The sequence below is a fragment of the Bacillus sp. FS02 genome (assembly GCF_024398395.1).
GTDB classification, from domain to species: domain Bacteria; phylum Bacillota; class Bacilli; order Bacillales; family Bacillaceae; genus Bacillus; species Bacillus altitudinis.
Genome location: NZ_CP074101.1, coordinates 1,892,501 through 1,950,171, shown reverse-complemented (window position 1 = coordinate 1,950,171; position 57,671 = coordinate 1,892,501). Strand labels below are relative to the sequence as shown.

The 57,671-nt window shown below is 41.4% G+C and carries 52 protein-coding genes, 2 tRNA genes, 2 rRNA genes and 1 pseudogene (2 of these 57 running past the window's edge); 24 read left to right on the top strand and 33 right to left on the bottom strand.

Going from position 1 to position 57,671, the window contains the following annotated elements:
• Both KFQ09_RS09915 and KFQ09_RS09910 read right to left on the bottom strand, forming a co-directional pair.
• Window positions 1-1,286, bottom strand: partial view of an adenylosuccinate synthase gene (locus tag KFQ09_RS09915; RefSeq protein ID WP_007497400.1) — the 5' portion only. It extends 10 nt beyond the left edge of the window; only the first 1,286 of its 1,296 coding nucleotides appear in the window; its start codon is at window positions 1,284-1,286; its stop codon lies off the left edge, out of view.
• 216 nt (window positions 1,287-1,502) lie between these two features.
• Window positions 1,503-2,105: a TetR/AcrR family transcriptional regulator gene (locus tag KFQ09_RS09910; RefSeq protein WP_304362744.1), complete on the bottom strand. Its 603-nt coding sequence runs from the start codon at window positions 2,103-2,105 to the stop codon at window positions 1,503-1,505.
• Between the two features lie 116 nt (window positions 2,106-2,221).
• Between KFQ09_RS09910 and KFQ09_RS09905 the strand changes: the two genes are divergently transcribed.
• Complete coding sequence (locus tag KFQ09_RS09905; protein ID WP_079919802.1) at window positions 2,222-3,427, top strand: cytochrome P450; 1,206 nt, start codon at window positions 2,222-2,224, stop codon at window positions 3,425-3,427.
• 32 nt (window positions 3,428-3,459) lie between these two features.
• On the opposite strand, the gene KFQ09_RS09900 is transcribed toward KFQ09_RS09905, so the two are convergent.
• The 3 genes from KFQ09_RS09900 to KFQ09_RS09890 all read right to left on the bottom strand — a co-directional run bounded on the left by KFQ09_RS09900 (window position 3,460) and on the right by KFQ09_RS09890 (window position 6,606).
• Complete coding sequence (locus KFQ09_RS09900; RefSeq protein ID WP_079919800.1) at window positions 3,460-3,873, bottom strand: VOC family protein; 414 nt, start codon at window positions 3,871-3,873, stop codon at window positions 3,460-3,462.
• Window positions 3,874-4,002: 129 nt separating this feature from the next.
• A complete protein-coding gene (gene dnaB / locus KFQ09_RS09895; RefSeq protein ID WP_003214779.1) occupies window positions 4,003-5,367 on the bottom strand; it encodes a replicative DNA helicase in 1,365 nt (454 codons plus the stop codon).
• A gap of 282 nt (window positions 5,368-5,649) precedes the next feature.
• Window positions 5,650-6,606 (bottom strand): DUF4885 family protein, encoded by a 957-nt coding sequence (locus KFQ09_RS09890; RefSeq protein WP_110487684.1) that lies wholly within the window; start codon window positions 6,604-6,606, stop codon window positions 5,650-5,652.
• A 109-nt stretch (window positions 6,607-6,715) separates the two neighbouring features.
• Between KFQ09_RS09890 and KFQ09_RS09885 the strand changes: the two genes are divergently transcribed.
• The 7 genes from KFQ09_RS09885 (at window position 6,716) to KFQ09_RS09855 (ending at window position 14,129) form a co-directional block, all read left to right on the top strand.
• Window positions 6,716-7,573: a hypothetical protein gene (locus KFQ09_RS09885; protein WP_008347513.1), complete on the top strand. Its 858-nt coding sequence runs from the start codon at window positions 6,716-6,718 to the stop codon at window positions 7,571-7,573.
• 498 nt (window positions 7,574-8,071) lie between these two features.
• Window positions 8,072-8,953, top strand: a complete 882-nt coding sequence (locus KFQ09_RS09880) for an alpha/beta hydrolase (RefSeq protein WP_035390120.1) — start codon at window positions 8,072-8,074, stop codon at window positions 8,951-8,953.
• A gap of 209 nt (window positions 8,954-9,162) precedes the next feature.
• Window positions 9,163-10,788: an ABC transporter substrate-binding protein gene (locus tag KFQ09_RS09875; RefSeq protein WP_160758314.1), complete on the top strand. Its 1,626-nt coding sequence runs from the start codon at window positions 9,163-9,165 to the stop codon at window positions 10,786-10,788.
• A 98-nt stretch (window positions 10,789-10,886) separates the two neighbouring features.
• The gene (locus KFQ09_RS09870) at window positions 10,887-11,852 is read left to right on the top strand and encodes an iron-hydroxamate ABC transporter substrate-binding protein (protein WP_073415019.1); all 966 of its coding nucleotides are present in this window, start codon (window positions 10,887-10,889) and stop codon (window positions 11,850-11,852) included.
• A gap of 89 nt (window positions 11,853-11,941) precedes the next feature.
• Window positions 11,942-12,730 carry an alpha/beta hydrolase gene (locus KFQ09_RS09865; protein WP_025208333.1) on the top strand — a complete coding sequence of 263 codons (789 nt, stop codon included), beginning with the start codon at window positions 11,942-11,944 and terminating at the stop codon, window positions 12,728-12,730.
• Window positions 12,731-12,748: 18 nt separating this feature from the next.
• Entirely contained in the window at window positions 12,749-12,892 is a 144-nt protein-coding gene (locus KFQ09_RS09860; RefSeq protein WP_008347524.1) for a YycC family protein, read from the top strand.
• Window positions 12,893-12,914: 22 nt separating this feature from the next.
• Window positions 12,915-14,129, top strand: coding sequence for a CynX/NimT family MFS transporter (locus KFQ09_RS09855; RefSeq protein WP_129548010.1), 1,215 nt, complete (start codon window positions 12,915-12,917; stop codon window positions 14,127-14,129).
• A 40-nt stretch (window positions 14,130-14,169) separates the two neighbouring features.
• On the opposite strand, the gene rplI is transcribed toward KFQ09_RS09855, so the two are convergent.
• From rplI to KFQ09_RS09840, 3 genes are read right to left on the bottom strand one after another with little or no spacing between them, the layout of a single operon-like run.
• On the bottom strand, window positions 14,170-14,619 hold the full coding sequence (rplI, locus tag KFQ09_RS09850) for a 50S ribosomal protein L9 (protein ID WP_050826811.1): 450 nt from the start codon (window positions 14,617-14,619) through the stop codon (window positions 14,170-14,172).
• A complete protein-coding gene (locus KFQ09_RS09845; RefSeq protein ID WP_017359884.1) occupies window positions 14,616-16,595 on the bottom strand; it encodes a DHH family phosphoesterase in 1,980 nt (659 codons plus the stop codon). Before KFQ09_RS09845 ends, rplI begins: the two co-directional genes overlap by 4 nt.
• A gap of 20 nt (window positions 16,596-16,615) precedes the next feature.
• The gene (locus KFQ09_RS09840; protein WP_025208334.1) at window positions 16,616-17,563 is read right to left on the bottom strand and encodes a YybS family protein; all 948 of its coding nucleotides are present in this window, start codon (window positions 17,561-17,563) and stop codon (window positions 16,616-16,618) included.
• Between the two features lie 303 nt (window positions 17,564-17,866).
• On the opposite strand from KFQ09_RS09840, the gene KFQ09_RS09835 reads away from it, so the two are divergent.
• Window positions 17,867-18,796, top strand: a complete 930-nt coding sequence (locus tag KFQ09_RS09835) for a manganese-dependent inorganic pyrophosphatase (RefSeq protein WP_024718447.1) — start codon at window positions 17,867-17,869, stop codon at window positions 18,794-18,796.
• A 44-nt stretch (window positions 18,797-18,840) separates the two neighbouring features.
• On the opposite strand, the gene KFQ09_RS09830 is transcribed toward KFQ09_RS09835, so the two are convergent.
• The 3 genes from KFQ09_RS09830 to KFQ09_RS09820 all read right to left on the bottom strand — a co-directional run bounded on the left by KFQ09_RS09830 (window position 18,841) and on the right by KFQ09_RS09820 (window position 20,999).
• Window positions 18,841-19,698, bottom strand: coding sequence for an anti-sigma-V factor RsiV (locus KFQ09_RS09830; RefSeq protein WP_255835627.1), 858 nt, complete (start codon window positions 19,696-19,698; stop codon window positions 18,841-18,843).
• Window positions 19,699-20,193: an RNA polymerase sigma factor SigV gene (locus tag KFQ09_RS09825; RefSeq protein WP_035704097.1), complete on the bottom strand. Its 495-nt coding sequence runs from the start codon at window positions 20,191-20,193 to the stop codon at window positions 19,699-19,701.
• Between the two features lie 149 nt (window positions 20,194-20,342).
• Entirely contained in the window at window positions 20,343-20,999 is a 657-nt protein-coding gene (locus tag KFQ09_RS09820; protein WP_047946680.1) for a hypothetical protein, read from the bottom strand.
• Between the two features lie 196 nt (window positions 21,000-21,195).
• Here KFQ09_RS09820 and katX point away from each other — a divergent pair, with 196 nt between their 5' ends.
• Entirely contained in the window at window positions 21,196-22,695 is a 1,500-nt protein-coding gene (gene katX / locus KFQ09_RS09815) for a catalase KatX (RefSeq protein ID WP_234879730.1), read from the top strand.
• 48 nt (window positions 22,696-22,743) lie between these two features.
• On the opposite strand, the gene wrbA is transcribed toward katX, so the two are convergent.
• From wrbA to KFQ09_RS09765, 10 genes are all read right to left on the bottom strand, one after another.
• Window positions 22,744-23,367 carry an NAD(P)H:quinone oxidoreductase gene (gene wrbA, locus KFQ09_RS09810; protein WP_045034926.1) on the bottom strand — a complete coding sequence of 208 codons (624 nt, stop codon included), beginning with the start codon at window positions 23,365-23,367 and terminating at the stop codon, window positions 22,744-22,746.
• A gap of 59 nt (window positions 23,368-23,426) precedes the next feature.
• Window positions 23,427-24,038, bottom strand: a complete 612-nt coding sequence (locus KFQ09_RS09805) for an alpha/beta hydrolase (RefSeq protein WP_024718443.1) — start codon at window positions 24,036-24,038, stop codon at window positions 23,427-23,429.
• Window positions 24,035-25,006, bottom strand: coding sequence for a ring-cleaving dioxygenase (locus KFQ09_RS09800; RefSeq protein ID WP_007497450.1), 972 nt, complete (start codon window positions 25,004-25,006; stop codon window positions 24,035-24,037). Before KFQ09_RS09800 ends, KFQ09_RS09805 begins: the two co-directional genes overlap by 4 nt.
• Window positions 25,007-25,196: 190 nt before the next feature.
• The gene (locus KFQ09_RS09795; RefSeq protein WP_046344916.1) at window positions 25,197-26,714 is read right to left on the bottom strand and encodes an ABC transporter permease/substrate-binding protein; all 1,518 of its coding nucleotides are present in this window, start codon (window positions 26,712-26,714) and stop codon (window positions 25,197-25,199) included.
• Window positions 26,707-27,672: an ABC transporter ATP-binding protein gene (locus KFQ09_RS09790; protein WP_255835626.1), complete on the bottom strand. Its 966-nt coding sequence runs from the start codon at window positions 27,670-27,672 to the stop codon at window positions 26,707-26,709. The genes KFQ09_RS09795 and KFQ09_RS09790 overlap by 8 nt, the downstream gene beginning before the upstream one ends.
• A 199-nt stretch (window positions 27,673-27,871) precedes the next feature.
• Window positions 27,872-28,111 carry a 30S ribosomal protein S18 gene (gene rpsR / locus KFQ09_RS09785; RefSeq protein WP_008347556.1) on the bottom strand — a complete coding sequence of 80 codons (240 nt, stop codon included), beginning with the start codon at window positions 28,109-28,111 and terminating at the stop codon, window positions 27,872-27,874.
• A gap of 41 nt (window positions 28,112-28,152) precedes the next feature.
• Window positions 28,153-28,695: a single-stranded DNA-binding protein SsbA gene (ssbA, locus tag KFQ09_RS09780; protein ID WP_007497456.1), complete on the bottom strand. Its 543-nt coding sequence runs from the start codon at window positions 28,693-28,695 to the stop codon at window positions 28,153-28,155.
• A gap of 36 nt (window positions 28,696-28,731) precedes the next feature.
• A complete protein-coding gene (gene rpsF, locus KFQ09_RS09775; RefSeq protein ID WP_008347557.1) occupies window positions 28,732-29,019 on the bottom strand; it encodes a 30S ribosomal protein S6 in 288 nt (95 codons plus the stop codon).
• A 108-nt stretch (window positions 29,020-29,127) separates the two neighbouring features.
• Window positions 29,128-30,228, bottom strand: a complete 1,101-nt coding sequence (ychF, locus tag KFQ09_RS09770; RefSeq protein ID WP_007497458.1) for a redox-regulated ATPase YchF — start codon at window positions 30,226-30,228, stop codon at window positions 29,128-29,130.
• Window positions 30,229-30,443: 215 nt separating this feature from the next.
• Entirely contained in the window at window positions 30,444-30,650 is a 207-nt protein-coding gene (locus tag KFQ09_RS09765) for a DUF951 domain-containing protein (RefSeq protein WP_008347561.1), read from the bottom strand.
• A 294-nt stretch (window positions 30,651-30,944) separates the two neighbouring features.
• On the opposite strand from KFQ09_RS09765, the gene KFQ09_RS09760 reads away from it, so the two are divergent.
• Both KFQ09_RS09760 and KFQ09_RS09755 read left to right on the top strand, forming a co-directional pair.
• The gene (locus tag KFQ09_RS09760; RefSeq protein ID WP_255835625.1) at window positions 30,945-32,264 is read left to right on the top strand and encodes a hydrolase; all 1,320 of its coding nucleotides are present in this window, start codon (window positions 30,945-30,947) and stop codon (window positions 32,262-32,264) included.
• Between the two features lie 15 nt (window positions 32,265-32,279).
• Complete coding sequence (locus tag KFQ09_RS09755) at window positions 32,280-32,690, top strand: hypothetical protein (RefSeq protein WP_007497462.1); 411 nt, start codon at window positions 32,280-32,282, stop codon at window positions 32,688-32,690.
• Between the two features lie 25 nt (window positions 32,691-32,715).
• Here KFQ09_RS09755 and KFQ09_RS09750 read toward each other — a convergent pair whose 3' ends face one another.
• Window positions 32,716-33,771: a YkvI family membrane protein gene (locus KFQ09_RS09750; protein ID WP_079919768.1), complete on the bottom strand. Its 1,056-nt coding sequence runs from the start codon at window positions 33,769-33,771 to the stop codon at window positions 32,716-32,718.
• 72 nt (window positions 33,772-33,843) lie between these two features.
• On the opposite strand from KFQ09_RS09750, the gene yyaC reads away from it, so the two are divergent.
• Entirely contained in the window at window positions 33,844-34,470 is a 627-nt protein-coding gene (gene yyaC, locus KFQ09_RS09745; RefSeq protein WP_135009457.1) for a spore protease YyaC, read from the top strand.
• A gap of 25 nt (window positions 34,471-34,495) precedes the next feature.
• Here yyaC and KFQ09_RS09740 read toward each other — a convergent pair whose 3' ends face one another.
• From KFQ09_RS09740 to rpmH, 11 genes are all read right to left on the bottom strand, one after another.
• Window positions 34,496-35,350 (bottom strand): ParB/RepB/Spo0J family partition protein, encoded by an 855-nt coding sequence (locus KFQ09_RS09740; RefSeq protein ID WP_017359871.1) that lies wholly within the window; start codon window positions 35,348-35,350, stop codon window positions 34,496-34,498.
• Window positions 35,343-36,104 carry a sporulation initiation inhibitor protein Soj gene (soj, locus tag KFQ09_RS09735; RefSeq protein WP_008360890.1) on the bottom strand — a complete coding sequence of 254 codons (762 nt, stop codon included), beginning with the start codon at window positions 36,102-36,104 and terminating at the stop codon, window positions 35,343-35,345. The genes KFQ09_RS09740 and soj overlap by 8 nt, the downstream gene beginning before the upstream one ends.
• 238 nt (window positions 36,105-36,342) lie before the next feature.
• Window positions 36,343-37,179 carry a YiiX/YebB-like N1pC/P60 family cysteine hydrolase gene (locus KFQ09_RS09730; RefSeq protein WP_144741044.1) on the bottom strand — a complete coding sequence of 279 codons (837 nt, stop codon included), beginning with the start codon at window positions 37,177-37,179 and terminating at the stop codon, window positions 36,343-36,345.
• 129 nt (window positions 37,180-37,308) lie between these two features.
• On the bottom strand, window positions 37,309-38,184 hold the full coding sequence (gene noc, locus KFQ09_RS09725) for a nucleoid occlusion protein (RefSeq protein WP_144741041.1): 876 nt from the start codon (window positions 38,182-38,184) through the stop codon (window positions 37,309-37,311).
• 105 nt (window positions 38,185-38,289) lie between these two features.
• The gene (gene rsmG / locus KFQ09_RS09720) at window positions 38,290-39,009 is read right to left on the bottom strand and encodes a 16S rRNA (guanine(527)-N(7))-methyltransferase RsmG (protein WP_007497477.1); all 720 of its coding nucleotides are present in this window, start codon (window positions 39,007-39,009) and stop codon (window positions 38,290-38,292) included.
• Between the two features lie 13 nt (window positions 39,010-39,022).
• Window positions 39,023-40,909, bottom strand: a complete 1,887-nt coding sequence (mnmG, locus tag KFQ09_RS09715) for a tRNA uridine-5-carboxymethylaminomethyl(34) synthesis enzyme MnmG (RefSeq protein ID WP_039169033.1) — start codon at window positions 40,907-40,909, stop codon at window positions 39,023-39,025.
• 17 nt (window positions 40,910-40,926) lie between these two features.
• Complete coding sequence (gene mnmE, locus KFQ09_RS09710) at window positions 40,927-42,306, bottom strand: tRNA uridine-5-carboxymethylaminomethyl(34) synthesis GTPase MnmE (protein WP_017359868.1); 1,380 nt, start codon at window positions 42,304-42,306, stop codon at window positions 40,927-40,929.
• 402 nt (window positions 42,307-42,708) lie between these two features.
• Complete coding sequence (gene jag, locus KFQ09_RS09705) at window positions 42,709-43,332, bottom strand: RNA-binding cell elongation regulator Jag/EloR (protein ID WP_057078773.1); 624 nt, start codon at window positions 43,330-43,332, stop codon at window positions 42,709-42,711.
• On the bottom strand, window positions 43,329-44,111 hold the full coding sequence (gene spoIIIJ, locus KFQ09_RS09700) for a YidC family membrane integrase SpoIIIJ (protein WP_089374159.1): 783 nt from the start codon (window positions 44,109-44,111) through the stop codon (window positions 43,329-43,331). Before spoIIIJ ends, jag begins: the two co-directional genes overlap by 4 nt.
• Before the next feature lie 158 nt (window positions 44,112-44,269).
• Window positions 44,270-44,629, bottom strand: a complete 360-nt coding sequence (gene rnpA, locus KFQ09_RS09695) for a ribonuclease P protein component (protein WP_008347592.1) — start codon at window positions 44,627-44,629, stop codon at window positions 44,270-44,272.
• Between the two features lie 78 nt (window positions 44,630-44,707).
• On the bottom strand, window positions 44,708-44,842 hold the full coding sequence (gene rpmH / locus KFQ09_RS09690; protein ID WP_008360908.1) for a 50S ribosomal protein L34: 135 nt from the start codon (window positions 44,840-44,842) through the stop codon (window positions 44,708-44,710).
• A gap of 620 nt (window positions 44,843-45,462) precedes the next feature.
• Between rpmH and dnaA the strand changes: the two genes are divergently transcribed.
• The 11 genes and pseudogenes from dnaA to KFQ09_RS09635 form a co-directional block, all read left to right on the top strand.
• The gene (gene dnaA / locus KFQ09_RS09685) at window positions 45,463-46,803 is read left to right on the top strand and encodes a chromosomal replication initiator protein DnaA (RefSeq protein WP_008347594.1); all 1,341 of its coding nucleotides are present in this window, start codon (window positions 45,463-45,465) and stop codon (window positions 46,801-46,803) included.
• Window positions 46,804-46,999: 196 nt separating this feature from the next.
• Window positions 47,000-48,136 (top strand): DNA polymerase III subunit beta, encoded by a 1,137-nt coding sequence (gene dnaN, locus KFQ09_RS09680; RefSeq protein ID WP_008347596.1) that lies wholly within the window; start codon window positions 47,000-47,002, stop codon window positions 48,134-48,136.
• A gap of 150 nt (window positions 48,137-48,286) precedes the next feature.
• Window positions 48,287-48,502, top strand: coding sequence for a S4 domain-containing protein YaaA (yaaA, locus tag KFQ09_RS09675; protein ID WP_008347598.1), 216 nt, complete (start codon window positions 48,287-48,289; stop codon window positions 48,500-48,502).
• 16 nt (window positions 48,503-48,518) lie between these two features.
• Window positions 48,519-49,630: pseudogene (gene recF, locus KFQ09_RS09670) on the top strand (DNA replication/repair protein RecF).
• Window positions 49,631-49,647: 17 nt separating this feature from the next.
• Entirely contained in the window at window positions 49,648-49,893 is a 246-nt protein-coding gene (gene remB, locus KFQ09_RS09665) for an extracellular matrix regulator RemB (RefSeq protein WP_008347601.1), read from the top strand.
• 57 nt (window positions 49,894-49,950) lie between these two features.
• Window positions 49,951-51,867: a DNA topoisomerase (ATP-hydrolyzing) subunit B gene (gene gyrB, locus KFQ09_RS09660; protein WP_025206585.1), complete on the top strand. Its 1,917-nt coding sequence runs from the start codon at window positions 49,951-49,953 to the stop codon at window positions 51,865-51,867.
• Between the two features lie 233 nt (window positions 51,868-52,100).
• The gene (gene gyrA / locus KFQ09_RS09655) at window positions 52,101-54,614 is read left to right on the top strand and encodes a DNA gyrase subunit A (RefSeq protein ID WP_050826821.1); all 2,514 of its coding nucleotides are present in this window, start codon (window positions 52,101-52,103) and stop codon (window positions 54,612-54,614) included.
• 364 nt (window positions 54,615-54,978) lie between these two features.
• Window positions 54,979-56,526: ribosomal RNA gene (locus KFQ09_RS09650) — 16S ribosomal RNA — on the top strand.
• Window positions 56,527-56,621: 95 nt separating this feature from the next.
• Window positions 56,622-56,698: transfer RNA gene (locus tag KFQ09_RS09645), tRNA-Ile, on the top strand.
• A 14-nt stretch (window positions 56,699-56,712) separates the two neighbouring features.
• Window positions 56,713-56,788: transfer RNA gene (locus KFQ09_RS09640), tRNA-Ala, on the top strand.
• A 98-nt stretch (window positions 56,789-56,886) separates the two neighbouring features.
• Window positions 56,887-57,671: ribosomal RNA gene (locus tag KFQ09_RS09635) — 23S ribosomal RNA — on the top strand (it continues 2,145 nt past the right edge of the window).
• The 16S and 23S rRNA genes sit together here with 2 tRNA genes alongside, the layout of an rRNA operon.

Here is a 57,671-nt window from a genome sequence, read left to right as displayed (position 1 = left end):
GGACGGTACACGCTGCGGACAACGTTCGTTTGGGAACGGTCTGGTCCGACTGAGAAAATAGAAAGTGGAATACCTGTTAATTGTGAAATGCGCTCTAAGTAATGACGGGCATTTGCAGGCAGTTCACTTAAATTCTTCACGCCTGTAATATCCTCTGTCCAACCTGGCATTTCTTCGTAGACAGGTTCACATTTCGCTAATTCATTTAGACTTGCTGGGAATTCTTCAGTGATTTCTCCGTTCAATTTATAAGCAACACAGATTTTCAATTTCTCAATCCCTGTCAGTACATCAATGGAGTTAAGAGATAAATCTGTAATTCCGCTCACACGGCGCGCATGACGGACAACAACACTATCAAACCAGCCAACACGGCGCGGGCGGCCAGTTGTCGTACCGTATTCACGGCCAACTTCACGGATTTGATCGCCAATTTCATCATGGAGTTCTGTCGGGAATGGGCCATCACCTACACGAGTTGTGTAAGCTTTTGATACGCCGACCACATGTTGAATTTTCGTAGGACCTACACCAGAACCAATCGTCACGCCTCCAGCCACTGGGTTAGATGACGTCACGAACGGATATGTCCCTTGATCGATATCAAGCATAACGCCTTGTGCCCCTTCAAAAAGAACACGACGGCCTTCATCTAGAGCATCGTTCAATACAACAGATGTGTCCACGACATATTTTTTCACTTGCTGACCATATTCATAATACTCATCTAAAATATCTTCAATTTTGAAGCCTTCTGTGTCGTACATTTTCTCTAAAAGACGATTTTTCTCTTCTAGATTACGTGCAAGCTTCTCTTCAAATACTTCACGATCTAATAAATCTGCGATACGGATTCCGACGCGGGCAGCTTTGTCCATATAAGCTGGTCCGATTCCTTTTTTCGTCGTACCGATCTTGTTAGCCCCTTTCCGCTCTTCTTCTACCTCGTCCAATTTTAAATGGTAAGGCAAAATCACATGGGCTCTATTGCTGATTCTGAGGTTATCTGTACTCACATTCCGTTCGTGAAGATACGCAAGCTCAGTGACCAACGCTTTAGGATCAACCACCATTCCATTACCGATGACACAAGTTTTTTCTTTATAAAAAATACCGGACGGAATGAGGTGTAGCTTGTAAGTCACTCCATCAAATTTGATCGTGTGACCTGCATTGTTTCCCCCTTGATAACGGGCAATCACCTCTGCATTTTCTGAAAGGAAATCGGTAATTTTCCCTTTCCCTTCGTCACCCCACTGCGTACCTACTACGACTACTGAAGACATATCGTGCACCTCCGTTAACCTTTCAAAACGTTATCTCTTTCAAACACATTTATTTTATCAATGGACAATGAAAAAGTCAACGTGAAATCCGAACATTAATATCTCGAAATCAAATTTTGTTCGTTTTACATGTGAGGAAAAGCGCTTTAATTGCTCATTCTACGCTTGAACAAGAAGATTTCGATCAAAATTACTGTTTTTCTCATTTCCGTTTGTTCAGTGATTTTCAATCAATTGAATCATCGAACTTGCCATAAAGTCGGGTGAGTATGGTCTACCTTTTCTCAGCCACCACTCAGCTGTTCCAACATAAGCAGAAATGACAAATTGCTTCTGCATCTCGAGAGGAACGTGTTGTGGATCAGGTGTTGAACCTGTGACTTCTTCTAGCCCTAAAGTAAAGCTTTCTTCAAAAAAAGCACTGGCCGTCTGATGAATATTAAGCTCTCTTCCCCTTTTCAAGAGAATCTGATACTCCTCTTCATGTTCCTGCAAATGCTGATAAAAGCGGTAAATATACACATATGCTGCATGATCGCTCTTCCACTCATTTTCATGTACAGGAGCAAAGATAGCGGTTTTCATGACATCAAACATCTCATCCATGACCTGCTGAGCTAGGTCAAACTTATCCTCATAATGCTGATAAAAGGTGGTGCGATGGATTCCTGCCTTGTTCGTCAAATCTTGTACAGAAATCTTCCCCCATTCCTTCTCCTTTAATAACTGAAATAACGCTTTTCTTAATTGTTGCTTTGATTCAGTTACGCGCTTATCCCCTCTGTAGCAGTCCGCCACAAGCCGCTCTCCCCTTCCCATTTTCTTCAACAGATTTCGCCTTTCTGTTGGTTGAATCCTTTCTACTGATGAATTACCTTTAAATCTAACACAGTGAAAAAAAGGAATCATCTGACAACCCATAAGGAGTGATGATCATGGAAACAACAACACCTAGTGCCGTTCAGAAAGCGTTATTAAGAGGGAAAAATAAGCAGGACCCGTATCACCCATTTGATTGGTACGCCAAAATGCGTCAAGAATCCCCTGTTCATTTTGATGAACACAGCCAAACATGGAGTGTCTTCACCTATGAAGAAGCAAAGCGCGTCACCATCGATAAAGATACCTTTTCTAGTCAACCTCCTCAAGACCACCGGAAACATTCACTGATGAAAACAATGGTCATGATGGACCCGCCAAAACATACACGAATCCGTTCCATTGTGAGCAAAGCCTTTACACCCCGGGTGATGAAATTGTGGGAACCACGCATTCAAGAGTTAATGGATGATCTCATTGGACAAATAGAAGGTAAGGAAGAGATTGATCTTGTTCAAGACATCTCCTATCCGCTTCCTGTGATAGTCATTGCAGAGCTTTTAGGTGTGCCAACAGAACATAAACAATCCTTTAAAGAATGGTCCGATATCCTCGTCAGCATGCCTAAAAGTGAACATGAAAAAGATGTCGTTGAATGGCAAAAAACACGGGATCAAAGCGAAGCGGACATGATGGCGTTTTTTGCTGACATCATTGAAGGGAAGCGGCAGAACCTTAGTGAGGATTTGATTTCGCTTTTAATCCAAGCGGAGGAAGATGGAGATAAGCTGTCCGCAGACGAATTAATTCCTTTCTGCAATCTTCTCCTGTTAGCAGGCAACGAAACGACCACCAACCTGATCTCCAATATGATCTTTAGTTTGTTAGAAAATCCGGGGTCGTATGAAGCGCTCGCTCAATCACCTGACCTCATTCCTCGAGCTGTGGAGGAGGCTGTCCGTTTTCGTGCCCCTGCGCCTACAATTGTCCGGTATGTCACAGAAGACACCGAACTTGGAGGGAAAGTCTTGAAAAAGGGAGACAGTGTGATTGTCTTTCTTGCTTCTGCGAACCGGGATGATCGTCAATTTCCAAACGCACATGAGTACGATATACACCGGCACCCTAATCCTCATATTGGCTTTGGCCACGGCATTCATTTCTGCCTAGGCGCACCACTTGCTCGCCTAGAAGCCTGCACTGCCATCAAAGCCATACAGTCACGATATGAATCACTAGAGCTTCTCTCGTACGTCCCAATGACAAGCAGCGGTATGTATGGACTAAAAGCACTGAAGCTCCGTGTCACGCCTCGTTGCTAACAAAAAAGGCTCCCACGAGATGGGAGTCTTTCTTAATCAGGTGTAATTCCTTCTGTATTCATGAGCACCACTCGATATCCATCTGGATCTTCAATCGTCACGCCTCCTCGATCCCAGTACGGGTTCGTAGAGGTGACATGCCGTCCACCAAATGCGATCAGTCTCTTTTTCATCTGCTGAAATTCTTCTTCATTCGGAATATAGAATACAAGCAGCTGCTCTGGGTGGGGAATAGGCAAGCTTTCGTCTTCTTCATGTTTGGTGATTTCCAGATGAACATGCTGGTGAGGAAGCCCAAGCATGACCCCATCATACCCTTCATGCTGATCAAATGAGCCTATTCGTTTCAGCCCTAAACCTTCTTCATAAAAAGAAACAACCTCTTTCATGTTGATGGTCGGACGTGCGATGCGTAATTGAGCGGCTTCGAATTGTTGAAACTTCATCAGTCATCACTCCTTTTCTCCCTTTAGTATACGATCTGTATTTCTGTCTCTCCTCCTCATTTCGACTGTTTTTCAGTCATTCTTTCGATGTAGATGGATCAAAAAAAGCCCAGCTTCTTGAGCTGGGCTTTAAGCACCGGGCGGAACACCCGCATCGTCAAATCTTCTCTCTAAGTTGACGAATTTGTTATATTCTTTCACGAAAGCCAGTGATACCGTTCCAACTGGACCGTTACGCTGTTTCGCAATAATAATTTCAATAATGTTCTTATTCTCTGATTCTTTGTCATAGTAATCATCACGATAAAGGAACGCCACAATATCGGCATCCTGCTCAATACTTCCTGATTCACGAATATCAGACATCATCGGACGTTTGTCCTGACGCTGCTCTACCCCACGAGAAAGCTGTGATAAGGCAATGACCGGCACTTCAAGTTCTCTTGCTAGTGACTTTAAAGCCCTAGAAATTTCAGATACCTCTTGCTGACGGTTATCGCTTGATCGTCCACTCCCTTGGATGAGCTGTAAGTAGTCAATCAGGATCATACCAAGCCCGTTTTCTTGCTTCAAACGGCGGCATTTCGAGCGAATCTCACTTACTCTAATACCAGGTGTATCATCAATGAAAATCCCACTGTTTGATAGCGAACCCATCGCCATTGTCAGCTTACCCCAGTCCTCTTCTGTGAGATTACCGGTTCTTAGGTTTTGTGCATTGATATTTCCCTCGGCACAAAGCATACGCATGACCAGCTGCTCAGCGCCCATCTCTAAACTAAAGATGGCGACACTTTCATCTGTCTTGGTCGCAACGTTTTGTGCAATATTTAACGCGAAGGCTGTTTTCCCTACGGACGGACGAGCCGCTACAATAATCAAGTCATTTCGCTGGAAGCCAGCTGTCATCCGGTCAAGCTCTGAGAAACCCGTTGGAATCCCAGTGATATCACCTTTTCGATTATGAAGCTGTTCAATATTATCATATGTCTGAACAAGAACGTCTTTAATGTTTTGGAAAGCTCCTGAGTTTTTACGCTGAGCCACTTCCATAATGGTTTTTTCAGCATCACTCAATAGATCTTCTACTTCATCCTCACGCGTATATCCATCCTGTGCAATGGTTGTCGCTGTACGGATCAGACGTCTTAAAATAGATTTTTCTTCCACAATTTTTGCATAATATTCAATGTTTGCGGCAGTTGGGACAGAGTTCGCAATATCTGTTAAATACGAAATCCCGCCTACCTCTTCTAGTAAGTCTGTATTGGCAAGTTCTGATGTCACCGTGACAAGGTCAACCGGTTCCCCTCTATCACCAAGTACAAGCATCGCATTGTAAATCTTTTGATGCGACATTCTATAGAAATCCTCTGGAATTAATACTTCAGAAGCGAGCGTTAGCGCAGATGGTTCTAAAAAAACAGCACCTAATACGGCCTGCTCGGCTTCTATATTTTGCGGCGGCAGCCGGTCATCGAGAAGTTCCGTCATGCCAAGCACCGTCCTTTCATAAAAAAATACGCTACTCATCATTTTAACATTTTCATCAATAAAAAAGTGAAAAACATCAACTATAGTCAAAATTACCATGTCGATGTTTTGTTGAACAGCGAAACAACACACTTCAAATAGAAAAGACTCTGTAACATAAATTGTTATAGAGTCCTTTATATCGCTAATGGAATTTGTAGCTGTTGTTCACACATGTGATCGATACTCCAACATGGCATGAACACGCACATGATCAAACCTTGCAAATATCAGGTGCGTTTTTTAATCTATCGTTTTCTTAACTCCATAATTCACCTGTTGCCCAATGTCTTGTAAGGAGCCATTTTGATAACTAATAGATAACACCAAATCGGGAATAGAATCAAATCCGTTTTTGGCTAAGTCAAAGAGCTGTGCACCATAATGTGATGCAGCAATGCGGGCATTTTCTGCTGTGTATGGGTTTTTCAGAAGTTCTTCTTTGTAGATATCAAAAATGTTCGCTCCGGTATCCGTTACAAATTGACCGTTTACAATGCTTAAATCTTTTAAGTCGAAGCCTGTCACCGTTTTGATTTGATTGACAAGGTGGAACTTTGCAAGTGAATCCGGCGTGAATTGAGTCGAATCATCATTTCTACTTTTCATAATATGAAAAAATAGTTCTCTTGTATTGTTACTTGTATTCAGTATATCTTCTATTTGTTTGGCTAGGGTTTCGTCTGTTGATCCACTCACCACTAATTTGAAATGATTTGGATCAATGGTAAAAGTTAAATTGGCGTTTTTAGGAATGTTCAAACCATTGGTAGAAAACAAAGCTTGCAGTTGTTCGTTCACCTTTTGGCGATTTAATAGTTTCTTTTCTACACTTTCCTGGGTAGGGTCGTACCGATTTTCATTACGGAAGGCGGCATCATTAAAATTATAATACCCTCCTCTCCCATGGTTAGCCCAACCAATTTCCATAGAGTAAGCAGCATCTCTTTCTGGTTTGGTTAGGTCACTTCTGAAATAAGGAGAGTATGGATTTCGATACTTATCAAATATATGACCATGAGGATCTTTGAATCGTTTGTTTTGTTCATTTATTTTTTCGTATTTTTCATCTAATATTTTCATCCGTCTATCAGATTCGGTCATCACTTCATTTGTACTTTTAATAGCTGATTGACCTTTAGAATCTATTTGGTTCAGATTGTTCGAAGAACTGGCTGTATATGACGTATTAATATTCATTTTGATTCTCCTTTTTTAAGAAAATAGTGATTATTAAATATATCGGCAATTCAGTTAAAATTTGTTAGTTTAATGTCGATATAGTAATTATTACAAGGAGGGTTAATATATGACAAATACTATCTTTAAACGTTTATTATTACCAGCATTATTATTGGCGCTTGTTACTAGTTTTTTTGCACCTAAGTCAGCGGAAGCAGCAATTACCGGGAATAACAGTCCTAACACTGCAAGTTCAATGGGATATTGGAAAAATAGTCGTTCAGACACGACAATCTTACCTGAAGGTGAAAATGAAGCGTATTATCAGTTTACGATCAATAAAGGTGAAAGAGTTTATGTCAGAAGTTCGTATAATAAGCAATATACTGGGATGAAAATCGAGGTTTATAACTCAAAATATTCTGATGCGAAAACAGAAGTAATTAATCCTGATTCAGTAACACCCTTTATTTTTGCAAATACTGGTGACGTGACTTCAACTTCAGAAACTTATTTTGTGAAAGTAACCCGTGGTACATATACCGGAGACATGTATTTTTCTGTTTCCATTCAAGATCGTATCAAATCTGGAAATGGGACATTCAATTTTACGGGGACGGCTACAAACTTGGGGAATTCTTCTTTAAATTTTTTAGGGGTTGATTCTTCTGTCATTACAATGGATTTAACGAACAATTCTTCTATTCCTAAAAGTGCAATTGTCAAATCGATTACGACAACTAGCACTCAAACACCCAACCAAGGGAATGTCACACACAAACTAATGGCTAGTGATAGTAACATTTGGTATCAATCACTTTTCTCCTCTGCAACAAGTGGTTCTTATCGTATATCTCTGGATGATCAATTAAGAGTCGCTCAAAAATGGAGCTTTAAGTACAACGCAAAAGCTACCGCGAGATCTACTATGAGCAATGTCAAAGCCGATATCCGTTACGAATATGATGTCACAGATGGATTTTAAGTGAATGATGTTAACAGATATGTACACCAATTGATCAAAAAGTAAGGGCACATCCCTTACTTTTTTTATTGCCTCATTTTTGATGTTATATGTTATTTCGCCACTTTTAAAACAGCCCCTCCTCTTTCAACACGCTCTCTAGCAGAACCCCGACTGACCATTTCATTTTGTTATGAATGAAAATGTTAAAAAGAAGAGTAGTGTATTTTTGTATGAAAGGACGGTGCTTGGTATGGCAGAACTTCTCGATGACCGGCTGCCGACGCAAAATATAGAAGCAGAGCAGGCCGCACCAATGAATTGGGCAAAATTAACATTTATATAACTTTATGAACATTTGACTTTATAATTAATAACTATTATTATTTGGTGTGCTCACATGATAATTGAGAATCATTTTCATTTGAAGTTTTCAAGTAATACTCTCATCCAACCAATATTCACAAGTCTGCTTTTATCACCATATGAGGATCATTTTGAGGAAGGGAATTTTTATATATGTTGAAACACCCTGAAGGAATGGGTACTGAGAATTCACTTTTCGGAGAAAGCCGCCCCTTTTTTATACCTGGGACGGAGCAACTGGATATCACAGCACACCCATACAGACTTTTTATATTTAAACCGAATGCTACTCCTCCAGCGGCTGGTTTTCCAGTCATGTACGTACTTGATGGAAATTCGCTTTTTGGCACAATGGTCGAAGCCATTCGTTTACAGTCAAGAAGACCTGAAAAAACAGGAATCATACCTGCAATCATTGTTGGAATTGGCTATCAAACAGAAGAATCCTATCATCCGCTTAGGCATTATGATCTCACTCTTACCGCCCCTGATGCTTCCATTGGGAGGAAAAGAAAGGACTTCTCCAACCATACATATGGCGGCGCTTCTACTTTCTTTTCTTTTTTAGAAATGACGGTAAAGCCCTATATCGAACAACGCTTTCCGATCAACCAAAGTCGTCAAACACTGTTTGGGCATTCTCTTGGCGGTCTTTTTGTATTACACACACTATTTGAGCACCCTGATGCTTATCAGACATATATTGCAGGGAGCCCTTCTATCCACTGGAACAAAAAATTATTTCTAGAAAAAGAACACCAATTCACCAACTATATACGTCAGGTGCCTATGGATGTCAGGCTGCTTGTAGGTGTAGGTGAGTTAGAAAAACATCATCCATGTCAAATGAATGATCATGCCAATTCACTAGCAAATCGTATGTTGCCTTTATCGTCATACGGCTTGCATACTGCCTATCACGAGTTCCCTGAAGAAGGACATACGTCCGTTTTGCCGGTGCTGATGAATTATGCTTTTCGTTTTGCACTCTATCATGATGATCCTTTAACAACCACAGACATGAAAAAAAGCTAGTGAACACACGAAATATAGTGATCTATCTCAAAAGATTGCCCTTATCACAGGCGCAGGACGGACAACGAATGCAAGTATTTCTCTATACCCTACGCACCCTGATCTCCATCAGGGTGCTTTTTTGACAGAATAAACACACCATTTTCCAGCTCTTTCTGATACAATTCAATTGAGAATGTTTATCAATTAATAAGAGATCAGGTGGTTTTATGGGAAACAATCATCAATTATGTACAAAGGTAAATGCTGAACACTGCATTTATCGATTAACATATACTGAAAAAATAAATAATGCAGATCTTCCACATACGGAGCAGCAGTTGTCAGATACTTTCTGCCTCCTCTTTAGCATAAGCGGCAGCGGTTTACTTACATTGAATGATCAAAGATGGCGGTTGAAAAATCTGACACTCTATACGATGATGCCTGGGGAAACATTTATGTTGAAAACAGAGCCTTATCAAAAACACGAGCTCTATCTGTTTCGATTTCAGATGTACACGCTACAAGGTCAAAACATAGAAGAAGTATCAACTGAACATGCCCGTTCTTTACTGAATGTATGGCAATTTATCGATATTAGCTCGATTGAACAAATTCATTCTTTACTGTCCGACATGACAACAGAATGGCAAAAACCTGAATCCATTGGCTTTTTTAGAAGCCAAACCCTTTTTCAACAGCTCATCCTGCAGCTTTTCACACTGCATAAAGAAGACATTTGTGACACAACACACGCCCTTTTCAAAACAAAACAATATATCGATCAACATTCCGAAGAACCTCTCAGCCTTACAAGTCTATCTCATATGGCTGGTATCAGCGCCAATCATTACAGCGAGCTATTTAAAAAGCATTTTGATGTGAGTGTCACTGATTATATCACCAAGAAAAGACTGGCTAGAGCCAAACAGTTAATGGCGAAAGGTCATGCAAAGCTCAAAGACATTGCACAGGACATCGGCTATCAAGACCCCTATTACTTTAGCCGCATCTTTAAGAAAAAAACGGGTATCACTCCTTCTGCTTATATGAAAAGCCGTCAACGGAAAATGGCTGCCTATGGCCATTCCATACTCGGGCAGCTCACACCTATTCATATCATCCCATATGCTGCCCCTCTTCACCCTAAATGGACAGCACATGATTTTGAGCATTATGCAGAAGAAATTCCGATCCATCTGAGTGCACATCGTATCAACGAGCACGCTGAAGCCAATTTACAGCAATTGAAGGAAGCACAACCTGAGCTGATCATTGCCAATGATCATGTGACAGAGGCAGAAAAACAAGCGTTGAAAACCATCTGTCCTGTACACTTTGTTCCATTCACACAATTGGATTGGCGCACTCAATTCAGACAAACAGCTCTGTTCTTAAACGAAACGAGGGAAGCAGAAGAATGGCTGCTTCATTACGAAGAACTCGTTAATCAAGCGAAAAAGGAATGCGTTATTGATCATCCACCAAGAACCGTCCTGCCTCTTCGTATCTTTCAAGATCAGCTCTACTTATCTGTCAATCGCACCTTGTCAGAAGTAATTTTTCATGACATTGGCCTTCTGCCAGCTTTTCAGAATGATGGCCAGCTCATCGAAAAAAAAATCAGCATTCACTCTATACAGCAGTTAGACCCAGATGCCATCTTCCTTTTGTTGCATAAAGAACCAAAAACTCTTGCTTTTTATCAAAAGTTAAAGCAACAGGAGGCTTGGCAAAATCTCAAGGCTGTGACGCAACAAGCCGTCTATCCACTCGCTTCTGACCCTTGGCGTGAATACACAGCAGCCAGTCATCAACGAGTCATTCAGGACCTTTTATCTTTTTTTCCGTAAAAAGTCCATCACTAGACAGATCATTGTCTATGGATAAAAGGACGAATGACTACTACAATCTTTAATTGAGAACAATTATCAGTTAAAGGAGAAAACAAATGAAAAAATGGTTCGCATTGCTTATCCTTTGTATCATGACGATCATCGCAGCAGCCTGTGGTGCTGCAGAAAATAAACCGGCTTCAAACACAACCAAAAGCAAGTCAGCTGAAGCAGCAGAAACAAACATCAAATATTTAGATCAAACGTACAAACTCAAAACACCAGTGAAAAGAGTCGTCATTGCTGGAAGCCTAGAATCGATGGAAGATGCAAAACTACTTGGTATCGAGCCTATTGGTGCTTCTACTGTCGGCGGCACTTTCCCTGAATTATTTAAAGACATTACAGCAAAAACAGAAGGCATTGGGGAAAAAACAGAACCGAACCTAGAAAAAATCTTAAAACTAAAACCAGACGTGATACTCGGATCAACCAAGTTCCCGCCTGCAACAATTAAAAAACTAGATAAAGTTCAAACGACGATCCCAGTATCACATGTCTCTTCCGACTGGGAAAGCAACCTTTTATTACTCGGTGAACTGACTGGAAAAAGTGAAGAAGCGAAAAGCATCATTTCTGATTATCAGAAAGATCTCAAACAAGCGAAAGAAACCCTGAAAGACAAAAGCAACAACAAAACAGCTGTCATTTTACGCATTAGACAGGGCGACCTGTACGTGTACCCTGAAGACGTATACTTCAACTCTACTTTATATGGGGACTTAGGATTTACAGCACCAAGTGATATCAAAAAAGCCAAAGCACAAGCAATGATTTCATTGGAACGCCTAGGTGAACTCAATCCTGATTATATCTTTGTTCAATTCTCCCAAGAGGAAAACTCATCGAATCCAAATGCATTGAAGGACTTAGAGGGAAATAAAATTTGGAACAGCCTAAAAGCTGTGAAAAATGGACACATCAATGAAAATGTCGTTGATCCTATGCTTCAGGGAGGAACAGCACTAAGCAAAACCACCTTCCTTGATCAGGCTGTCAAATGGCTAGATCAAACCAACTAAAAAGATGCGCATCTTGACAAAGGGCTAAACATTTTAGTCCTTTGTTCTTCTTTTCAGCGGAGCTTGAAAACTTGAAGGAGAGAATACACATGAACGGAACGTTTCTATATGACGAATTGAACGGGCGTCAGCTTGATATTTACCTTCCACCAGACACCTCTATTGATGTTCCAGCTGTCTTTGTACAAGATGGCTCTTCTTTGTTTAGAACCCACCTGCTAGAGATCGAAAGCATGATTGAAGCCAAAACCATCTCGCCAATCATCATCGTCGGTATACACCCCTTCAATCGACTTGACGAATATACACCATGGAAAGCATCATCACTGCATTCTGGATTCCCTGACTTTAAAGGTGAGGCACAGACATATGTGTCATTTTTAGCAAATGACTTGCTTCCATATATCAAAAGAGAATACCCAGTTAAACAGACCGGTCATGAACATAGCCACGTAGGTGCTTCATTAGGTGGACTCTTTGCTATTTATACCTTATTCATGTACCCTGACCTTTTTAAAAACATCGCGTCCCTCTCCGGGTCATTTTGGTATCAAGATTTTCTATCGTTTGCTAAACAACAAAGCATTCAGTCTGTGGACCACCTTGTCTATTTGTCTGTAGGCAGTGAAGAAGGGAAAGGCAAAACATCTGCCCAACAGCACATGCCTTTATTCAACAAACAACTCCATGATCTTTTATTACAGAAAGGGATGCAGGAACGAAAGCTTCACTTTCACATTGAACAAGGAGAGGGCCACCATCTGAAACAATTTCAAAAAAATTTCTTATCGGCCATCAAGTGGTTTTATAAAAGAAAACCCAAATTTTTTATCAGCAAGTCACAAAGTCGATATGGTATATTGGAACGTATAGATTGAAAGAGGAGGGATTTGCGCATGAGACCTTTACAAATCTCAGCCGATACCGCACAAAAGCTTGCTGCATCACTCAATGTACCGTTAGAGCAAATCATGCATATGCCGCAGCACATCTTATTAGCTAAATTAGCGGAGCTTGAACAGAAGAAAGATCGTTCTTAAAGAAATAAAGGAGTTTACATTCATGGAACAACAACTAGAAAAATCAACATTTCATCCTCGCAGTACAGGGCAAACCATTTTGCTGATTGCTGGGATTTTACTCATTGCCTTTAACCTGAGGCCAGCCATTACGTCTGTTGGTCCTGTGATCGGTGCCATTCGTTCTGATTTACAGCTTTCAAATGGACTGGCTGGTTTCCTCACGACATTACCACTGCTCTCATTCGCATTGCTATCTCCCATTGCACCTAAAATCGGAAAACGTCTTGGGAATGAACGAACACTTTGGCTTGGGCTTGCTGTCCTGCTCTTTGGGATTGTCATTCGTTCATTGGGCATCATCACCTTTTTAATGATGGGAACGGCGCTAGTCGGCGTCGGGATTGCGATTTGTAATGTGCTTTTACCTGGACTTGTGAAACATAAATTCCCTGCACATGCTGGATTAATGACAAGCGTGTATACGACATCGATGTCCGTTTTTGCTGCACTTGCATCTGGTGTCAGCGTTCCGCTCAGTCATGCGATGCCTGGGGGCTGGAATACATCATTCCTTGTCTGGGCTGGACTTGCCCTTCTTGCGATGATGGTGTGGGCGCCGCAGCTTCTTCATCAGAACACAGCGGCTGTCAAAAGCATTTCACTCAAAGAACAGCCAATATGGCGTTCACGTGTCGCATGGCAGGTGACCTTTTTTATGGGCTTGCAATCATTCCTTTTCTACAGCAGTATCGCATGGTTTCCTGATATTTTGACATCACATGGCATGAACCTAGCGACAGCGGGATGGATGCTCTCTATTATGCAGTTCACTGGTCTGCCATCCACCTTCTTAACGCCCGTTTTTGCAGAAAAATTAAAAACGCAAAGACCGCTTGTCGTCGGCCTTGTCCTTGTGTATTTACTCGGCATGATTGGACTCCTTCTCGGAGGGTCGACGCCTATTCTTGTCATCTCTGTGCTATTCATCGGCGTCGGACAAGGGGCCAGTATCAGTCTTGCCCTCACATTTATCGGATTAAGAACAACCAATATGGAACAAGCAGCTGCCCTCTCTGGAATGGCGCAGTCACTCGGTTATTTATTAGCCGCTGTTGGTCCATTCATGATCGGTATCCTTTTTGATGTGACACATACATGGACGCCAGCCATTATCATCTTTATCATCGTCCTATTTTTCATGTTTATATCCGGTATGCGTGCTGGACGAAGCGTCTATATTTCAGATCCATCATAAACAAAGAACCCGTCTCACGAGGAGACGGGTTCTTTTCTGTTTATGCTTGTTCTGTGACGTGTACTTTTAATGTTGCTTGTACTTCTGGGTGAAGTTTCACCGGTACATTTGTGAATCCTAACGCACGAATGGCATCATTCAACTCGATTTTACGCTTATCGAGTTTGATTTGATGTTCTTTTTGCAATTTATCAGCGATTTGTTTGCTTGTAATCGATCCAAATAGACGACCGCCTTCACCTGATTTCGCAGTGAGTTCCACTGTTAACGCCTCAAGTGTTTCTTTTAATTGTTTTGCTTGTTCAAGCTCTTGGATGGCATTCTTTTTCTCTTTGTTTTTCTGCCCTTCCAATGCACTTAGGTTCGTTGGAGTTGCTTCAACAGCTAACCCTTGTTTGATGAGAAAGTTGTGAGCGTATCCGTCAGCTACATTTTTGACTTCGCCTTTTTTCCCTTTGCCTTTTACGTCTTTTAGAAAGATGACTTTCATCTTTGAACCCCTCCTTCGAAATATTCGTCTATGGCAGCTTTTAACTTCTCTACCGCTTCTTCAATGGTTATACCATAAATCTGGGTCGCAGCGTTAGTCAAATGACCGCCGCCATCTAATGCTTCCATAATGATTTGAACGTTGATATCCCCTAACGATCTTGCACTAATACAAACCGTATCGTCATCTCGCCTTGCGACAGCAAATGATGCTTCAACCTCACTCATCGACAAGAGAGAATCAGCCGTCTGTGCGATCGTAATTTGATCATAATACTCAGATCTGTCAGACGGCAAGGAAGCAATCGCTACCTGATTTTGATACAGCTCTGTATGCTGAATGAGCTTTGCCCGTTTGATGTAATGATCGACTGTCTCTTTCAAAAACTTTTGCACAAGGACAGGATCTGCCCCTTTTGCACGAAGGTAGGATGCTGCATCGAACGTTCTTGACCCCGTTCTGAGGGAGAAACTCTTCGTATCCACGATGATCCCAGCAAGAAGTGCTGTGGCTTCAATCATGTTAATCCGCAATTTCTTCGGCTGATACTCTAACAGCTCTGTCACAAGTTCTGCTGTAGATGAAGCATACGGCTCCATATAGACAAGTAAAGGATCACGGATAAATTCCTCACCACGTCTATGGTGGTCAATGACAACGACGTTTTCGATCTTATTTAGCAGTCGTTCTTCCATCACAAGCGACGGTTTATGTGTATCTACGACCACAAGCAATGTGTCATCCTTTGCAAGCTCCATCGCTTCCTCAGGCGTGATAAAACGGGACCAAAGTTCTTCATAATTCTTAATTTCACTAATTAAGCGTTGAACGCTATCCCCAATCTGGTTGGCATCAATGACGATGTAACCTTCTTTTCCATTCGCCTGAGCAACCTTTAAAATCCCGATCGAGGCACCGATAGAGTCCATGTCGGGGAACTTATGCCCCATGATCATGACATTACCGCTTTCAGATACAATTTCTTTTAAAGCATGTGAAATGACCCGTGCGCGTACTCGTGTCCGTTTTTCCATTGGATTGGTTTTTCCGCCGTAGAATTTCACTTTCCCATTCGGCTGTTTAATCGCTACCTGATCCCCGCCTCGTCCGAGGGCAAGGTCAAGACTCGACTGCGCAAGTGCGCCAAGTTCTTTTAAAGAAGGAACAGACGCACCGATTCCAATACTAAGGGTAAGCGTGGCGCTATGTGCCCCTGTTTTCTCACGAACCTCGTCTAAAATGGAAAACTTCGACGCTTCTAGCTCTGCTAAGATGCTCTCGTTTAATACCGCCATAAATCGTTCAGATGAAATTCTTTTTAGGAAAATGCCATATTCTTGCGCCCAATTGTTTAACAGCGATGTGACTTCACTATTTATCGCGCTACGCACCTGATCATCGAGACCTTGTGTGACATCATCATAATTGTCTAAAAAGATATAAGATAACACCGTTCGTTCATTTTCATACTGTCTTTCAATCTGCACTTGTTCCGTGACATCAAAGAAATATAAAAGGCGCTCTGACCGTTTAATAATGACTTTGAATTTCCGGTCATTCAGCGTCACATTTTCTGTCTCAACCTCTTGTTTAATAAGAGGCACAATGGATTCAAATGTATCATACAAGGATCTGCCGACAAGTGTGCTTTCATGGAAGCACGAAGCGAGAAATGGATTGGTCCATTCGATATAATACTGGTCATTAAACAGCATAATACCAATTGGCATCTCCATTAATGCTTCTTCTCCAACCTTTTTGACTCGATAGGATAATGTTGAAATATATGAATCAATCTCTTTTTGCACCTGCGTATCTGCCCACTTTAAAAAGTAGAGCACACCCGCAAGGACTAAAAGACCAACCGCTCCTATGATCCAATTAAAATAAAGGTTGAGGAGGACTGTGATCACCGCAAGAACAATTAACGCGAAGATCGGATACTTGATGACAGGTTTTCGATAGAAGCTTGGCACTGATATCAACTCCTCAACATTCAGAGTGAATTATTTGTTTTTACTTTTTCTCTTAAATCAAAGCCTATGTCAGCAATCCCTATAATACGCACAATCACACCGATTGGCGGAAAGAGAATCGTCAATACGACGGCAAAAATGGGTACCACTTTTGAGATGTTTTTTTCGTGGCAATAATAGAAGATAAAAGAAAAGCCCTGAATAAGCACCAGTATAAATAAAATTTGAAAAGCACTCGTTTGCACGAGCGATAAAAAGCTGCCTTTCTCCGGCTGAATCAGCATCAAAAGCAGTGTGAGTAAATAATACCATACCATGCTTTTTGGCAGTCGCATATCCTTAAATTTCTTAAGAGCTGGCATGTCTGGAACAAACCGTTTGATCAACGGCCGCACAAACCAATGATTGACGAAAGACATCAGCGTGACAAAAATCAAAAGCGCTACAGGTAAAGAATTTAATGCCGTATCCTGCATCTCTCTAAACTGCTTGAGTTGTTTTGCTATGTCCTGATCAGAAGCGCCTGATTGTTTTAAGGTACTCTCTACCATCGGCATGATTTGGTCAATTGATTCCTTTGCGACACCCAGTATATCTACTTGAAACAGCTGGACACTGACAACAAAGTAAATGAGAAAACTGAATAAGTAGATCAGCGCACCCGTAATAATCGCCTGACCTGGCTGCCTCCTGCTGTAGAAAACACCCATACCTACTCCAACAGCAATCAGCATTGGCGCACTTAACAGCCCATTAATAGACCCAATTAAAAAGCTGATCACTATGCCAATAGCGCCAGCCGCAATTCCTTTTTTCAAGCCATGCCTGATTGTATAGAGAATGATCGGAATTGGAGCAGCCATGAAGAAAATAATGGATAAAAGTGGCACATACAAATAAAACAGCGTCATCACCGCAAAAATACTGATCATGATAGCGCCTTCTACTAACGCTTTTGTTTGTTTCACACCTTCACCTCAATCCAATCATTTTTCTATATCTTGCTCAATGTGTACTTCTATGTATACGTACGATGTACGCTCCGTCATATCTTGACCCAACCTTTATTTTACCATAGCCGCAAATCGCAAGTAAAATGCAGGCTATTCCAAGAGCGTTTCACGTGGAACAACTTAGATCGTCTTGTACATGCAACTTTTCAGACAGCATGTTACAATTTTTTAGATTATTCTTAGCTATAAACCCTGAATTCAAGGTCAAAAGCTGTTAGAATAGAAACATCATCAATAAAAGTAAGAAGGAGAATTCACATGGGAAAAACACTCGTATTCGGACACAAAAACCCTGACACAGACACGATTTGCTCTGCTATCGCTTACGCTGATCTGAAAAACAAAATTGGCGTTCAAGCAGAAGCTGTCAGACTTGGAGAAATCAATGGAGAAACACAATACGCATTAGATTTCTTTAAACAAGAAGCACCTCGTTTCATTGAAACGGCTGCAAACGAAACAAAACAAGTCATTCTTGTCGATCATAACGAATTCCAACAAAGTGTAAGCGATATTGATCAAGTACAAGTGACAGAGGTCATTGACCATCACCGTATTGCCAACTTTGAAACAAGTGAACCTCTTTACTATCGTGCTGAGCCAGTTGGCTGCACAGCAACGATCTTAAACAAAATGTACAAAGAGCACCAAGTCACAATTGAAAAAGAAATCGCTGGTTTGCTTTTGTCTGCGATCATTTCTGATTCCTTGCTATTTAAATCCCCAACATGCACACAGCAGGATGTTGATGCTGCGCATGAGCTGGCAAAAATCGCAGGAGTAGACCCTGAAGTATATGGTTTAGATATGCTGAAAGCAGGAGCTGACCTAAGCCAAAAAACAGTTCAAGAATTAATCACACTGGATGCAAAAGAATTTGCACTAGGTAACAGCAAAGTCGAAATTGCACAAGTTAATACAGTTGATATTGCTGAAGTAACAGCAAGACAAGCTGACATCGAAGCAAAAATCAATGAAGTTATCGCAGCGAAAGGTCTTGATCTATTTGTTTTAGTGATCACAGACATTCTAGAAAATGACTCTCTTACGCTTGCACTTGGTGCTGAAGCAGCAAAAGTAGAAAAAGCATTTAATGTCACACTTGAAAACAACACTGCTTTACTCAAAGGTGTCGTATCAAGAAAGAAACAAGTCGTGCCTGCACTAACAGACGCACTTTCTTCATAAACTCAAAAAGACTGCTGACATCTTCAGCAGTCTTTTTTCTTCTTTTAGTGAATGTACATATCGCTGACAAGAATATCCTTTAGCACGCTTGTTGGAATCGTGAATTCAACTACACCCATGTAACCAGGCGCCACATCATATTCGTTGAAGGAAATCACCAGTTTGCCTTTTGAATTGATATAGAAGCTTTGATCTGGCTGAATCTTCTTAAACGGGTCAACCGTATCTTGCTTCGTCATCCAGTAAATCTTATTTGAATCCTCTTTCATCTGTTTCTTCATTTGTTCTTTAATATTTTCACTAATCACATCAATATAACGGTCATCTTTAAACAGACTTGGTAATGTAATGAGTACATGGTTTTTCTTATCCACCGTATCATATGTCATTTCCTCTGCCGCAGAAGCCTGAGTCGTCACCTTGTATCGACCTAGTGAAAGAATTTGATCATTATTTGTTCTTACTTCATACCCGCTCTCTACACTCAAATGACCATTTTTATAACCCTTTGTTTCCTTTTCAAAATCTTGATACAGCTTTTTGTTTTCAGCTAAATATTTTTGATTCAGGTTGTCTTGTAATTTTCCGTCCCCAAGCCCTGAAACGTGTGGTGTTTTGAGATCAATATTTGTTCCTTGATCGCTCTTTTTAAATTCTGTGAACGTCACGACTTTCACAAGCTCTCCAATGATGGGTACTTCTGAAATCGCTCTTGCTGCCTGTGGACTAACATTAACAGTTGTGACAAAAAGAGCAGCCGCTGCAACAAGTCCGATGGTCCATTGCTGAAAATGAGGTTTTTTGTTTTTTCTTTTTAACGTTCGTTCAATCATCGCATCATATTCCGGTGGTATAGGGATTTCTAGATATTCTTCTTTTAACTGTTCCAAATGCTTATCCATTTATATTTCCTCCTGCGATAATTCTACTTTTAAAAGCCGCAACGCCTTATATAATCTTGTTTTAATGGTGTTTTCATTTTCTCCAAGAATATGAGCAATGTCCTCTAGCTTTAAATCCTCAAAGAATCTTAATATAATGATGGCCCGATACATCTCCGGCAAATCTTCTATCGCCCGTCTGACATCTTGATCCTCATAGACATCCGATTCACCCTGTGATAAAAATTCCAGCGTATCATCGTCTGTCACTTGCACACGCTTCTTCTTTCGTAAAAAGTCGAGGGCAGCGTTTACGACGATTTTATAAAACCAGCTATGCATCTTGGTCGCATCCTCTAATCGGTGAACAGATTTGAGTGCTTTATGAATCGCCTCTTGAACGACATCCATCGCATCTTCTGGGTTTTTGACATAGCTATAGGACAATCGATAAAAACTGTGTTTATGCTCCATTACGTAATCCGCAAATTGATCATCAATCTTTCGTTTCTTCATTTTACAAAGAGCTCCTTTATCTTAAATGCGCATCTGTTATTTCTTACATTGGATAGACGCGCACCTGTTAAAAATAGTTTGCGCTCCATTATTTTTTTAACATGTCATCCCATTTACGTTTCTATACAAAAAGAGCGAACCTGACGGGTTCACTCTTTTAAAGCCGTTATTTTTTGATAAACAAATGGTTTAAGTGGTGAAAGCGGATGAATGATGGACACTCCTGTTTCCTGCTCTACCTGCTTTGCAGCGTGAACCATCGAGAGCTGCATCACACATATATCTCCATGCTGCTTCACAGATCGCCTTAACTGTTCCATAATTCGCTCATGGTAGGCTTGTATATCACCGTTCAAGCAAAGATGAAAGACATCCTCTAGCACAACCACTTCTGCCTTTAACTGCTTTCCCTGCTCTTTTACATATGAAGACAGTCGCTTCATCGTTCCTTCTACTGTATCTGGGTTTGAAAACACTAGCTGAAGCGGACCCTCTCGCTCACAAATCTGCTCAAATAACGGCTCATCTATCGAAACAATTGGTTGTTTGAACAGGTGCTGCTGCTCCCCCAAAGCCGCAATGTATTGTGTACACGTTAATAAAACAAGATCAGCCTCTCCTTCTTGCATGAGTCTGTTGATGGCATAGGTTTGCTGCTGTTCAAGATCAAATGCGGGATCTTGTTTGGCTCGTTCCATAAAGGATGAATCGACGATGTGATGCAGATCAAATCCTGTGTCATAGAAAGCGTCGTCAATGTAAGAAATATTAGATGGATGTGCGTGAAGGCAGTGCAATCGAATCATTAGGTCCGCTCCTCATAAAAGTTTTCACTCATTATATCAATCCTTGTATGAAATAGGGAGCAACATGACCATATTGTTAGGGAGATATTGAAGGAGGGATTCTACCTTGAAAGAAGATCAACAGCCTACATCATCTTCAGAGTCAGAAGAAACCTTGACGAATCGCCAAGGTCACCCGGTAACAGATAATCAAAACATGAGAACCGTTGGGAATAGAGGACCGACTACGCTTGAAAACTACGATTTCCTAGAGAAAATCAGTCATTTTGATCGTGAACGCATCCCTGAACGTGTCGTTCACGCACGAGGTGCCGGCGCACACGGATACTTTGAAGCCTACGGTACATTCGGTGACGAACCCATTTCCACTTATACAAGAGCCAAATTATTTCAGGAGAAAGGAAAAAAGACCCCTGTCTTCGTTCGATTCTCTTCTGTTATTCACGGCGGACATTCACCAGAAACTTTACGCGATCCGCGGGGATTTGCGATCAAATTTTATACAGAAGACGGCAACTGGGATCTCGTTGGGAACAACCTCAAAATTTTCTTTATTCGAGATGCTTTGAAATTCCCTGATTTGGTTCATGCCTTTAAGCCTGACCCTGTCACCAATCGTCAGGATGGCGAGCGCATTTTTGATTTCGTTTCACAATCACCTGAAGCAACACATATGGTGACATTTCTCTTCTCGCCATGGGGCATTCCTGCCACATACCGGCACATGCAAGGCTCTGGCGTCCATGCCTATAAATGGGTGAATCAAGAAGGAAAAGCAGTGTTGGTCAAATATCACTTTGAACCAAAGCAAGGAATTCGCAACCTGACACAAGAACAAGCCCAAGCCATTCAAGGGGAAAACTTTAATCATGCCACACAGGATTTATATGAAGCCATTGAACAAGGGGATCATCCTGAATGGGAAGTATACGCGCAAATCATGGAAGATGACACCCACCCCCATCTAGACTTTGATCCACTCGATCCGACAAAGCTCTGGTACAAGGATGACTATCCATGGAAACCGATCGGACGAATGGTGCTAAACAAAAATCCAGAAAATTATTTTGCAGAAGTGGAACAGGTTGCCTTTGGGACGGGGGTTCTTGTAGACGGATTAGATTTCTCAGATGATAAATTGCTGCAAGGGCGTACCTTCTCTTACTCTGATACGCAGCGATATCGAGTCGGGCCAAATTATTTACAGCTGCCGATCAATGCACCGAAAAAGCATGTTGCCACCAATCAGCGAGATGGGCAAATGGAATATCATGTGGATCAAGGAAAAGGACAAAACCCCCATGTGAATTATGAACCGTCCATTCTCGGGGGATTAAAAGAAGCGCAGCAAGATGGAAAGGATCATACGCCTTTTGTAGAGGGTGAAGTCAAACGGGAAGCCATTGACCGCCCGAACAATTTCGGACAAGCCGGAGAAACCTATCGCCGCTTCAATGATTGGGAACGTGAGGAACTGATTAAAAACTTAGTCAACACCTTAGCTACCTGTCAAAAAGACATCCAAGACCAAATGATCGAAAACTTCACAAAAGCTGATCCTGACTACGGAAAACGTGTGGCCGATGGCTTAAAAGCCTTCAAACAAGAGGAGCCAAGCGGTCCCATTGGATCAACAGGCGCGGCACAGGCTGTCAACGATGCGATCAACAACAGCACCCCTTCAGATCCTTATTAATGAAAAAAGAATGCAGCGGAGTGGCTGCATTCTTTTTGTATACATCTATTAAGCGTTTTGACCTTTTTTGATCCATTCTGCTACATTCACTGTACGTTTCGCCTGGTGTTTTGCGGCTGCTTCTGCATCCTCTTGGATCTTTCCATTTTGGTCAACAGTCACACTCACACCATAAGGGTTACCCCCTGCGCCGTATAGGGAATCATCCGTGTAGCCAGGAGCGGCAATAATGGCTCCCCAGTGGAACATCGTTGTATACAGGCTCAGAACCGTCTGCTCCTGTCCGCCATTTGGGTTTTGTGCAGATGTCATCGCACTCACTGCTTTGTTTGCTAGTTTCCCTTGGAACCATAAACCGCCTGTTGTGTCTAAGAATTGTTTCATTTGAGCCGGTAAGTTACCGAAACGTGTCGGCATGCTGAAAATAATGGCATCTGCCCACTCTAAGTCACTTAACTGAACCTCAGGGACATCTTTTGTTTCATCTAAATGTGCTTTCCATGCTGGATTTGATGCAACAACTGCTTCTGGTGCCAATTCAGGAACCTTTAAAATTTTGACTTCAGCACCAGCTTCTTTCGCTCCAGCCTCCGCCCATTTCGCCATCTGATAGTTTGTACCTGTTGAACTATAATAAATAATCGCTAGTTTTACGTTTTCCACTTGTTCCATCTCCTTTTGTTTGGTTTGCCCAAAAAGCTTCTGTAAAAATCCCACCTGTATTCCCCACCTTATTTAAATTGACGACGATACCACAATGCCGCAGCATCGACTTCTTCTCTCGTTAGCTGATGTCCACGATTTTCCCAATGAAGCGTTACGGATGCTCCCGCCTCCTGAAGCAGTTGCTCCAGTTCCTGAGATTCCTCAGGACGGCACATTGGATCATTTTCACCAGCTGCTATAAAGACTTGTTTCCCCGCTAATGAAGGTAATGAAACCCCTCGTCTTGGGACCATTGGATGATGCAGGATCGCTCCTTTCAGCGCATCTCCGTAATGGAATAACAGACTTCCAGCAATATTCGCCCCGTTTGAATAGCCGATGGCTACCACATTGTGACGATCAAATCCATACTTATCTGCTGCTTCCCCGATAAATGTATATAATTCCTCTGTACGCTCAATTAAATCTTGCTCATCAAAAACACCCTCTGCCAAACGCCTGAAAAAACGCGGCATGCCGTTTTCTGATACATTTCCTCTCACACTAAGAACAGATGCTTCAGGGTCTACCACTTCTGCAAGCGGCAATAAGTCTTGCTCTGTCCCGCCAGTTCCATGCAGCATGAGAAGGACAGGTTTTTGTTCATTCTTTCCTTTTTGAAAAAGATGCTTCATCATGAATCTCCTTTCCCTTTGATTTCTCTTACCTCAATCGGCAGCACGATTTGTTCAATTTGACTACGCTGCGCCTCATATTGCGGCGGCAGTTTCAACGCTTCACCCATCGTTTCCACAGATTCATCGTGTGCAAACCCTGGAGGATCGGTCGCAATCTCAAATAATATGCCGCCAAGCTCTCTAAAATAAATGGCATTGAAATAATTTCGATCTTGCACAGGCGTCACTTGATATCCGCTTTGCGCAACATGTCTTTGCCAATCTAATTGATCCTGATCATCTGTTGCTCTCCACGCAATATGATGTACAACACCCACGCCCATACGTCCTCGTGCAACAGGTGTCTTGTTCACATCAATGACATTGCCGATTTCTCCAAACGAACGGAATCTCACATAATCTCCTTCCGTGCCGACTTTTTCAAGTCCCATCGTTTGCTCTAGCAGCTGCATCGTTTGCTCAGGCTGTGAAGTTAATAAAACAGCTCCGCCAAACCCTTTAATCGCTACTTCTGGTGTCACCCCATTAAATGTCCAGTCATTCTGTTTTCCTTCTTCACGTTCTACAAGTTCTATCAATAAACCGTGCGGATCTTCAAATGAGAGAAAGGCCTCACCAAAGCGTTCAATCATTTCATAAGAAACGTCAAACTGCTCAAGGCGTTCCTTCCAAAAAGAGAAGGCACCGGTCGGTACGACATATGTTGTCACACCTACTTGACCTGCTCCAATTTGTCCCTTTTGTGCACCTGGCCAAGGGAAAAACGTAATAATGGTACCTGGAGAACCTCCTTCATTTCCAAAATATAAATGATATGTGCCTGGATCATCAAAATTGACGGTCTTTTTCACGAGACGAAGACCTAAAACACCTGCATAAAAATCAACGTTCTCCTGAGGATGACCAACAATTGCTGTGATATGGTGAATTCCTTCTGTTTTCTTCACTTCTAATGACCTCCTCTTCATGACGTAACATGTCACTACTCATTATGTCTTGACTGATGCTTTTATATTATCTCGAATTCGAGATATATGATCAAAAAATATATTTATCTCGAATTAAGGATATTCTTTTTTGAAATAGATGTCAATGATTTTTGTTTTTTTCTTTTCAAAAGCAGGCCGCTTTGTATATAGCAGACCTGCTTCCCCTTGATTATTGAAGCAATTTTTTCTTTTTTAAATAGGCTTCGGCTACTTGAAATGCATCTTTCCCCTTCACATTGACTTCGTAATTCATTTCTCTCATCTCATCATCTGTGATTTGACCAGCGAGCTTGTTGAGAGAGGCCTCAATCTCAGGATACTCTTTTAATGTCTCCTGTCTTAGCAAGGGCGCTCCTTGATAGGGCGGGAAAACATGCTTGTCATCATCAAGCACCTTCAACTTGTATTGTCTCAATTCACTGTCTGTCGAATACGCATCGACCAACTGAATATTCCCTTTTTGAATGGCTCGATATCGAAGTTTCGGTTCCATCGTGACCACATCGTCAAAAGAAAACTGATAAGCTTTTTGAATGCCTAAATATCCATCCTGACGATCAGAAAACTCTAAAGTAAAGCCAGCACGTATACGATTCTTGATTTGACCCAGATCTGAAATCTTTGATAAATCATATTGATCCGCTAGTGATTGAGGCACGGCTAAAGCATATGTATTGTTATAAGCCATCGGCTGAAGAAGCTGAAGCTGAAAGGATGACGCCAAACCTTGGCGCGCTTGCTCATACACTTTTTCCTTATCCGTGCTTTTCGCTGTTTCTTTCAGAAATTCAGAAATCGCTGTCCCTGTAAATTCAGGATAGATGTCAATATCACCAGACCGCAGTGCTTGAAAAACAAAGGACGTCTTACCAAGACCAGGCTTAAGATTGACTTGGATATCTGTATCCTGCTCAATTAAAAGCTTATACATGGAGATCAAAATTTCAGGCTCTGACCCCAGCTTCCCTCCAATGGTGATCTCTTTCTTTTCTTGTTGAAACAGCAATGGGGCAGCGACAACTGCTCCTGCTATTACAGCAAAGACCGTTACAGAGATCACGGTTTTTTTAAAGGAGATTTTCTCAAGTGTCCGCAAGACCACATCAAATAAGAGCGCAAGTAATGCAGCTGGAATAGCACCAATGATGATCAAAGACATATCATTTCGATCAATTCCAAGCAGAATCAGACTCCCTAATCCACCTGCCCCAATAAGAGCTGCAAGAGTGGCTGTCCCTACAATAAGAACCATCCCTGTTCGGATACCTGCCATGATCACAGGCATAGCAAGAGGGAGTTCTACTTTTAATAAGCGTTTGCGGTGATTCATCCCCATAGCGAGCGCCGCTTCTCGGAGCGACGGATCGACCTCACGAATGCCTGTATATGTGTTTCTTAAAATAGGAAGAAGAGCATAGACGACAAGAGCGATAATTGCGGGCACTTGACCAATCCCAACGAGAGGAATCAGAAGTCCAAGCAGCGCCAAAGACGGAATTGTCTGCAAGACAGCCGTCACCCCAATGATCCACTCTGCTATCTTAGGGACTCTCGTTAAATAAATCCCTAAAGGAATGGCAATCAAAATCGCTAGAAATAACGCAATGAAGGAAATTTGAATATGCTCAAGTAAGGCGTGTCCGAGCTGATCTTTTCGAGCCCATAGCACACTGATCCATTCATTCATGTGTCTTGCCCCTCTCAGCAGAAGTACCGGCTAAATACTGAATCACCGCTTGACGAGTGATGAGCCCGATCCGTTCCCCATCCTTCTCAACAACAAGCTCTTCATGCTCTACCAGTCGAGATAGAACCTCTTCTAGCGTCGCATGGATGGAGACCACCTCATCGCCTAACAGATCTTCTTGAGGCATGGGCTGAGAAATAGTTGTCAGCTCAAATGCTTGATGGTCTACATGACGGGCAACTCCTGAAACAAACTCCCGCACAAATGGATTCACTGGATGCTGAATCAATTCCTCTGGGCGACCAACCTGCACCACTTTTCCTTCATTCATCACACATATCCGATCTCCAAGTTTCATGGCTTCCTGCATATCATGTGTCACAAAAACGATGGTCTTTTGAATACGGCGCTGTAACTCAAGCAGATCATCTTGTAATTTCTCTCTCGTCAGTGGATCTAACGCACTAAAAGGTTCATCCATCAGGACAATCTCAGGATCAGCAGCAAGTGCCCGTGCTACGCCGACTCGCTGCTGCTGTCCTCCTGAAAGCTCTGCTGGCTTTCGATGTCGATAGGTAGCAGGCTCAAGCCCCACCATGAACATCAACTCATCAACACGCTGATTCGTCTCAGCCCGCTTCCATTGTTTCAGCTCTGGCACTACAGCAATATTCTCTTCTATGGTCATATGAGGGAACAACGCTATTTGCTGAAGCACATAACCAATATCCCAGCGCAGCTCATAAATATCATAATCGCTGATGGTTCGACCCTTTATGTAAATCTCACCTTCTGTAGAAGAGATGAGACGATTGATCATTTTCAAAGTCGTCGTTTTCCCGCTTCCACTAGGTCCAATCAATACAAAAAATTCACCTTTCTGAATCTCCAAATCAACAGATTGAACGGCATAGCGGTCATCAGAAAATTGCATCGATACATTCTTAAATTCAATCATCTTCCCACGCCCTGACTGCAAGTATATTTTAAAATACCAATATGACAGATTAACCTAGTATTTGTATAGAACAAACTGTCACGTTGACTCTCTTTTTACATACTTCCCCTAGTTACACTGCCAGAAACGACTTTCTCATAAAAGTGAGACAAATAAAAAAAGCGAAGAGCTCAAGGCCCTTCGCTTTTAAGTCAACGACTTACTCACCAGTAACGTATGGAAGTAATGCCATTTGACGTGATTTTTTAATCGCTAATGTCAATTTACGTTGATACTTAGCGCTAGTTCCTGTTACACGACGAGGTAAAATTTTACCACGCTCAGAAACAAACTTTCTAAGAAGATCAACATCTTTGTAATCGATGTGCGTGATTCCGTTAGAAGTAAAGAAACATACTTTACGACGTTTCGCACGACCGCCTCTGCGTCCACCTGCCATTTGTTTTCACACCTTTCCTTTGGTCATTTTTTTCAGATCAATTAGAATGGCAAATCATCATCGGAGATGTCAATCGGTTTACCATCATTCGCAAATGGGTCATCATTGAAGCTATTTCCCTGATTACGATTTTGGTTGTTTTGATTGCCATATGGATTTTGACTTGGTTCATTTCCAAATGGATTCTGATCATTTTGGCTGCCGCCATAATACTGGCCTCCGCTATTGCCACCGCCGCTGTATCCACCTGAACCAGCACCGCCGCTTTTAGGCTCAAGAAATTGAACACTTTCAGCTTGAACTTCTGTCACGAAGACACGCTGTCCTTGCTGGTTTTCATAGTTTCTTGTCTGCAAGCGACCGTCTACACCGGCAAGACTTCCTTTTTTCAAGAAATTAGCCACGTTCTCGGCTTGTCTTCTCCAAGTAACACAGTTAATGAAATCGGCTTCACGCTCTCCAGATTGATTCGTAAACGTACGATTCACAGCTAGAGTAAACGTGGCTACAGCCGCACCATTAGGCGTGTAGCGAAGCTCAGGGTCTTTTGTTAGTCTTCCGACCAATACAACACGGTTTAGCATATTGAAAGACCACCTTTAAATATATATTTCAATGATTTATTCTTCTTCTTTAACAACAATGTGGCGAATGATATCGTCACTGATCTTAGCTAAGCGGTCAAATTCTTGAACTGCTGCAGCGTCAGATTGAACGTTTACGATTTGGTAGAAGCCTTCACGGAAATCGTTGATTTCGTATGCAAGACGACGTTTACCCCAATCCTTTGTTCCAGTGATCTCCGCACCGTTAGAAGTTAACACGTTATTAAAACGGTCGATAACTGCTTTTTTAGCCTCATCGTCAACTGTTGGGCGGATGATGTACATAACTTCGTACTTTCTCATCTGATTGCACCTCCTTTTGGTCTAAGCGGCCCTATACGGGCAAGGAGCAATAAATTATATTACTCACAATTGTATATTATAACAAATTACTTGGCCTATGACAAGAACCTATACGTTAAAACGGAAATGAATGACGTCTCCATCTTTCACTATATATTCTTTACCTTCTAAACGAACTTTTCCTGCTTCTTTTGCAGCAGACATACTTCCGCCAGCTAGTAAATCTTCATAAGCAACCGTTTCAGCACGAATAAATCCACGCTCGAAGTCCGTATGAATGATTCCAGCACATTCCGGCGCCTTCATTCCTTTTTTAAATGTCCAAGCACGTACTTCTTGCTCACCTGCTGTGAAATACGTAGCTAAGCCAAGAAGTGAATAAGACGCTTTGATCAACTGATCTAAACCTGATTCTTTGATGCCTAGCTCTTCAAGGAACATTTGCTTCTCTTCTCCTTCAAGCTCTGCAATTTCAGACTCAATCTTCGCACAAACGACGATGACTTCAGCGTTTTCGCCAGATGCAAACTCACGAATTTGCTGTACATATTCGTTTCCGTCCTGATCTGCTACTTCGTCCTCACTCACATTTGCTACATACAGAATAGGTTTTGACGTGAGTAAATGAAGCTGCTTCACAAGCTTCTGCTGCTCATCTGTAAATTCAACCGATCTTGCAGATTTTCCAGCTTCAAATGCGTCCTTCAGCTTTTCCAAAATATCAAATTCAGCTACCGCTTCCTTATCTTTTTGTTTCGCTAGCTTACTCACACGAGTTAAACGCTTTTCAACCGTTTCTAGATCAGCCAAAATCAATTCTAAATTAATCGTTTCAATATCTGACACTGGGTCAACCTTACCTGACACATGTGTAATGTTATCATCAGCAAATGCTCTCACCACGTGACAGATTGCATCTACTTGACGAATGTGAGAAAGGAATTTATTCCCTAAACCTTCTCCTTTAGATGCACCTTTCACAATACCAGCAATATCAGTGAATTCGAAAGCAGTCGGAACTGTCTTTTTTGGCTGCACTAATTCTGTCAGTTTTTGCAAACGCTCGTCTGGAACTTCTACAATTCCGACGTTTGGATCAATGGTACAGAACGGATAGTTAGCAGACTCCGCTCCAGCCTGTGTAATTGCATTAAATAGCGTTGACTTCCCGACGTTAGGTAAGCCAACAATACCAGCTGTTAAAGCCATTCTTTCATCTCCTCTATATGAAACGTGCTCGTTATACTGCGTAATATGAACCTAGAGCAATTATAAGTAGGTTTACATGAAAAGACAAGCTAACCATCATGCATTTTCAATAGAAGAAACATTACCAAAAAGACTAAATCGGAGCTTTAAAATGAGAAATTGCAGCTGTTTCTCTGAACAAAAGACAAATTTCATCAAAAAAGCATGAGGCCTACTTAAGCAGTTGGCTCCTCATGCTTGACGAGAATTTTCTTCATTTTTCGTTCAAAATCTCTTCTTGGGATCATCACGCTGTGCCCGCACCCTTCGCATTTAATACGAATATCCATGCCCAAACGAATAACTTTCCACCGATTGGCACCACATGGATGGGGTTTTTTCATTTCAACGACGTCATGTAACCCAAATGCTTTGTCTGCCATCAGCATTCACCTCTCTTGCTCACTTCATTAAATCTATTGTACAAAAAAATGCCGATGGAGAGCAATGCACAAAATAAAGAGCCGCTGTCATGTATCAATCCCGTTCTTTTTTATAGAAAAAACCCTTCTTTTAGATCATTTTATTTGTGACCAATAGTTACTTAAACTCCGCTTTTTTTCAATATTGTCACAAACACTGTAGGTCAAAAGGTTTTTATTGGTAGAACGCTGTGGTTTTTCCATATTTTTTGATTTATGATATCTGCATAAATGTTATGTGAGGGAGCAGGTACGATGGTCAATCGAAAGGATAGATTAACCGACAAAGATTATAAAATCATATCCGATCACGCTGGAAACGCAGAGAATTACCAGCAGAACCATACGATAGAAGTAGGTCAGCATACGCTCACTGTCAACGATTTTCTAAAAATAGATCATCAATTATATGGTTTAAGGATGCAGCAGGAACAGTCAGATGAGTTCATTGTCGCGTTTCACTGTCCTCTGCCAAAACAAATGACGGTGACATCGACACAAGATGTTCAAACGGCTACCCAATCATTGTTAAAAACGGATTATGCCTACCCCATTGAAAGAAAATCCTTAGCCGGGAAACAAGATCATGTCTTTTTTAAAGGGAAGGAATACATCGAGGACGTCTGTCAGAAGCACCCGAATGCAACCATCTATCTCACTGGACAAGCGCTTGCCGGTGCTGTTTGTGCTTACATTGCGACAGAACAGCCAGCTGTCAAAAAAGCCATCACATTCGATAGCCCAAATATATGGAGCAGCCTGGCACCTTCCATTCAGCAAAAAGCAGTAGAAGGAAAATATACCCATGTTCTCACGGAATATATTCAACCCAATCATTATGTAGGTTTACTCAATCGCCATGATCATGGAGTTGGACAAGTCAAGTACACCGTACCACCCCGGGAGCAGGGATCGGTCCAAGAATCCATAAAATATAAACCAAGAGAAATTGACACCTTTTTAAGATCAGCTTTTGCATCAATGAATATAGAGTGGAACGAATCATTTGATACAAATGCATTTTTAGCTCTCGTTTCAGGAGAATTCAAAGTAAATGGGTATTCATTCCATTCGAATGGAACCGCTCGTATTTTAGATGAACAGCTTGATCACAATACAAGTTTTACAGCGATGCTTTTACAAGAAATCCATTCAGGCCGTGCATATGCACAAAGCGGGCTTGAAATTATCATAAAATCCCATTTACTAAAAAATTCATCATATGATCTACAAAGTATTATTGAACATGAAGTACACACTGTATTTGAGAAAATAGATGGAATTGATGATAGTGTAAAAGATGCCGTCCATCATGTAAAACAAGAACTGAAAGGACTTGTCGGCTTCGGTCACTATGATTTATTAACCCATAGCGATGTAGAAGCACTGTTAGAGGAAGTAAGGATGGAGCAGCCGCAATCAACCTTTTATTCTCATGAAAAACAACTGAATGCCTTGTACACCTTGAGAGACTACGAACAAGAACTTTCCACCCTTTCAAGACATATGTACACAATGGGTGATGACTATGCCAAGGCAGATAGACGCCTTGCGATGCAAATGGGTATTCGTTAAGAAAGGAGTCGCCATATGATCAATCAAAATAAACCTCCTAGTGACGCCCAGCGTTTCTTGCAAAATGTGAGTGCCCGCCGCTCCATGTCTGTATTCGAAAGTCAATCTGCACCACAAACACAATCTCAATCACCTGAAGAAATTGCCGCTATTCAGGCCATGCGCAGAGAAGGACAACGAAAAGATTTAAAGCGATTGCTGAAAATGCGGCTTCACGACGAATTGGCAAATACCCGCATGCACTTGGAGTACCAATTATCCAAAACAGAAGACATGATGAACCAGACAACCATTGTCAAACAGCATGTATCCCAGCATTTAAAGGGACAAGCCATCTCAGAAATAGAGGAACGCATGCAGCGTCTCCAGCACATGCCTGTATATGACGATATCAAGGAAGCGATTGATTCCATTCGGATAAAATAAGCACTTCTCTTTGAAAGAGAGGTGTTTATTTTATTTTATCAGTATAATTTTTAGAACGGAAAAATATCTTTTTACTTAAAATCGGATACAGCATTAAACAGACAAGCAAATAAAGATTGAGCAAGCTGTAAATCGGATACAAGAAAGCAATTAAATCAGCAAATCCAAGAGAGGTTAAAGGTGCCATCAAAAGAAGCATGATGAATACAATGAACCAGCGGGGCATTCGTACAAAAGAGAGCATGCGGCTGGATAAACCAAATAATCCCGCAGCAGTTGTTGTATAAATCGCTAAACAAAGAACAATGGTCATAAACACAAACAATGATGTTGGTGCCCCCTCTAATACTGTAAACAAAGGAATCCCTTCTGCTGAAAGACTCCCAGAAATATCAACTAGTATTTCGTTATACACATAAGAAATGACACCAAAAATCAAACCGCTTAATATACTTGCAACCTTGGCCTCTCCAAGCCCCTTCATTTCTTTCCCCACTGAAGATAGCACCGCCACAACAGATAATATATTCAAAGAAGCAAAGACGATACTGGCAGGCCAATTGTATTGCTGGCCAAAATCAATTCTCCACATATGATCATGATTCATATAATAAAAAACAAACGCATAGATGAGCCCCGCCACCAAAATTGGTATAATGAAGGCATTCACAGATAAGAGCCCTTTCACATCCCAGAAAAAAATCATAAATGAGAATAAACAAAATGCACCGATTCCAACCCAAAATGGCACATGATACATCTCAAGTGTCACCCCGCCACCGGCAATCATGACTGTTGTTGTCGTGAATAGATAAAGAACAATTAAAATATCATACACCTTGGCCAGCCAAGGACCTACAAGACGCTCTAACACCGGCACAAAATGATCAGCACGCACCTCATAACTGATTTTTAACACCACATAGGTCGACAGCATAAACATGAGCGTAAACAGTAGAATGGCTAGTCCGCTATCAAGGCCAAAAAACTGCCAAATTTCTTGACCAGAGGCATATCCCGCTCCTATCAAGCTTCCTAAAATTAAAAGCGTCCACCTTGAACCAGCCTTCCACACAATCATCACCTCATAGGTATAGAATTAAGCTTGTTTCCGTATACTGTTACTAACTACTATGACAAGGAAGTGAGACCTATGAATAGCAAGAACGGTCTTTTTTTAAGAAATAGGGTGAAAGAATACGTGTCCCATACGGATACAAATGCCATTCAGCAGCTTAAAAGTATTTTATTCTCGCATCTTCAGAAAGCAGGAAAAAGACCCGTTGCCATCGTCTGCATAGGAACAGACCGCTCAACCGGTGACTCTCTAGGTCCACTTGTAGGAACAAAGCTTTCAAGTCTTGATTTAAAAAAGCTGCATGTATACGGCACTCTCTCTGACCCAGTGCATGCGGTCAATTTAAAGGAAAAGCTCGCTGAAATTGAACAAGCTCATAAACACCCATTTATCGTAGCCGTTGATGCCTGTTTAGGGAGAGTGAAAAGTGTAGGATCGTTTCAAATTGGAGAAGGACCGTTAAAGCCCGGTGCAGGTGTGCAAAAAGATCTTCCAGAAGTAGGCAATATTCATATTAATGGAATCGTCAACGTGAGCGGTTTTATGGAATACTTCGTTCTCCAAAACACACGTCTTCATCTTGTGATGTCTATGGCCAATACACTGTCTGAAAGTCTATCCCACATTGATCAAATGGATTGGACGAGAGAAAAAAGCCGTTCTCTCTTCACCCCTATTCAAAATATCACGGGAAGAATATAAAAAAGACCATCTCATATCAAGATGGTCATTCCGATGATTCTCTCGTAGAAAGCAATTCAAGGATTCTTTCTAAATCTTCATTTGAGAGAAATTCAATCTCAATTTTCCCTTTTTTCTTCTGTTTCTTGATCGTCACTGAAGTACCAAAGTAATTTTGTAAGAAAGATTCTCTTTCTTTCAACATGCGATCCTTTGGTGCTTCTTTTTTCTTTGTTTCACGTGGAACATTTTCATTTAATTGCTGAACAAGTTTCTCAACCTGACGGACATTTAATCCTTCGTCCACGACCTTCTTTACCAATGGCGCCAGCTTCTTTTTGTTTTTCAAACTAAGCAGCGTGCGTCCATGTCCCATGGATAATGTTCCATCTGCAATCAGCTTCTGTACTTCATCCGGTAATGTTAATAAACGAAGGTGGTTCGCAATATGCGGTCTGCTTTTGCCTAATCGCTTGGCTAATTCCTCCTGAGTCACACTTAAGTGATCTAGTAAGGAGGCATAGGCTTCCGCTTCCTCTAATGGAGATAAATCCTCGCGCTGTAAGTTTTCTAAAAGAGCGATCTCCCTCATCAGTGTTTCTGAAAATTCCCTGACGATCGCAGGAATCGTTGTCAAACCAGCTTGTTGTGCTGCACGGAAACGGCGTTCTCCTGCGACAATGTCATATCCTTTAATCGATTTACGAACAATAATCGGCTGTAAAACACCGTGCTGCTGAATTGATTCTTTGAGATCAGACAATGCATCATCATCAAACGTTTTCCTTGGCTGATAAGGGTTTGGGCGCAAATCCTTCAACTTAATTTCTTCGACAGTTTCTTCATTGGAATCCACATTGTTAAATAGCGCATTAATACCCTTTCCAAGACCTTTAGCCATTCGCGTCCACTTCCTTTGCTAAGTCTAAATAGACATCTGCACCTCTTGAACGTGGATCATACAAGATAATAGGTTTCCCATGACTAGGCGCTTCACTTAGTCTCACATTCCTCGGAATCACAGTCTGATAGACTTTATCTCTAAAGTATTTTTTTACTTCTTCGATGACTTGGATTCCAAGATTTGTTCTTGCATCAAGCATTGTCAGTAAGACACCTTCAATGGCAAGGTCGGTATTTAGATGTTTCTGCACAAGACGAACCGTATTCAACAATTGACTCAATCCTTCAAGTGCATAATATTCACACTGAACCGGTATTAAAACAGAATCGGATGCAGTTAACGCATTAATCGTCAGTAACCCAAGTGATGGCGGGCAGTCAATAATCATATAATCATAATTTTGCTTCACAGATTCAAGTGCTCTTTTCAGCCTCACTTCACGTGAGATCGTAGGCACAAGCTCAATTTCCGCCCCTGCAAGCTGTATCGTCGCAGGAATGACATCAAGATTTTCGACCTCTGTCGTCTTAATCACATCAAGTACATCTGCATCGTCTACTAAAATATCGTACACGCACTTCTCTACATCGGCCTTCTCAATCCCAATACCACTCGTGGCATTTCCCTGCGGATCAATATCAACTAACAACACTCGTTTTCCTATGTATGCTAAACACGCACCCAAATTAACAGAAGTTGTCGTCTTCCCAACGCCGCCCTTCTGGTTGGTAATCGCTATGATTTTCCCCACGATGTCACCCACTTTCAACTTAACAAGTTTCTCATTCATTCATACTTCCTATTCTATCAAAAAAAGTATGAAACGTTTGCTTTTTTTGTTTCTCCATTATAAATTCGTGAATGAATCTGTGTTTCCGTACATGGATAGATGCATAAAAATGCGCTTCGAAGATATATTAATATATCTTTTTGAAGAAAATAACGAGACAAAAAACCCCCACTTTTCCTGAAAAGTGAGGGAGATACAATCAAAAGTTTAGCCCGCCAATTTTTCGGCCTTCACTTACAATGACTTTAGGTGTCACTGTTTTATAGTTCTTCTTTTTCAAAAAACCATAGGGTGCTTTAATGGTAAATGTCGCATGTCCAACAGCGTCCCCGGTTTTCGCGTAAGCCTGCCATACAATCTTTGAACAATAAGTAGGGTCCAAGGATTGAATAGACATAGTGATCGAATATCGAGCCTTTGGATGGTCTTTCACGTAATCATGCGCCCAATTCCCTGCTAAATCTGCCTTTTCCTGATGATTAATCCGAATCACCTTTGTATTGGCACTATAGCGAAACCAACTCTGAATGGAATCAATATTTGGATGCTGCCGGAACCCAGGAATGGATGCATAGCTTTTCTCATTAATGACGATGCCTGCATGACCAATTAAACCATTCAAAGCACCAGTGCTCGTCACCAATATATCCCCTTTTTGAGGCATAATATCGGTTCCAGGATACGGTTTACCAAAAAGATGGCGAATGGTATTCGGCCTTTCATCCGTTACCATTTCATCCTGTTTGTTTTGCCTTAAACCATAGTTCTCCAAATCATCATCAGCTGTGATCACATCGATCGCATCGTCCTGAGACGCTTGCTCTTGATTTAATTGTTGAACCGTTACATCTGTCGAAACCACACCTTGTTTCTTCAGAGTACTCAGTTCTTCTTTCGTAATCGTTTCTTCTTCCGCTGAATGAGTATCATGATTCGTTGACGTGCTCACAGCAAACACAGTCGTTTCATTTGAAAAAAGAGAAAAAGAGATTAGTAAATAACAGATAATAGCAAAAATAGTCTTTTTCATTTTCATCGGTTATATGTCACCTCCCTTCTACTATGAAAATCATATTTTACCAATTAATTAATAATAAGTAAATATCATGAATTTAAAGGATGGAAAGACAAAAAAAGCTGACGAGTAATGCTCATCAGCTTTTTTCTATTTAGGAATGCGAATGGTTAATTGGATATATTCCTCAAATTCTTCTTCCTCGGTATTTATTTTAAGTCCGCTATCTTCTACCATATGGAGAGACTGACGAATGGTATTCATCGCAATTCGCGTATCTCGGCTAAACGCCTTACGTTTCGGCTTCGGTTTGCGATCTGTTTTTTGTTCAAGCATCTTCACTACACGCTCTTCAGTCTGTTTCACATTCAGCTGCTTTTCGATGATTTCCTGCAACAGCGTGATTTGTAATTCTGGAAGCTTTAAAGGTACAAGTGAACGGGCATGCCTCTCAGAGATTTTTTTCTCCAAAATGGCTTGCTGTACCTCTTCAGGCAACTTTAAAAGTCTTAGTTTGTTTGCAACAGTCGATTGTCCCTTACCTAAACGCTGAGCAAGCGCTTCTTGCGTTAAATCATGAAGCTCTAAAAGACGTGCATAAGCATGAGCCTCTTCAATTGCAGACAGCTCTTCTCTTTGCAAATTTTCAATCAATGCCACAGATGCCGTTTCCGTATCAGTAAAATCTTTTATAATAGCGGGGATTTTCTCCCATTGAAGAGTTTGTACCGCTCTCCAACGTCTTTCGCCGGCGATCAGTTCATATTTTCCTTCTTCTTCTGTTGGTCTAACAACAATCGGTTGAATAATGCCATGGGTATGAATGGTTGTGGCCAGCTCTTGTATCTTTTCTTCTGAAAAAATGGTGCGTGGCTGAAAACGGTTAGGCATAATTGTGTCGACCGGGAGCTCCTGTATCTCTTCCTTTAATGTATCATGCTCAGCAATCTCTGCCTCTATTTCGGTATCACGCTCAGGATGTTCTTTGTCACCAAGCCCGAAGAAGCGTGAGAGTGAATGCTTCATGAACCTACACCACCTTTAAAAACTACCTTTTTATAATTCTATTTTCTCATGTTTTTTCCTTCTGTAAAATCATAAATATTGAAGAAAAACCGACCTTTTACATGATCAACCCTCTATTGGCGATTTATTAGGTGTTCCTGGTTTTCTAGGATATTTTTTTGGTGTTTGTTTTTTCTTTTCAATGACAATGATGTTCCGTTCGCTTTCTTCTAAAGGAAGAACAAAGGAATGCTTTTCAACAACCTCTCCTCCGAGGACAGTAACGGCTTTTTTTCCTGCTTGCATCTCTTCATCTGCAGCAGATGCTTTTAATGCAACAAACAAACCTTCCTTTTTCACAAGAGGCAGGCATAGTTCGCTCAAGACAGATAAGCGCGCAACTGCTCTAGCGGTGACAAGGTCATAGCTTTCACGTTGATCTTTACGTTGTCCAAAGGTCTCCGCACGATCATGATAAAAAGTAGTATCTTGTAAGTTTAACCCTTTTGCTAACTCATTGAGAAACGTAATGCGTTTCTGGAGAGAATCAACAATGGTCACATGTAGATGAGGGAAACAAATTTTAAGAGGAATGCTTGGAAAACCAGCACCAGCTCCAATATCACAAATTGTTGTCACATTGTGAAAATCAATAAAAAATGCTGCTGATATCGAGTCATAAAAATGCTTTAAATATACTTCTTCCTTTTCTGTAATGGACGTTAAATTCATCTTCTCGTTCCATTCTACAAGCATATGGAAGTAAGTTTCAAATTGTTCAAGCTGCACTGGAGAAAGAGTGATCCCTTTCTCCTCTAGTGCTGCTGTAAATTGTTCAATGTTCATGCCGACATCCTTTCTACTCTGCTATCTTCGCAATACGTCCCTGCTCCAAATACACTAAAAGGATAGAAATATCAGCAGGGTTAACGCCTGAAATACGAGAAGCCTGTGCAACAGAAAGCGGTCGGACTTCTTTTAGCTTTTGCTTCGCTTCAGTTGCAATCCCTTTGATGGCATCATAATCGATTCGATCCGGAATCTTTTTATTTTCCATCTTTTTCAGCTTTTCAACTTGTTGGAGCGACTTTTCAATATAACCTTCATATTTAATTTGAATCTCTACCTGTTCACACACATCAGCAGGAAGCGGTGTGTCAGCAGGAGCTAGTTTCACAACAGATTCATAGTTCATCTCTGGACGCTTCATCAGATCACTAGCGCGAATACCGTCCTTCAATTCACTTCCACCAAGAGAACGGATATATTCCTGTGTCTCTGCTGTAGGTTTAATAATGACAGAATATAAACGTTTTTTCTCTGCTTCAATAGCCTCTTTTTTCTGTGTGAATGCTTGGAATCTCTCTTCAGAAATTAAACCAATGTTATATCCAAGTTCCGTTAATCTTAAATCAGCATTGTCATGACGCAGAAGTAAGCGGTACTCTGCACGAGAAGTTAAAAGACGGTAAGGTTCATTTGTACCCTTCGTGACAAGATCATCAATGAGAACACCGATATATGCATCAGATCGGCTTAAAATGACTTCTTCTTTACCCAATGCTTTTCTTCCTGCATTGATACCTGCCATAATTCCTTGACCTGCAGCTTCCTCATAACCAGAGGTACCATTAATTTGGCCAGCTGTATATAATCCAGAAATTTTCTTCGTCTCAAGTGTCGGCCACAATTGTGTAGGCACAATCGCATCATACTCAATGGCATAACCCGCTCGCATCATTTGTACATTTTCAAGCCCTGGAATGGTTGACAGCATTCGCTGCTGTACATCCTCTGGCAGACTTGTAGATAAACCTTGAACATACACTTCTTGCGTATTACGGCCTTCTGGCTCTAAGAAAATTTGATGTCTCGGTTTATCATTAAAACGAACCACCTTATCCTCAATGGACGGGCAGTATCTAGGACCTGTTCCTTTAATCATACCTGAATACATAGGAGAACGGTGAAGATTCTCATCAATAATTTGATGAGTTTCTAAACTCGTGTATGTTAACCAGCATGGTAATTGATCTGTAATATATTCCACAGTTTCATAAGAAAACGCACGTGGCACATCGTCACCTGGTTGAATTTCCGTCTTACTATAATCAATCGAGTGGCTGTTTACTCGAGGTGGTGTCCCAGTTTTAAAGCGAACCAAATCGAATCCTAATTCTGCTAGATGATCCGATAATTTAATGGAAGGCTGCTGATTATTAGGACCGCTTGAATAAGAAAGATCCCCTAAAATAATGCGGCCTTTTAAGAAAGTACCAGTCGTTAGAACAACAGACTTCGCGCGATAATTTGCACCTGTTTGAGTCACAACACCTTTACATTCATCATCTTCTACAATTAAATGGTCTACCATCCCTTGCAACATTGTTAGGTTTGGTTCATTTTCCATTGTTTTTTTCATTTCGTGCTGATATTGAAACTTATCTGCTTGCGCTCTTAACGCACGGACAGCAGGTCCTTTCCCAGTATTCAGCATACGCATTTGAATATGCGTCTTATCTATATTTCGTGCCATTTCTCCGCCTAGCGCATCAATTTCTCTGACGACAATCCCTTTAGCGGGACCTCCTACGGACGGATTACATGGCATAAAAGCAACCATATCGAGATTGATGGTCAATACAAGTGTTTTGGCGCCCTGTCTTGCAGAAGCAAGAGCAGCCTCAACACCAGCATGACCGGCACCGACGACGATTACATCATATTGGCCAGCTTCATAACCCATTTCTTTTGTTCCTCCCTTTACTTTCCTAAACAGAATTGAGAGAATAACTGATCGATTAAGCTTTCATGAACAGCATCCCCAATAATTTCACCTAGCTGCTCCCAGCAGCGTGTTAAATCTATTTGAACAATGTCGATCGGTACATCCATTTCAATTCCTTCTAGAGCATCCTCAATCGATTGTTTTGCTTCTTGAAGGAGCGCAATATGCCTAGTATTGCTTACATACGTTAAATCTCCACTTTCAATTGAGCCAGTGAAGAATAAAGATTGAATGGCCATTTCAAGCTCATCAATCCCTTTTTCTTGTAATAAAGATGTTGTCACGACTGGACGATCTTTCGCTAACTCTTTTACTTTTTCTACATCAAGTTTAGGCTCAAGATCAGTCTTATTGACAATCACAATAATATCCATACCCGAGACAGCCTCAAATAGCTTAATATCTTCCTCAGATAACTCTTCACTATAATTGAGCACAAGTAAAATCAGGTCAGCTTCTTTTAAGACCTGTCTTGATCGTTCGACCCCAATACGCTCAACAATGTCTTCAGTCTCACGTATACCCGCAGTATCTACTAAACGGAGCGGTACTCCTCTTACATTCACATATTCCTCGATGACATCTCTGGTTGTTCCAGGAATATCGGTCACAATCGCCTTTGTTTCCTGAACAAGACTATTTAATAAGGAAGACTTCCCAACATTTGGCCTTCCAATAATAACAGTAGATAAACCCTCACGTAGGATTTTCCCCTGCTGTGAAGTCGTTAGAAGCGATTCAATTTCCTTTTTCACAGATGTCGCCTTTTCAACTAAGACTCGATGTGTCATTTCTTCCACATCGTCATACTCTGGATAATCAATATTCACTTCTACATGGGCAAGTGTCTCCAATATCTCACCACGAAGACGTTTAATCAAACCGGAGAGACGTCCCTCCATTTGAGTCATTGCGACATTCATCGCACGGTCAGTCTTTGCACGAATCAAGTCCATTACGGCTTCTGCTTGTGACAAGTCGATTCTTCCATTTAGGAAAGCACGTTTTGTAAACTCACCTGGCTCCGCTAATCTCGCTCCTTCTTTTAAAGCAAGCTGCAAGACTTTATTGACCGTGACAATTCCGCCATGGCAGTTGATCTCAATAACGTCTTCTCTCGTAAATGTTTTTGGCGCTCTTAATACAGACACCATGACCTCTTCTATCACTTGCTCGGTACTTGAATCTACAATATGACCATAATGAATGGTATGAGAATCCACTGATACAAGTTTTTTCTCCTTAGGCCCCTTATACATGCGATCAGCAATCTGAACTGCATCAGGCCCGCTTAAACGTATAATGGCAATTGCCCCTTCACCCATTGGTGTAGAAATTGCTGCAATTGTATCCACCGCTCATTCACCTCTTTCTCTATTCAATAGACAGTCTTATATCAATTAAATGGACGTTGTCCATCTCTATATCAAAAACGCTTAATCCAAAATTTAAAGATACCATAAATGCATGCGAAGCGAAAGTAGCCCACATTTAATTATCCACAGTTTTGCACCCTGTCTATTTTAACACTTAACTTATCCACATGTGAATAACGACGTTCTAAACTTGTCTTCACATCTTACACCTAAATCCAATAAATTAAAACGCCCTTCTCCCTTTGCAACTAAGGGAAAATGACGTTTTCGATCTAAATAACACACTAACTTTTTAGAAATAAAGGAGGAATCTACTATTAAAAGGTAATTTTTCAATAAAAAAAGACTAAAATCCAGCTTTGCTGAATCTTAGCCTTTCTGCTATTTTTTATACATCACCACAACATGACGCTTGCTGCCTGTATCTTCGGATGCCGTGGCAAGTTCTTTAGAAAATGCTGCAATCGTATCATGAACGACTTTTCGTTCATTCGAAGGCATCGGTTCTAAATGAACCTTTCTCTTCGTTTTTAAAACACGGTTTGCCGTTTTGATTGCATATTGTTCAAGTGCTTCTTGTCGTTTCTTCCTATAATCTCCAATATCAATTGTAATATGATGATACTGATCAGAATAACGATTAAACACTAACTGCACCAAGGTTTCTAAAGAGTACAGTGTTTGTCCTCTTTTTCCAATCATTAATGAAGTTTTGTCTCCATTAATGTGAAAAGAGATCTTTTTCGTTTCTTTTTTCGAAACAATGTTTGCTTTAGGATCAATTGATTTAACAATTTTATCTAAATACTGTGTTGCTAATTTGAGCGCATCTCGCTTTTCTACTAACTTGACAACAGCTTGTCTTTTACCAAATAATCCTAAAAACCCTTTGTTTCCTTCATCTACTATTGTGATATCTACTTCTTCTTGTAGTAGTTGAATTTGTTTCAGTCCGGAATCTACTGCTTCTTCGACTGTGCGACCGACAGCAGTTATTTCCTTCATTTTTTGTTCCCGCCAGCTTTTTCTTTTGTATCAACTTTTACTTGAGGTGTTTTAATGACCAAAGTTTGAATGATCATGAAAATGTTACCTACAACCCAGTACAGTGAAAGTGCCGCTGGGAAACTGATTGCAAATACAATGATCATAATTGGCATCACCCAAAGCATAATCGCCATTTGAGGGTTGTCCGAAGGATTTCCAGCCATCATTAGCTTCTGCTGAATAAAAGTAGCTACACCTGCAATAATCGGTAGCAGGAATAATGGATCTGGACTGCCTAAGTCAAACCATAAGAAAGTATGCTTCTTGATTTCAGCTGTTCTCATGATCGCATGATAAAAACCAATTAAGATTGGCATTTGAATTAAGATTGGGAAACACCCTGCTAATGGATTTACACCATTCTTTTGGAAAAGAGCCATTGTTTCCTGTTGAAGCTGCTGCTGTGTTTTTTGATCTTTTGAGCTATATTTTTCACGAAGCTTCTTTAGTTCTGGCTGAAGTGCTTGCATTGCTTTTGTACTTCTTAATTGTTTAATCATTAATGGTAAAATGAGCAAACGAATCAAAAGAGTTACAATAATAATCGCTACACCATAGTTTTCACCAGTTAAGTTTGCCATGTAAGTGATTAATTGAGATAGCGGGTATACAATGTAAGAATTCCAGAATCCCTTACTATCTGATGTGATTGGTTCATTGATTTGTGTACATCCTGCCAATAGAACCAACACGCCAATCAAGCTAAATATTAGTAATAATCGCCTTTTCAACAAGATTCCTCCCATTACTTCAAACTTTATTTAAGTTGGAATTGATTACGAAAGTGACTCACCTAATCAGTATGGTAACATTTTTTCATTACAAAGTGGTGGTTTCATTTTAATTCACTAGATGAAGGAAGCGCTTTTAAAAATTGATTCAACGAAAGTTTCTATTACGAAGACTTTTTCGGTTGTTGTTGATAAACAGCGGATTTTCTAAATAAATGCTGGAGAGACTTCTTTGTTTCTTCAAAGGTCAATTCGCTTGCTGGTTTTCGTGCGATAACAATGTAGTCTTTTTCTTGCTTTAGCTTATGACCTTCCTCTAAGAACACCTGACGGATCAGTCGTTTAATCCGGTTTCTTATCACTGCATTACCTATCTTCTTACTGACAGACAATCCTAAACGCAGTTCTTCTTGATTTGGTTGGTCCAGCTGATAAATGACGAATTGGCGATTAGCCATTGATTGACCTTTTTTGAACACTGTTTGAAACTCTTCATTTTTTTTTAGCCTGTTTCGCTTCTTCATGTTTTCTTCCACTCCGATAAAAACTGACAGTTCATTTACGATTTTATGTAAAAAAGACCACTGACATTATTCAGTGGCCTAAGCTGATAATTTTTTTCTACCTTTGCTGCGGCGTCGCTTTAAAACTAGACGTCCGTTTTTAGAACTCATACGGCTGCGGAAGCCATGAACTTTACTACGCTTACGGTTATTTGGTTGAAACGTTCTTTTCATTTATGACACCTCCCTGAGGAATAGCTGTTTAAGACAGTCTAACTCATTATATTTGTGTAACCCATCGATTGTCAATATCAATGATAAAACTCTTATTATCAACCTTATAAGCATAACACAAGTTATCAAGTGAAGAAACCTTCTTTTTTAGTTTCCAGCATTTTATTCTTTTTTTCCTTCAAAAAAACCTTCAAAACAAGGTTGTGGATATTTTTCCGGCATATTTTGACTATCCACATCCATTATCGACATTTTTTTCACACAAATAACCTATGTGGATAATTATTTTTCAACAGGATGTAAAGTGTGTGGATAAGTTTGTGACACCCATTGCACCATCTTGTTTATTTTGATATTATATTTGTGTTTTAACTCTTAATTACTTATCTGGCCTATTTATCTTATCCACAATTTGTGGATAACCTGTGGAAAGTTATTACACAGCTTGTTGAATTGTTTATCCACAACCTGTGTAATTTGTCGAAAAGACGTTTTTCTACTATATTAATTGTTTTCAACAAAGTATGTGCACGAATGGTGATGACCATTTGCTCTTTTTCGTGTTCTATAACAGTTTGATACTGGTCATTTTAAAAAGAAAAGGAGGGGGGAGAAGCCTTATGGAAAATATTTTGGATCTGTGGAATAAAGCACTTCAAAAAATAGAGACAAAATTGAGCAAACCTAGTTTTGAAACATGGATGAAGTCCACTAAAGCCCATTCTCTTCAAGGAGATACGCTGACTATTACTGCACCTAATGAATTTGCAAGAGACTGGCTCGAGTCAAGATACCTTCACTTAATTGCAGATACCATCTATGAACTGACAGGCGAAGAGCTCAGCATCAAATTTATCATTCCTCAAAATCAGGACGAAGAGGAAGCCATGCCAAAATCTCCAATCAAAAAAATGTCGAAAGAAGAACCCGTTGAAATTCCACAAAATATGCTGAATCCAAAATATACATTTGATACTTTTGTTATTGGTTCAGGCAACCGTTTTGCTCATGCCGCTTCACTTGCAGTCGCAGAAGCACCAGCAAAAGCATATAACCCGCTTTTTATTTATGGGGGCGTTGGTTTAGGAAAGACTCACTTAATGCATGCGATCGGTCATTACGTTATCGACCATAATCCATCAGCCAAAGTGGTCTATCTATCATCTGAAAAATTTACAAATGAATTTATCAACTCAATCCGGGACAACAAAGCAGTCGATTTCCGTAATCGCTATCGGAATGTAGATGTGCTTTTGATAGATGATATTCAATTTTTAGCAGGAAAAGAACAAACACAAGAAGAGTTTTTCCATACATTCAACACACTTCACGAAGAAAGTAAGCAAATCGTCATTTCTAGTGACCGGCCGCCAAAGGAAATTCCGACACTTGAAGACAGATTACGCTCTCGATTCGAATGGGGCTTAATTACAGACATTACCCCGCCAGATCTAGAAACGCGTATTGCGATCTTACGTAAAAAAGCAAAAGCAGAAGGTTTAGACATTCCGAATGAAGTCATGCTTTATATTGCCAATCAAATCGACAGCAACATTCGGGAACTGGAAGGTGCTTTGATTCGTGTCGTTGCTTACTCTTCTTTAATTAATAAAGACATCAATGCTGATCTAGCAGCTGAAGCCCTAAAGGACATCATTCCTTCATCAAAACCTAAGGTGATTACAATTAAAGATATTCAAAGAATTGTAGGGCAGCAATTTAATATTCGATTAGAAGATTTCAAAGCGAAGAAACGTACGAAATCAGTTGCTTATCCAAGACAAATTGCGATGTATCTCTCTAGAGAAATGACAGATTCCTCTCTACCTAAAATCGGAGAAGAATTTGGTGGACGAGATCATACGACCGTCATTCATGCTCATGAGAAAATTTCAAAATTAATCGTTGAAGATGAACAGCTTCAGCAGCATGTCAAAGAGATCAAAGAACAACTAAAATAATCAAGCTGATAAGATAAGTACGGGAAAATGTGAATAACTAGAGCATAGTCATACACAGTCTGTCCACATGTGGATAGGCTGTCTTTCCTTTCTTTCTACTGACTTATCCACATATTCACAAGCCCTACTAGTACTTCTACGATTTTTATTAAATAAATATATATACATGTCATTAAGAAAAATTAGGAGGACCACTATGAAATTCACGATTCAAAAAGATCGTCTTGTTGAAAGTGTCCAAGATGTATTAAAGGCCGTATCCTCTAGAACAACGATTCCTATTTTGACAGGGATTAAAATTGTTGCATCTGACGAAGGGGTTTCTCTCACAGGGAGCGATTCTGATATCTCAATCGAATCTTTTATTCCTCAAAGAGATGGAGATTTAGAAGTCATTACAATTGATCGACCAGGAAGTATTGTGCTGCAAGCCCGCTTCTTTAGCGAAATCGTTAAGAAACTGCCTATGTCTACTGTCGAAATTGAGGTAGAACAAAATCATCTAACCATCATCCGCTCTGGTTCAGCAGAATTTAATTTAAACGGCTTAGATGCTGAAGAATATCCGCATCTGCCACAAATTGAAGAGCATCATGCTTTTCAAATTCCAACAGATTTGCTTAAAAACCTTATCCGTCAAACGGTTTTCGCAGTGTCCACCTCAGAAACACGACCTATCTTGACAGGTGTAAACTGGAAGGTTGAAAAAGGTGAATTAATATGCACAGCAACGGATAGCCATCGCCTTGCTTTAAGAAAAGCGAAGTTGGATATTAACGAGGAAAGCTCGTACAATGTGGTCATTCCTGGAAAGAGTTTAACAGAGCTAAGTAAAATTCTTGATGATGGACAAGATCTTGTGAGCATCGTCATTACGGAGACACAGGTTCTCTTTAAAGCACAGAACGTGCTGTTCTTCTCAAGATTGCTGGATGGTAATTACCCAGATACAGCTCGCCTCATTCCGCAAGAAAGTAAAACGGATGTAGTGGTGAATACGAAAGAATTCCTTCAAGCGATTGATCGCGCGTCACTTTTAGCAAGAGAAGGTCGTAACAACGTTGTGAAGCTTTCTGCTGATCCTGCGCAAAGCCTTGAAATCTCTTCTAATTCGCCTGAAATCGGTAAAGTAGTTGAAACGGTGCAAGCAGATGACATTAAAGGGGAGGATCTCAAAATCTCTTTCAGTCCGAAATATATGCTTGATGCTTTAAAAGTATTAGAGGGAACAGAGATTCATGTCAGTTTCACTGGCGCAATGAGACCATTCCTATTGCGTACGCCAAATGATGATTCCATTTTGCAATTGATTCTTCCAGTTAGAACGTATTAATTTGGTCTAAAATGGCTGCTGTGTGAGCGCACAGCAGCTTTTTTCCTCATTTCCTCTGCTTTCTTTCATCCCAGTTCGCTTTCCCCCTTTCCTTCTGGTCTTGTTTTTTAGTACAATTAGATATTAGTGATATTGAAAGAGGTCGATACAATGCCTAATCTGATAACGATTGAAACAGAAATGATTACATTAGGGCAGTTTTTGAAATTAGCCGAAGTCATTCAATCTGGTGGAATGGCGAAGTGGTTTTTAAGTGAACATGAGGTGTTCATTAATCAAGAGCCAGATAATAGACGGGGACGCAAATTATACCCAGGAGATGTTGTCGAGATAGAAGGTCACGGCACATTTCAAGTTGTGAATTAGAAACGGGTGACAATACATGTACATTCAAAGTCTGGCGTTAACTTCATACCGAAACTATGAACACACCGAGCTTCAATTCGACAATAAGGTGAATGTGATGATTGGTGAGAACGCCCAAGGTAAAACGAACCTGATGGAAGCGATCTATGTATTGTCGATGGCAAAGTCTCATCGTACGTCAAATGATAAAGAACTTATCCGATGGGACGAAGACTATGCTAAAATAGAAGGTAGAGTCATCAAAAAAAATGGTCCACTCCCCATGCAGCTCGTGATCTCAAAAAAAGGAAAAAAGGGCAAGGTCAATCACATTGAACAACAGAAACTCAGTCATTATGTTGGTGCCTTGAACACCATCATGTTTGCACCAGAGGATCTCAGCCTTGTGAAAGGTAGCCCGCAAATCCGCAGAAGATTCCTCGACATGGAGATTGGACAAGTGTCTGCTGTCTACTTGCATGATTTATCGCTCTATCAAAAAATCCTCACTCAGCGAAATCATTACTTGAAACAATTGCAAACAAGAAAGCAAACGGATCAAACGATGCTGGAGATTTTAACAGAGCAGTTGATTGATGCGGCAGCGAAGGTTGTCAAAAGACGACTGACTTTTACGAAACAGCTCGAAAAATGGGCGCAGCCGCTGCATTTTGGGATTTCAAGAGAGCTGGAAACGCTCACGCTCCAATACCAGACGGCCATAGAGGTATCAGAAGCGTCAGACTTGTCGAAAATAAAAAATAGCTATGAAGAATCGTTTCAGAAACTAAGAGACAGAGAAATAGACCGAGGGGTGACGCTATGGGGCCTCACAGAGATGATCTTCTTTTCTTTGTGAATGGTCGGGATGTTCAGACATATGGCTCTCAAGGGCAGCAAAGAACAACAGCTCTTTCACTAAAGCTGGCAGAAATTGATCTGATTCATGAAGAAATCGGTGAATACCCAATTCTTCTACTCGATGATGTTTTATCTGAACTTGATGATTACAGACAGTCTCATTTGCTCCATACCATTCAGGGACGTGTACAGACCTTTGTCACCACTACGAGTGTTGAAGGCATCGATCACGCCACCCTGAAAGAAGCGGAAATTTTCAGAGTAGCCAGTGGAAAAGTAATTGACTGATAAATGAGGTGTGAGTCTTGTATATTCATTTAGGTGATGATTGTGTTGTTTCTACACGAGAGATTGTCGCAATTGTTGATTACAAAATGAGGTCATCTTCTGTTGTAGAGGAATTTCTTCAAAAACAAGAAGAACAAATCATTTCATTGTCTCATGGGACACCCAAATCCATCGTCGTCACAACTGAATCCGTGTATTACTCTCCTCTTTCCTCAAGCACGCTCAAAAAACGTGCTTCATTTGTGATTGAAATTGAAGTCTAAAAGCTCAATTCATATAAATATATCGTTTAAGAAAAGTGTAGGTGAATGTACGTGGCAATGGAACAGCAACATAATAGTTATGATGAAAATCAGATACAGGTGCTCGAAGGACTAGAAGCGGTTAGAAAACGTCCAGGAATGTACATTGGGTCAACCAGTGCAAAAGGACTTCACCATCTTGTATGGGAAATTGTCGACAACAGTATTGATGAGGCTTTAGCTGGTTATTGTACAGACATTACAGTGCAAATTGAAAAAGATAATAGCATCACAGTGAAAGATAACGGCCGCGGAATTCCTGTTGGGATTCACGAAAAAATGGGGCGTCCTGCTGTAGAAGTGATTATGACGGTTCTTCACGCTGGTGGTAAATTTGACGGCAGCGGTTATAAAGTATCTGGCGGTCTGCATGGTGTAGGGGCATCTGTTGTTAATGCGTTATCTACGACCTTGGACGTGACCGTATACCGTGATGGAAAAATTCATTACCAGCAATTCAAACGCGGTGTTCCAGTTGGAGATTTAGAGATCATCGGTGAAACAGATGTAACAGGGACAACCACTCATTTTGTGCCAGATCCAGAAATTTTCACTGAAACCATTGAATTTGATTACGACACACTTGCTAACCGTGTACGTGAGTTAGCTTTCTTAACAAAAGGCGTCAACATCATCATTGAAGACTTACGTGAAGGCAAAGAACGAAGAAACGAATACTGCTATGAAGGCGGTATTAAGAGCTATGTAGAACATTTGAATCGCTCGAAGGAAGTCGTTCATGAAGAACCAGTTTACATCGAGGGTGAAAAAGACGGAATCACCGTTGAAGTTGCACTGCAATACAACGATTCCTATACAAGCAATATTTATTCTTTCGCCAATAACATCAACACATATGAAGGCGGATCACACGAAGCTGGCTTTAAAACCGGTCTGACGCGTGTCATCAATGATTATGCTCGTAAAAATGGCGTATTCAAAGATGGTGACTCGAATTTGAGCGGAGAAGATGTACGAGAAGGCTTGACAGCCATTATCTCTATCAAACATCCAGACCCTCAATTCGAAGGACAAACGAAGACAAAGCTCGGTAACTCAGAAGCAAGAACCATTACCGACTCCCTCTTCTCCGAAGCACTTGAGAAATTCCTCTTAGAGAACCCTGATGCTGCAAAGAAAATTGTGGAGAAAGGTGTGATGGCAGCTCGTGCAAGAATGGCTGCCAAAAAGGCACGTGAGCTGACAAGACGTAAAAGTGCACTGGAAGTCTCTAGCTTGCCTGGGAAACTGGCAGACTGTTCTTCTAAAGATCCTTCCATCTCTGAGCTTTATATCGTAGAGGGAGATTCTGCGGGCGGATCTGCTAAGCAAGGTCGTGATCGACATTTCCAAGCGATCTTACCGTTAAGAGGGAAGATCCTAAACGTTGAAAAAGCCCGACTAGATAAAATTTTATCTAACAACGAGGTTCGTTCAATGATTACAGCGCTAGGGACTGGAATCGGAGAAGACTTCACTTTAGAGAAAGCACGTTATCACAAAATTGTGATCATGACTGATGCTGATGTTGATGGAGCGCATATACGGACGCTACTCCTAACATTCTTCTATCGCTACATGCGTGAAATCATTGAAAACGGTTATGTGTATATTGCACAGCCGCCTTTATATAAAGTACAGCAAGGAAAACGTGTTGAATACGTGTATAACGATAAACAGCTAGATGAACTGTTAAAAACGCTGCCTCAAACACCGAAACCTGGACTTCAGCGTTATAAAGGTCTTGGAGAGATGAATGCTACTCAGCTTTGGGAAACAACAATGGATCCTGATGCGAGAACACTTCTTCAAGTGACACTTGAGGATGCAATCGATGCTGATGAGACTTTTGAAATGCTAATGGGAGATAAAGTAGAGCCGAGACGTAACTTTATCGAAGAAAATGCACAATACGTAAAAAATCTTGATATTTAGATAGGTATCCCCCTTGAGAGCAACCTTATTTCTTGTTTGGAATAAGGTTGTTTTTCAAGAAACAGGGGCGTGAAACGAATGTCCTGGTTTTCTGCGTTTCGTTGATTTTCTAGTAAATAAATGTGTATAAAGGCAAGATTATTGATATAATGGAGAATAGTCTTGTGAAGATAAATACATATTTTACTCCCACATAATTTATTTCATGTGATACGTAAAGGGAGGTTCTTATAGTGAGTGAACAACATACACCAAATGTACGCGAAGTGAATATTAGCCATGAAATGCGTACGTCCTTTTTAGATTATGCAATGAGTGTTATTGTTTCGCGTGCATTACCAGATGTGCGAGACGGATTGAAGCCCGTGCATCGAAGAATTTTGTATGCGATGAATGACCTAGGTATGACAAGTGATAAACCATTTAAGAAATCTGCTCGTATCGTTGGGGAAGTTATCGGTAAGTACCACCCTCACGGTGATAGCGCTGTATATGAAGCGATGGTTCGGATGGCGCAAGATTTCAACTATCGTAATATGCTGGTTGAAGGGCACGGGAACTTTGGTTCTGTCGATGGAGACGGTGCAGCAGCCATGCGTTATACCGAGGCACGTCTTTCTAAAATTTCGATGGAGATCCTGCGTGATATCACAAAGGACACCATTGATTATCAAGATAACTACGATGGCAGCGAAAGAGAGCCAGTCGTTATGCCTGCTAGGTTCCCGAACTTATTAGTGAACGGGGCAACTGGAATTGCTGTAGGGATGGCAACGAATATCCCGCCTCACCAACTGGGTGAAGTGATTGATGGGGTATTGGCAATTAGTCAAAATCCTGAAATGACGACACAGGAACTAATGGACATCATTCCAGGTCCAGACTTCCCAACTGCGGGACAAATCATTGGCCGAAGCGGTATTCGTAAAGCGTATGAAACAGGACGCGGCTCTATTACATTACGTGCAAAGTCAAATATCGAAGAAACATCTAGTGGTAAGCAGCGCATTATCATCAATGAGATTCCTTACCAGGTTAACAAAGCTCGTTTGATCGAAAAAATCGCTGATCTTGTCCGTGATAAAAAGATTGATGGCATTACAGATCTTCGTGATGAATCTGACCGTAATGGAATGAGAATCGTCATTGAACTACGAAGAGACGCAAACGTCCATGTTCTATTAAACAATCTTTATAAACAAACGACACTTCAAACGTCTTTCGGTATTAACTTGCTTGCACTTGTTGATGGACAGCCGAAAGTGTTGTCTCTCAAACAATGTCTCGAATATTACCTTGAGCATCAGAAAGTGATCATTCGTCGAAGAACGGCGTATGAATTGCGTAAAGCAGAAGCAAGAGCTCATATTTTAGAAGGCTTAAGAATTGCGCTTGATCACTTAGATGAGGTCATTGCCTTAATTAGAGGCTCTCAAACTGCTGAAATTGCAAGAAATGGTTTGATGGAAAACTATAGCTTGTCTGAAAAACAAGCACAGGCCATTCTCGATATGCGACTCCAGCGTTTGACTGGTTTAGAAAGAGAGAAAATAGAAGATGAATACAAAGGGCTTGTTGAATTGATTGCTGAATTGAAAGCCATTCTAGCAGACAATGAGAAAGTTCTAGAAATCATTAGAGAAGAATTAACAGAAATCAAAGAACGCTTCAATGATACGCGCCGCACAGAAATTGTGACAGCGGGTATAGAAACAATCGAAGACGAAGATTTGATTCCTGTTGAAAATATTGTGATCACACTGACTCATAATGGTTATATTAAGCGCCTGCCTGCATCAACATACCGCAGTCAAAAAAGAGGCGGTAAAGGTGTACAAGGAATGGGAACCAACGAAGATGATTTCGTTGAACAGCTGATCTCAACATCGACGCACGATACGATTCTCTTCTTCTCTAATAAAGGGAAGGTCTATCGAGCAAAGGGCTATGAGATCCCTGAATTCGGACGAACAGCGAAAGGGATTCCGATTATTAACCTTCTTGAAGTAGAAAAGGGAGAGTGGATAAACGCCATTATTCCAGTCAGCGAATTTGATGAAGATTCGTATCTCTTCTTTACAACAAGACACGGTGTATCGAAACGAACGTCATTGTCTCAATTTGCAAACATCCGAAACAACGGTTTGATTGCACTCAGCCTGCGTGATGAAGATGAATTGATGGCTGTTCGTTTAACCAATGGTGAAAAACAAATCATCATCGGAACGAAAAAAGGAATGCTCATTCGTTTCGACGAGACAGATGTTCGTGAAATGGGACGTACAGCAGCTGGAGTTAAAGGGATCACACTTTCTGAGGATGACATCGTCGTTGGAATGGAAATCCTTGAGCCAGATGCAAACGTATTGATCGTAACTGAAAAAGGTTATGGTAAATTAACGCCTGAAAAAGAATATCGTGTCCAAAGCCGTGGTGGTAAAGGTCTGAAAACGTGCAAGATCACTGACAACAACGGTCCGCTTGTTGCAGTGAAGGCGACTAACGCTGAAGCTGAAGAAGACTTGATGATTATTACAGGTAGTGGTGTCATCATCCGTATGGCCGTTTCAGATATCTCCACAACAGGCCGAGTCACTCAAGGTGTCCGCCTGATCCGTCTAGGTGATGATGAACATGTCGCTACAGTGGCATTAGTAGAACAATCACCAGAAGACGATGAAGAGAATAGTGAAGAAAACGTAGAAAACGTAGAAAATGTAGAGTCAGATCAAGAGCAATCTGAGTAAAAATAAAGCCGGTTTTTCGCCGGCTTTATTTTTTTTTGAAAAAACATGATTTTTTTTGAAGTTTATAATGCTTTTTTCATAGATATGTGTTAACCTTTCAAAGGAGCAAAAAGAGGCTCTATTTTTTTATCTCTTTCATAACAAAAACTTCTTAAAAAAATAAAATGTTTTTCAAGAAAAATGTTGACTATTGATAGAGATATATGATATATTTAAGTGGTCGCTTTGAGAGAGTGACCAACAAGTTCTTTGAAAACTAAACAAGACAAAACGTACCTGTTAATTCGAGTTTTTATAAAAAATCCTATGATACATCATAGGTAGTCAGTCAAACTGGCGAAAAGCAAAACTTCGGTTTTGTACTTTTTCGGAGAGTTTGATCCTGGCTCAGGACGAACGCTGGCGGCGTGCCTAATACATGCAAGTCGAGCGGACAGAAGGGAGCTTGCTCCCGGATGTTAGCGGCGGACGGGTGAGTAACACGTGGGTAACCTGCCTGTAAGACTGGGATAACTCCGGGAAACCGGAGCTAATACCGGATAGTTCCTTGAACCGCATGGTTCAAGGATGAAAGACGGTTTCGGCTGTCACTTACAGATGGACCCGCGGCGCATTAGCTAGTTGGTGAGGTAACGGCTCACCAAGGCGACGATGCGTAGCCGACCTGAGAGGGTGATCGGCCACACTGGGACTGAGACACGGCCCAGACTCCTACGGGAGGCAGCAGTAGGGAATCTTCCGCAATGGACGAAAGTCTGACGGAGCAACGCCGCGTGAGTGATGAAGGTTTTCGGATCGTAAAGCTCTGTTGTTAGGGAAGAACAAGTGCAAGAGTAACTGCTTGCACCTTGACGGTACCTAACCAGAAAGCCACGGCTAACTACGTGCCAGCAGCCGCGGTAATACGTAGGTGGCAAGCGTTGTCCGGAATTATTGGGCGTAAAGGGCTCGCAGGCGGTTTCTTAAGTCTGATGTGAAAGCCCCCGGCTCAACCGGGGAGGGTCATTGGAAACTGGGAAACTTGAGTGCAGAAGAGGAGAGTGGAATTCCACGTGTAGCGGTGAAATGCGTAGAGATGTGGAGGAACACCAGTGGCGAAGGCGACTCTCTGGTCTGTAACTGACGCTGAGGAGCGAAAGCGTGGGGAGCGAACAGGATTAGATACCCTGGTAGTCCACGCCGTAAACGATGAGTGCTAAGTGTTAGGGGGTTTCCGCCCCTTAGTGCTGCAGCTAACGCATTAAGCACTCCGCCTGGGGAGTACGGTCGCAAGACTGAAACTCAAAGGAATTGACGGGGCCCGCACAAGCGGTGGAGCATGTGGTTTAATTCGAAGCAACGCGAAGAACCTTACCAGGTCTTGACATCCTCTGACAACCCTAGAGATAGGGCTTTCCCTTCGGGGACAGAGTGACAGGTGGTGCATGGTTGTCGTCAGCTCGTGTCGTGAGATGTTGGGTTAAGTCCCGCAACGAGCGCAACCCTTGATCTTAGTTGCCAGCATTCAGTTGGGCACTCTAAGGTGACTGCCGGTGACAAACCGGAGGAAGGTGGGGATGACGTCAAATCATCATGCCCCTTATGACCTGGGCTACACACGTGCTACAATGGACAGAACAAAGGGCTGCGAGATCGCAAGGTTTAGCCAATCCCACAAATCTGTTCTCAGTTCGGATCGCAGTCTGCAACTCGACTGCGTGAAGCTGGAATCGCTAGTAATCGCGGATCAGCATGCCGCGGTGAATACGTTCCCGGGCCTTGTACACACCGCCCGTCACACCACGAGAGTTTGCAACACCCGAAGTCGGTGAGGTAACCTTTATGGAGCCAGCCGCCGAAGGTGGGGCAGATGATTGGGGTGAAGTCGTAACAAGGTAGCCGTATCGGAAGGTGCGGCTGGATCACCTCCTTTCTAAGGATATATGGAGCAGCGTATGTTTTCGTCTTGTTTAGTTTTGAAGGAACTTGCAAAAGATCCTACAACATCATATCTTCGATATGAAAGATGGGCCTGTAGCTCAGCTGGTTAGAGCGCACGCCTGATAAGCGTGAGGTCGGTGGTTCGAGTCCACTCAGGCCCACCATCTTCTATTAAATCGGGGCCTTAGCTCAGCTGGGAGAGCGCCTGCCTTGCACGCAGGAGGTCAGCGGTTCGATCCCGCTAGGCTCCACCAACGTGTTCTTTGAAAACTAGATAACAATAAGTAATACATTCACATTGAATGCAATGCAAAGTTCATCACACATAGTGATTCTTTCTAAAGTAAGAAATGGTTAAGTTAGAAAGGGCGCACGGTGGATGCCTTGGCACTAGGAGCCGATGAAGGACGGGACGAACACCGATATGCTTCGGGGAGCTGTAAGCAAGCTTTGATCCGGAGATTTCCGAATGGGGAAACCCACTGCTCGTAATGGAGTAGTATCCATACTTGAATACATAGAGTATGAGAAGGCATACCCGGGGAACTGAAACATCTAAGTACCCGGAGGAAGAGAAAGCAAATGCGATTCCCTGAGTAGCGGCGAGCGAAACGGGAACAGCCCAAACCAAGAGGCTTGCCTCTTGGGGTTGTAGGACACTCTATACGGAGTTACAAAGGAACGATATAAGCGAAGAGGTCTGGAAAGGCCCGCCAAAGAAGGTAACAGCCCTGTAACTGAAATGTTGTTCTCTCCAGAGTGGATCCTGAGTACGGCGGAACACGTGAAATTCCGTCGGAATCCGGGAGGACCATCTCCCAAGGCTAAATACTCCCTAGTGACCGATAGTGAACCAGTACCGTGAGGGAAAGGTGAAAAGCACCCCGGAAGGGGAGTGAAATAGATCCTGAAACCGTGTGCCTACAAGTAGTCAGAGCCCGTTAACGGGTGATGGCGTGCCTTTTGTAGAATGAACCGGCGAGTTACGATCCCGTGCAAGGTTAAGCAGAAAATGCGGAGCCGCAGCGAAAGCGAGTCTGAATAGGGCGCATGAGTACGTGGTCGTAGACCCGAAACCAGGTGATCTACCCATGTCCAGGGTGAAGTTCAGGTAACACTGAATGGAGGCCCGAACCC

Bases quoted from the DNA above. Each gene is read 5' to 3' on its own strand.
- KFQ09_RS09910 (WP_304362744.1), bottom strand. From the start codon at position 2,105: ATGGGAAGGGGAGAGCGGCTTGTGGCGGACTGCTACAGAGGGGATAAG.
- KFQ09_RS09905 (WP_079919802.1), top strand. From the start codon at position 2,222: ATGGAAACAACAACACCTAGTGCCGTTCAGAAAGCGTTATTAAGAGGG.
- KFQ09_RS09900 (WP_079919800.1), bottom strand. From the start codon at position 3,873: ATGAAGTTTCAACAATTCGAAGCCGCTCAATTACGCATCGCACGTCCG.
- dnaB (WP_003214779.1), bottom strand. From the start codon at position 5,367: ATGACGGAACTTCTCGATGACCGGCTGCCGCCGCAAAATATAGAAGCC.
- KFQ09_RS09890 (WP_110487684.1), bottom strand. From the start codon at position 6,606: ATGAATATTAATACGTCATATACAGCCAGTTCTTCGAACAATCTGAAC.
- KFQ09_RS09885 (WP_008347513.1), top strand. From the start codon at position 6,716: ATGACAAATACTATCTTTAAACGTTTATTATTACCAGCATTATTATTG.
- KFQ09_RS09880 (WP_035390120.1), top strand. From the start codon at position 8,072: ATGTTGAAACACCCTGAAGGAATGGGTACTGAGAATTCACTTTTCGGA.
- KFQ09_RS09875 (WP_160758314.1), top strand. From the start codon at position 9,163: ATGGGAAACAATCATCAATTATGTACAAAGGTAAATGCTGAACACTGC.
- KFQ09_RS09870 (WP_073415019.1), top strand. From the start codon at position 10,887: ATGAAAAAATGGTTCGCATTGCTTATCCTTTGTATCATGACGATCATC.
- KFQ09_RS09865 (WP_025208333.1), top strand. From the start codon at position 11,942: ATGAACGGAACGTTTCTATATGACGAATTGAACGGGCGTCAGCTTGAT.
- KFQ09_RS09860 (WP_008347524.1), top strand. From the start codon at position 12,749: ATGAGACCTTTACAAATCTCAGCCGATACCGCACAAAAGCTTGCTGCA.
- KFQ09_RS09855 (WP_129548010.1), top strand. From the start codon at position 12,915: ATGGAACAACAACTAGAAAAATCAACATTTCATCCTCGCAGTACAGGG.
- rplI (WP_050826811.1), bottom strand. From the start codon at position 14,619: ATGAAAGTCATCTTTCTAAAAGACGTAAAAGGCAAAGGGAAAAAAGGC.
- KFQ09_RS09835 (WP_024718447.1), top strand. From the start codon at position 17,867: ATGGGAAAAACACTCGTATTCGGACACAAAAACCCTGACACAGACACG.
- KFQ09_RS09830 (WP_255835627.1), bottom strand. From the start codon at position 19,698: ATGGATAAGCATTTGGAACAGTTAAAAGAAGAATATCTAGAAATCCCT.
- KFQ09_RS09825 (WP_035704097.1), bottom strand. From the start codon at position 20,193: ATGAAGAAACGAAAGATTGATGATCAATTTGCGGATTACGTAATGGAG.
- KFQ09_RS09820 (WP_047946680.1), bottom strand. From the start codon at position 20,999: ATGATTCGATTGCACTGCCTTCACGCACATCCATCTAATATTTCTTAC.
- katX (WP_234879730.1), top strand. From the start codon at position 21,196: ATGAGAACCGTTGGGAATAGAGGACCGACTACGCTTGAAAACTACGAT.
- wrbA (WP_045034926.1), bottom strand. From the start codon at position 23,367: ATGGAACAAGTGGAAAACGTAAAACTAGCGATTATTTATTATAGTTCA.
- KFQ09_RS09805 (WP_024718443.1), bottom strand. From the start codon at position 24,038: ATGATGAAGCATCTTTTTCAAAAAGGAAAGAATGAACAAAAACCTGTC.
- KFQ09_RS09800 (WP_007497450.1), bottom strand. From the start codon at position 25,006: ATGAAGAGGAGGTCATTAGAAGTGAAGAAAACAGAAGGAATTCACCAT.
- KFQ09_RS09795 (WP_046344916.1), bottom strand. From the start codon at position 26,714: ATGAATGAATGGATCAGTGTGCTATGGGCTCGAAAAGATCAGCTCGGA.
- KFQ09_RS09790 (WP_255835626.1), bottom strand. From the start codon at position 27,672: ATGATTGAATTTAAGAATGTATCGATGCAATTTTCTGATGACCGCTAT.
- rpsR (WP_008347556.1), bottom strand. From the start codon at position 28,111: ATGGCAGGTGGACGCAGAGGCGGTCGTGCGAAACGTCGTAAAGTATGT.
- ssbA (WP_007497456.1), bottom strand. From the start codon at position 28,695: ATGCTAAACCGTGTTGTATTGGTCGGAAGACTAACAAAAGACCCTGAG.
- rpsF (WP_008347557.1), bottom strand. From the start codon at position 29,019: ATGAGAAAGTACGAAGTTATGTACATCATCCGCCCAACAGTTGACGAT.
- ychF (WP_007497458.1), bottom strand. From the start codon at position 30,228: ATGGCTTTAACAGCTGGTATTGTTGGCTTACCTAACGTCGGGAAGTCA.
- KFQ09_RS09765 (WP_008347561.1), bottom strand. From the start codon at position 30,650: ATGGCAGACAAAGCATTTGGGTTACATGACGTCGTTGAAATGAAAAAA.
- KFQ09_RS09760 (WP_255835625.1), top strand. From the start codon at position 30,945: ATGGTCAATCGAAAGGATAGATTAACCGACAAAGATTATAAAATCATA.
- KFQ09_RS09755 (WP_007497462.1), top strand. From the start codon at position 32,280: ATGATCAATCAAAATAAACCTCCTAGTGACGCCCAGCGTTTCTTGCAA.
- KFQ09_RS09750 (WP_079919768.1), bottom strand. From the start codon at position 33,771: ATGATTGTGTGGAAGGCTGGTTCAAGGTGGACGCTTTTAATTTTAGGA.
- yyaC (WP_135009457.1), top strand. From the start codon at position 33,844: ATGAATAGCAAGAACGGTCTTTTTTTAAGAAATAGGGTGAAAGAATAC.
- KFQ09_RS09740 (WP_017359871.1), bottom strand. From the start codon at position 35,350: ATGGCTAAAGGTCTTGGAAAGGGTATTAATGCGCTATTTAACAATGTG.
- KFQ09_RS09730 (WP_144741044.1), bottom strand. From the start codon at position 37,179: ATGAAAATGAAAAAGACTATTTTTGCTATTATCTGTTATTTACTAATC.
- noc (WP_144741041.1), bottom strand. From the start codon at position 38,184: ATGAAGCATTCACTCTCACGCTTCTTCGGGCTTGGTGACAAAGAACAT.
- rsmG (WP_007497477.1), bottom strand. From the start codon at position 39,009: ATGAACATTGAACAATTTACAGCAGCACTAGAGGAGAAAGGGATCACT.
- mnmG (WP_039169033.1), bottom strand. From the start codon at position 40,909: ATGGGTTATGAAGCTGGCCAATATGATGTAATCGTCGTCGGTGCCGGT.
- jag (WP_057078773.1), bottom strand. From the start codon at position 43,332: ATGAAGGAAATAACTGCTGTCGGTCGCACAGTCGAAGAAGCAGTAGAT.
- rnpA (WP_008347592.1), bottom strand. From the start codon at position 44,629: ATGAAGAAGCGAAACAGGCTAAAAAAAAATGAAGAGTTTCAAACAGTG.
- rpmH (WP_008360908.1), bottom strand. From the start codon at position 44,842: ATGAAAAGAACGTTTCAACCAAATAACCGTAAGCGTAGTAAAGTTCAT.
- dnaA (WP_008347594.1), top strand. From the start codon at position 45,463: ATGGAAAATATTTTGGATCTGTGGAATAAAGCACTTCAAAAAATAGAG.
- dnaN (WP_008347596.1), top strand. From the start codon at position 47,000: ATGAAATTCACGATTCAAAAAGATCGTCTTGTTGAAAGTGTCCAAGAT.
- yaaA (WP_008347598.1), top strand. From the start codon at position 48,287: ATGCCTAATCTGATAACGATTGAAACAGAAATGATTACATTAGGGCAG.
- gyrB (WP_025206585.1), top strand. From the start codon at position 49,951: ATGGAACAGCAACATAATAGTTATGATGAAAATCAGATACAGGTGCTC.